The following is a 57,671-nucleotide window of genomic DNA, read 5'->3' on the forward strand; positions in this document are numbered from 1 at the left end:
GGAAGCCGGGACCTTCGATTTCTCGGCTTACGTCAATCACATCGTCGACTTCATGCAGGCGCTGGGGCCGCGATCGCATCTCGTGGCCGTTTGCCAGCCAACGGTGCCCGCACTCGCCGCGGCGGCGATCATGGCGGAAAACGACGATGCCGCACAGCCGGCAAGCCTGATCCTGATGGCCGGCCCGATCGACACGCGCATCAACCCGACCATGGTCAACAAGCTGGCCCTGGAAAAGCCGATCGAGTGGTTCAGGGACAAACTGACGAGCGCGGTCCCGGCCGGTCACAAAGGTGCGAGCCGCCGCGTCTATCCCGGCTTCATGCAGCTTACCGCCTTCATGAGCATGAACCCGGAACGCCACAAGAAATCGTTCAAGGACATGGCGCAGGCGCTAGCCGATGGCGACACCGCCAAATACGCGACGATGCAAACCTTTTACGAAGAATACTTCGCCGTGATGGACCTGCCGGCTGAGTTCTATCTCGAGACGGTCCAAATGGTGTTCCAGGATTTTTCCCTGCCCAAGGGCGAGCTCAGGGTCAACGACAGGCTGATCGATCTCAAGGCGATCCGCAAAACAGCAATTCTGACAGTCGAGGGCGAGCGCGACGATATTTGCGGCCTCGGCCAGACCATGGCGGCGCAGGAACTATGCTCCAGCGTGCGGCCCTACAAGAAAACACACCACGTGCAGACAGGTGTCGGCCATTACGGCGTGTTCAGCGGCCGCCGCTGGAACAGTGAAATCTATCCGAAGGTTCGCGACACCATTCAGATGGCGAGCTGACCGCCGATCGACACGACTTTAAAGCAAACAAGGCCGCTCCCGAGAGAGCGGCCTTGCTTTAGGTCTGACCGGCTTCGGCGTTAAGACGGACGGCGCGGTGCACCCGAGCCGGCGTTGCTTCGTGCCGGCGGCCGTCCCCCGGCGGGGCGTGGCCGCGACGATGCGGGGCGGTCGCCGGCGGCGCGGTTCTGACCACCCGCACCATGCTTGTGATCGAAGGCCGGACGGCCGGGACCACCCGAGCCACGACGCTCGCTGGCGCGATCGTACTGGCGCGGCGGACGCGCATCTTCGCGCGGTTCCGGATTGGCGGCAGCGCCCCGCGGATCGCGACGGTCTTCAGAGGGGATCGTCTGGCGCGTCAGCTTCTCGATGCTCTTGAGGAAGCCGCGCTCCTCGATGTCGCACAGCGAGATGGCCTGGCCCGTCGCCCCGGCGCGCGCGGTACGGCCGATGCGGTGGACGTAGGATTCCGGCACGTTGGGCAGGTCGAAGTTGACGACATGGGTGACCATGTCGACGTCGATGCCACGTGCGGCGATATCGGTCGCCACGAGGATCTTGGTCGCGCCGTTCTTGAACGAGGCGAGCGCGCGTTCACGCTGCGCCTGGCTCTTGTTGCCGTGAATGGCGAGGGCAGGGATCCCGACCTCTTCGAGGTGGCGAACCACCTTGTCCGCGCCATGCTTGGTGCGGGTGAAGACGAGGCCGCGGTTCATCTCTTCCTGGCGGATCAGATCGGCGAGGACGTGACGCTTGCGCGCCGTCTCGATGAAGATCACGCGCTGGTCGACGCGCTCGGCCGTGGTGGAGACCGGGGTCACCGACACCTTGACCGGATCGCGCAGCAGGTCGCCGGCGAGCAGGCCGATTTCCTTCGGCATCGTCGCCGAGAAGAACAGGCTCTGGCGTGCCTTCGGGAGCAGGGGCGTCAGACGGCGGATCGCATGGATGAAACCCATGTCGAGCATCTGGTCGGCTTCGTCGAGAACGAAGATCTCGACATGATCGAGACGCACGGTGCGCTGGTCGAGGTGATCGATCAGGCGGCCTGGGGTGGCGACGAGAATATCGACGCCGCGCATCAGCCGGTCGATCTGCGGACGGATCGAAACACCGCCGAAGACGGTGGCGATGGAGAGGCCGAGGTTCTTGCCATAGACGCGGAAGCTTTCCGCGATCTGGCTGGCGAGCTCACGGGTCGGGGACAGAATCAGCGCGCGGCAGGTGTTCTTTTCCGGGCGGACCCGGTCCATCGACAGGCGATGCAGGATGGGAAGAGCGAAGGCCGCGGTCTTGCCGGTGCCGGTCTGGGCGATGCCGAGCAGATCCTTGCCGAGCAGAACGTGAGGGATGGCCTGTGCCTGGATCGGCGTCGGGGTGACATAGTTTTCGCTCTCGAGCGCCTTGAGAATGGGCGCGGAAAGGCCGAGGTCGGTGAATTGCGTCAAGATTGGCTTTCAAGGCATGGCAACAGCGTCGGTCGACCTGTCGCGTCATTGATGAAGGGGATGCCGTGCGTGACCGGCTTCGGTCGGTCGGCGAGTGGCGGTTCGAACGAGCCAGGCGGTGCACTGGGCTTCAGACGATCACGCGGCCAGATGCCGTCACCGCAGATGCGGCTGCTCGCATTTGGTGGTTTTACGGCAAAAGGTCAAGCTTTATGTTGCATTGCGAGATTTGATGTCGCGGGTCGTGCTTCCCCAGGTGACAGATTTATTTTGACTGCTACACTCTTCAAATCGTCAACGAACGGAAGGAGGTGATCCAGTGTTTCAAGGTCATGTCGTGAGCCAGCCGAGGATCTCTTTTCCATCGGGATGTCGCGCTTAGACGCACCGGTGGTGAGAGAACGTCGGCGGTCGCGCTGACAGGCTCGGATCGACGGTCTGCCTTCGGGCGGACCCGAGAGCCTCCAAGACGGAAAGCCTCGGCGAAAGCCGGGGCTTTCTTTTAAAAACGTGTCGGTTTTTAAGTTTGCCGGCTTGCGAGACCGATCGCCGCCGGTCGTGTCATCCAGTGGCTCACGCTCTACCTTCCTTGTGTCGCACTCTCGCAGGGAGCAGAGGCATCACGATGGTCATTGCAGATATCGAAGCTGCGGCGAGCCAGCTGCGCCAGCTTATCGACTCGGCGTCGAACGTCGTCGCCTTCACCGGGGCCGGCCTCTCGACCGAAAGCGGCGTGCCGGACTATCGCTCAAAGAATTCGCCGTGGACGCGCTACACGCCGATCCCGTTCGACCTGTTCGTCGCGGACCCCGCACAACGCGTCGAAGCCTGGCGGCGGAAGTTCGCGATGGATGATCTCTACGCCGACGCGCGGCCGTCCCGCGGACACAGCGCGTTGAGTCAGCTCGTCCAGGCCGGCCAGCTTGCAGCGATCATCACGCAAAACATCGATGACCTGCACCAGCGCTCCGGCGTCGGCCCGGATCACCTGATCGAGCTTCACGGCAACGGCACCTACGCGACCTGCCTCACCTGCGCGCAGCGCTATGAGCTGCCGCCAATTCGCCGCGCGTTCGAGGACACCGGGGAGGCGCCCCGATGCGTCTGGTGTGGCGGAATTGTCAAGTCGGCCACCATTTCGTTCGGCCAGGCGCTGCCGACATCGGTTCTGAAAGCCGCACAAGCCGCGACGTTGGCGTGCGATCTGTTCATCGCCATCGGGTCGTCGCTCGTCGTCTATCCGGCCGCGGCGCTGCCCGTCCTGGCGCAACGTCATGGCGCCAAGCTCGTGATTTTAAACGGTGAAGCAACGCCCCTCGATCGTAGCGCCGACATGGTTCTGCGTGGTGACATTGGCACCGTCCTCGACAGTGCCACGCGGGACCCATGATCGAAGCGCGGATTGGTCGCCGCCGTTGGTAGAGAGACAAAGCTACCACACCTCGCCGGGATGTCCCTTCATCCACAAGAACGCTCGGTTTGCCGCTGTGCCAGCGCAGCGTCGATGCTATCAATAAAGGCCTGATTTGCAGGTGATTCGGGTGCGCTTCCCAGCGCAGGTGAATGCCACGATCGACAGTGTAAAGTTCTAAGGACGCACCACGTGGGCACCAAGGATCCCATTTTACCATTTCGCGACATCGAGCCGGGCGACAGCGCGGCCGAGGGAATGGAGCTCGTCGAAATTTCCGGGCGCATCAAGTGGTTCGACGTATCCAAGGGCTACGGCTTCATCGCGCAGGATGATGGGGCGGCCGACGTGCTGCTTCACGTGACGACCTTGCGGCGCGACGGGTTCCAAACGGCCAACGAAGGCGCGCGGATCGTTTGCGAAGCGCTTGTCCGGACCAAAGGCCTGCAGGTCTTCCGCATTCTGTCCATGGACGATTCCACCGCCGTTCATCCGGCCCAGTTGCCGGTTCGCACGCACGTGCAGGTGACGCCGAGCAGCGGTTTCGAAATCGTCGTGGTCAAGTGGTTCAACCGGGTTCGCGGATTTGGCTTCGTTTCGCGCGGCGATGGCACCGACGACATCTTCATCCATATGGAAACGCTGCGGCGTTACGGCATCGCGGAATTGAAGCCCGGCGACAGCCTGCTGGTGCGATTCGGCGATGGGCCCAAAGGCTTGATGGCTGCGGAAGTTCGCCTCCTCGAAGCGGCCTTGCCGTCGACCCATTAGCGTGCTTTTTCCCCGCCACGGTGCGGCTTGTGGGAACAGCGGAATGGTCAGGGCAAACAGGGTTTTGGGTTGCGGGACGCTCGTGTTGGTTTCGACCTTGATGGCGTCGAGTTGGGCTTTGGCGGCGACCGGTCTCGAAAAACTCGAAATCGACACGGCAAGCGGACCGCACATTCTGCAGGTCGAAGTCATGCGGACCCAGCCCGAGCTCGAGAAGGGCCTGATGTTCCGCAGATTTCTGCCGAAAGATCGCGGCATGCTGTTCGACTTCAAGGTCGAAAAGCCTGTCGAGATGTGGATGAAGAACACCTACATCTCGCTCGACATGGTTTTCATCGGCCATGACGGCCATGTCGTCGGCATCGCCCGCGACGCGGAACCGCTTTCGGAGACGATCATCCCGTCCGGCGCTCCGGCTTTCGGCGTTCTCGAAGTGAACGCTGGTGAGGCTGCGGCGATTGGTTTGAAAATCGGCGATGCAGTGCATCATCCCCTTTTCAAGAACTAGGCGCTCGTTTCAAAGGCCCGGAGGTTGTCCGCCGGCGCGGTCCGGCATGATGCCCGCCGCGGCGTGGCTGCTGTCGAGCGATGCTTTTTCGTCCACCTCGGCCAAGCCGCCGAAGGCGCGGTTGGTGGTGGTGGCTGGCCGGACCTCGGTCGTTGCGGACGGACCGTCCGCGACAAGCGCGTTTCTGGCGGCTTCCGGTTTCGCGGATCCTTGAGGAAATAGCCGAAGTGAAAGATCGAGATCGCCAGCACGATGCCGATCGTGAAGACAGCCAACAGGGCGATTATGACGCCTGATTCCATGCCTCTTCTCCCGTGTCCTGATTGCCGAATGCAACTCAACGTCGCGCGTGCGGGAACGATCCGGCGGAACGGCTTACCTTGTTGCCTCGCGAGGATTTGATTGCCTGCTGGTCGCGTAGGTATTTAGCGGCTTGTTGCGCCTGCAACAGTTTGATCTTATGCAGTCCTATCGGTAGGACCGCTGCAAAACGGGAAGCATTTCAGATAGATGCGTAGTGGTCGCAACAGTTTGGGTGCTTCGATGACAGCGAATCCCGCAGCCCGATGACGCGGTCATGCGAGTCGGATCCCTCGTTCTCTTCCGACGAACGACAGAGTCTAGACGATCGAAAAACGGCTGTCCTGGCGGCAGGGGATCACGCATCTCGCCTTCAGGTTCAGGCAGACGGCAGCGTCAGGATCAACGGCTTCAGCCTGGCGAGCCAGTTGCTGCGCCGGGGCGGGACTCGGCAGGCTGGCTTCAACGCGGCGCTGGTCGAACGCTTTCCCCAAAAGAATCTCTCCGTCCTGTTCAAGGAAGGCGATGCCCATCGCCTGCAGCGCTCGGCGGTCGCGCGCTTCTTCGCGCCGAAGGTGGTGAGTGAGCGCTACCGCCGGCTGATGACCGACCTGAGTGTTCGGCTCGTCGCACGCTTCAAGACCCGACGACGTGCCAGGCTCGACGATATGAGCCTCACGCTGTCCGTCGCGGTTGCGGCCGAGATCGTCGGCGTGACCGAGAGTGTTTTGCCCGGCCTCGGCTGGCGTCTCAACCGTTTCTTCGCCCTGGAGGCGCCGAGCCTCGATGCGCGGTTCAGCACGGCCGCCTATATCGTCCGGGCGCAGGTCAACCTGCTTGCGGTGTACCTTTTGGATGTGAGGCCGGCGATCCGCGCCCGCCGACGAGATCGCCGCGAAGATCTGATCTCCCATCTGATCGACCAGGGCTGGTCGGATCTCGATATCCTAACGGAATGCGTGACCTATGCGACGGCTGGCATGTCGACGACGCGCGAGTTCATCATCGTCGCTGCTTGGCACCTGCTTGAGCGCGGCGACCTGCGACGACGCTTTCTCGAGAGCGACGAAACCGGTCGGTGCGTTATCCTGGAAGAAATCCTCCGCCTCGAACCGCCGGTCGGCACGATCTTCCGTCGGACCAACGTCGCCGTCACGCTCGACGATGACGGGCGCAAGACGGATATCCCGGCCGACACCGTCGTCGCCATCGACATCCGCGGCGTCAATGCCGATGAGGGTGTTGTGGGCGGGTGTCCGCACCGGCTCGACCCCGACCGGGCAAAGCGCGGGCCGTCTGGCCATATGAGTTTTGGCGACGGCGCGCACAAATGCCCCGGCGCCTCGGTCGCACTGCAAGAAACCTCGATCTTCCTCGACCATCTCCTCCGCGTGCCCGGTGTGACCCTCGCGTCGGCGCCGAAGCTCAGCTGGAACACGATGACGATGGGCTACGTGTTGCGGCGCGTGATTCTGACCGCCGAATAACGCGCGGCAACCTTCCGCCGGGACCAGGGTTCGCGCTGCATGCTCCGGCGCCCCGCCGGTGAGCGGATGCTCCGGTATGATCAAGGCAGTCATTTTCGACGTGGACGGCACGCTGATCGACAGCGTCGATTTTCATGCTCGCGCCTGGCAGGACGCCTTCCGCGAGTTCGGCCACGAGATCGATCTCGCCAAGATCCGGGGCCAGATCGGCAAAGGCGGCGACCAGTTGATGCCGGTCTTCCTGTCCAAGGACGAGCTGCATGCCATCGCCGACAAGCTTGATGAGCGGCGTGGCACGATTCTGCACGAACGTTATCTTGCCAAGATCAAGGCATTTCCCGAGGTGCGTGCGCTGTTCCAGCGCATCCTGAAGGACGGTAAGCAGATCCTCCTGGCTTCGTCAGCCAAGGGCGAGGACCTGCAGACGTACAAGGAACTCGCCAGGATCGAAGACTTGCTCGATGCCGAGACCTCGTCCGACGATGCCGACAAGAGCAAGCCGCATCCCGACATCTTTCAGGCGGCTATGTCCAAACTACCTGGTGTCGAGCCGGACCAGACGATCGTCATCGGCGACACGCCCTATGACGCCGAAGCGGCGGGCAGGGCAGGGTTACGCGCCATCGGCGTGCGCTGTGGCGGCTGGCCGGACGGTGCGTTGAAACAGGCCGGATGCATCGCCGTCTACCGCGATCCTGCCGATCTTCTGGCGCATTACGATGCTTCGCCGCTGGCCACCCTATGAACAATTAAGGCTGCGGACTTCGGCCAGACGGGTTGGCGGCACTCGACCGACCGGCACACGCCGACGTCATGTTGACATGAGGGCAATTACCCTCAATACGGGTTGGATAGGTCGGATCAATTTTGAGACCACGTTCATGGCAACGCCCGAACCCGAATTCTGTAGTTGCGCGGCGCTTCGCCAGGCAACGCGTCACGTCACCCAATTTTACGACGCCGCGCTGGCGCCGTCCGGGCTCGGGCTCAATCAATATTCGATCCTCTCCCGGCTTAGCCGCTTCGGGCCGATGACGATCCAAAAGCTGGCGGCGCTCTTGGTGATGGATCGTTCGACGCTCGGGCATCTTCTGCGGCCGCTCGAAGCACGCGATCTGCTGACCTTGCAGACATCGCAGGAGGACCGCCGTAGCCGCATCGTAAGCTTGACCCAGGTCGGTACGGATCTGTTTGCCAAGGCGCGACCGCTCTGGGTCGACGCCGAGCGGCATTTCGAAAGCCGCTTCGGCGCCGAGGCGGCGCATGCACTGCGTGCCACGCTCAAGCAAGTCACGCAAACCGATCTCACGATCCGCTGATCCTTGAAAGGACACACTATGCCGCTCGCCCGTATCGACGTTCCCGCCGGCAACACGCCGGATTACCGCGCCACCATCGGTGCCGTCGTCTACGACGCAATGATCGAGACGCTGAAGGTACCGAAGGACGACCGCTTCCAGATCATCGCCGAACACGCGCCGGGCGGTCTGGTCATCGATCCGACCTATCTCGGCATCCAGCGCTCGGCGCAATGCATCATCATCCAGCTGACGCTCAACGAGGGGCGCTCCGTCGAGGTGAAGAAGGCTTTCTACGTGGCGGTCGCGGAGGGCCTGCACGCCCGGCTCGCCATCCGCAAGGAGGACGTCTTCATCAACCTCGTTGAGGTGAAGAAGGAAAACTGGTCGTTCGGCAACGGCGAAGCGCAATACGCCTAAGCGTCCGCCATCGACTGAGGGTAACGAGACGGGATCAGCCATGCGACTCGCAAGAATTCACTACAGCTGGGTCGTCCTGGCGGTCACCTTTCTGGTGCTCCTCGTCGGTGCCGGGATCCGTGCGGCGCCCGGCGTGCTGATGCTTCCGCTGGAGCAGGAGTTCGGCTGGTCGGCGGCGACGATCGGCGGGGCCGTTGCGATCAACCTCTTTCTATACGGCATGATCGGGCCTTTCGCCGTCGCGGTCATGGAGCGCTTCGGGCTGCGCCGCAGCGTCTGTGGCGCGCTTCTGCTCCTCGCCGTCGGCGTCGCACTGACGACGCTGATGCGGACGTCGTGGCAGCTGATGCTGCTCTGGGGCTTCGTCGTCGGCTCCGGAACGGGCATGATCGCGCTGGTGCTCGGCGCGACGGTGGCGAGCCGCTGGTTCGTCCGCCATCGTGGCTTGGCGATGGGAATCCTCACCGCCAGCAGCGCCACTGGCCAGCTGATCTTTCTCCCGGCAATGGCAGCCCTCGCCACCCATGAGGGCTGGCGCGCGGTCTCCCTCGTCGCCGCCGCCGCGGCCCTGGCGCTCGTGCCCGTCGTCGCGCTTCTGCTGCGCGACCGCCCGATCGACATCGGCCTGATACCCTACGGCGGCAGCGAACTCGTTCCGCATCCGCGTGGCGGCCCGAACCCGGCGATGCGGGCGTTGATCGCCTTGCGCGACGGCAGCCGGTCCCGCGATTTCTGGCTGCTCGCCGGCAGCTTCTTCATCTGCGGCGCTTCGACCAACGGGCTGATCGGCACCCACCTCATTCCAGCCTGCAGTGACCATGGCATTCCCGAAGTCACCGCCGCGGGGCTGCTGGCGCTGATGGGGATCTTCGATTTTTTTGGCACCACGGGCTCGGGCTGGTTGTCCGATCGCTACGACAGCCGCATCCTGCTCGCCTGGTACTATGGGCTGCGCGGTCTCTCGCTGCTGTTCTTGCCTTACGCTTTCGACATCAGCTTTTATGGGCTTCCCGTGTTCGCGGTGTTCTACGGCCTGGACTGGATCGCCACCGTACCGCCAACGCTCAAACTGGCCGGCAAGGCTTTCGGCGACGCCAATGCGGCCTTGATGTTCGGCTGGATCGCGGCGTTCCACCAGGTCGGCGCGGCGGCGGCCGCCTGGTTTGCCGGCGTGATCCGCACGGGCACCGGCGCCTACACCGGCGCTTTCACCACCGCCGGGCTGCTGTGCATCGCCGCCGCGATGATGGTCACCTTCATCGGTGCCGATACGTCGTGGCTGCGGCGTGCCCGCCCACGGCTTAAAGCCGGTACGACGCAGCCGGGAACCGTCGGAGCGCCTTGACGAGGCTAGGGTGCCGTGCGACGGAACCCACGTCGTTGCGCCGCAGTTCGGGGCGCGATGACGACGGGGCATAGCGCAGCCTGGTAGCGCGACGGTTTTGGGTACCGTAGGTCGGAGGTTCGAATCCTCCTGCCCCGACCACTTTTGTGGTAAGAGAATGATAGCCTTAAGCAATCGAGGGAACGGTGATGAGCGCGCGTATTTTTAAGCCCGCCCGCGCTGCGACCCAGTCGGGCGCGGGAAATGCCAAGCTTTGGAAGCTCGTCTACGAGCCGGAGACGGCATTGCAGGCCGAGCCGTTGATGGGCTGGACCAGTTCCGACGACATGAACCGCCAGATCAAGCTCAGCTTCGCCACCAAGGACGAGGCCGTCGCCTATGCCGAGCGCAACGGCCTGGCCTACCGCGTGGAAGAGCCGAAAGCGGTCGTGCAGAAAACCTTCTCCTACTCCGACAACTTCAAGTCGTCCCGCCTCGGGCAGTGGACGCACTAGGCTTTACCGTCCGACCCCGTAGCTCAGCTGGATAGAGCAGCCGCCTTCTAAGCGGCAGGTCGCTGGTTCGAACCCAGCCGGGGTCGCCACACCGCCGAGACGCTCCAGAAAGCTTGAACGTGGGATAGATGTACACGGCGGGGCGACGCGTTTAGCGTCCGCTTCTTGCGATGGAGCCGCTACGATGATCCTGCGAAATTCTTTCTATGCAGCGGCTGTTGCCGCGGGGCTGCTGGGATTGGGCTTCGGCAACAGTGTTGCCGCCCAAACCGCGACCGGGCCGCTCTCGCAAGCCGACGTTCCGGACCCTGCGGCTAAAACAGCATCTCCTAAAAAACCGCATCCGCTGAAGCCGAAGGTCGCGCAGGCGAAAGCCGCGAAGCCCAAGTCGCCGGCGCTGGAGCCATGGGCTGCCGTGGACCCCGGTCGGGTCGCCCCGACGCCGCCACCTGAGCCGCCGGCGCCGCCCGTCGACAGCAAAGCGGCCGTTGCGGCCGAGAGCACGAGTCCGACGCCAAGCGGCCGCCCCGATCTCGCAATGAAGTGGAGCGGCAACAACGATTCGGCGAGCCAGACGCGGTCGCAAAACTACGGCGGCGACGCCGAAGGCGCGGGCGCCGCGATGGGGCTCAAGTTTCACTTCTGATCGGCCGGTCGCGCGTCGATCTGAACGATCTGGCGTAACACCCAGCGTCGACCGTCGCTGCTGAGATCGAGACGGGTCAGCGGTGCGACGTCGAGGCGCCAGAAGCCGTTGGCGGACGCGCCGAGAACGGCAAGGGCCGCGCAGCGGACGACGGCGCCATGGGTAATCGCGAGCATTGTGCCGCGATTGGTCCGGCCCGCCTCGAGCCATTGACCGACACGGATCAGCAAGGCTGCGATCGAGCCACCGCCATGACCCTCATAGCTGGGATCGGCGAGCCAGGCGCCGAGCGCTTCGGGTTCCTCGTCCGCGATGGCGCCGAGGGGCCGTCCACGCCAGCGCCCGCAATCGAGATCCGCCAGCATCGGATCGACCGTGGCCTCGCAACCGAAAGCGGCAGCAGTTTCCGCGGCGGCGACGGCGGGACTGCGCAAAATCCTGGTGGCCTGGGGCAGGGCGGTGGCGTAGCGCGCGGCCGCGGCGGCCCCGCGTGCGGCGAGCGGCTCGTCAAACGGAAACGCCGCCGATCGCGTCGCCTCTGTCTCTGCATGCGCTACCAGAATTAAACGACCCGTCATGAAAGCCTTGTTGACAGGCAACGAGGGCGCTGCCTAGTTTGCCGGGTAACGAACGAGGAAGTCGGTGAAAGACCGACGCGGGCGCGCCACTGTTACCATCACTCGATGGAAGTCAGACCCTGGTTGGTTACATTTTTCTCGAACGGGACGCGAAATCCCAAGAGGTTACCATGGCCAACGTTACGCTTGCACCGACCCGCACGCCGGTTGCGATTCCCCTCCGCGAGATCCTGCCTTGGGCGATTCTCGGCGGTCTCCTGATGCTGCTTGCCATCTATTTCATCGGCGCGGAGCAGGGCGCGACGTCGCTCTTCAAGGGCATGTACGTCCACGAATTCGTGCATGACGGTCGTCATCTTCTGGGATTCCCCTGCCACTAGCACTGTTTCGGCTGCCGGTATCCGGCGGCCTGACGTCATGCGGTTTTTCGAAAACGGGCGATCGTGGATCGTCCCGAGGGGTATTGCTGTGAGCATTCATCATCTTATCATCCGTGGCATGCTGGTCGGCATCGTCGCAGGCCTTCTTGCCTTCGGGTTCGCCAAGATCTTCGGCGAGCCGCAGGTCGACCGCGCCATTGCGTTCGAATCGGCGGAAGCCAAGGCCAAGGGCGAGGCGCCGGACGAGGAGCTTGTCAGCCGCCAAGTCCAGGCCTCGATCGGGCTGCTGACCGGCGTCGTCGTCTATGGCAGTGCGCTGGGCGGTCTCTTCGCCATCGCCTTCGCCGCCTGCTACGGGCGCTTCACCAAGCTGTCCGTAAAGTCGGCGGCGGCGCTGATTGCGTTGCTCGGCTTCATCGCGGTCTATGTCGTGCCCTACCTGAAATATCCGGCCAACCCGCCTTCGGTTGGGGAGCCGGCGACGATCGGCATGCGCACCGGCCTGTATTTCTCGATGATCGTGATCTCGTTGATCGCGATGGTGGCGGCGGTGAGCCTCAAGCGCCTCTCGGAGAAGCGGCTTGGTCGATGGAATGCCACCGTGCTCGGCGGCGTCGCGTTTCTCGTCCTCATCGCGATCGCGCAGATCGCCCTGCCGGCGATCAACGAGGTTCCCGGCGAATTCCCGGCCTCGACGCTCTGGCAATTCCGCCTCGCCAGCCTCGGCATTCAAGCGGTGCTGTGGACGGTGATCGGGCTGCTGTTCGGGGAACTCACCGACCGCAGTCTGCGGGGCGGCATCAGCCGCTCGGCTTGAAACGAAGTGCCGTCAGACCACGGGACCTGGCGGCATAATGCCCTCGCGCATCAGCGCTCGCCGCAGCGGACCGACGAGCCGCACCGCGATCGCCCCGGCGCCACGGATGGCGTCGACAGGGGCAAAATCCGTCATGATCGAACGGTTCAGCACGTCGACGCCGTTGGTGCGTAGTGCGATGTCGCGGCGGCGTCCGCGTTCGTAGGAATGCAGCGACGCCACCGCGCCGATGTCATGTCCGCGATCACGCGCGACCCTCAGGGTGGCAAGGAGCTGTGCGATATCGCGAAGGCTGAGGTTCAACCCTTGCGCGGCGAGCGGCGGAAAGGCGTGAGCCGCCTCGCCAATCAGTGCGACGCGGGACCCGATCAGCCGGTTGACGCGCAGACCGCCCATCGGAAAGAAGCCGCGCGCGCTCTCCAGCGTGATGCGGCCGACGACCGATCGGGTCTGATGCTGAAGTTCCAGCGCCAACGCGTCGTCGTCGAGCGCCCGGCGGCGGTCGCCCTCCCGCGGGCTCATCAGCCAGACGAGCGATGACCGGTGCGGGTGTTCGTCCGTGCCTTGCAGCGGCACGAGCGTGCACGGCCCGGACCGGGTGTGAAATTCCGTCGAGACACCATTGTGCGGCTTTCGATGGCCGAGAAGTGCGGTGATCGCCACCTGCGGATAGCGCCACGCGCGCGCGGCGATGTTGGCCGCGAGGCGGGCTGGCGATCGCCGGCCGTCGGCGGCCACGATCAGCGTCGCCGCGTAGCGGAAGCCCTCGGCATCCTCGACGGTGACGGCATCGCTTGAAAAGTCGATGGTCTTGAGCAGGGTGTGGGTCAGCGTGATCCCGGGGAGGCTCGCGGCCTCGTCGGCAAAGCCCTGCACCAGCCGGTCGTTCTCGACGTTGGCGCCAAGCGCCTCGAGGTCGATCTCGTCGGCCTCAAGATACAGGTCCGGGACGGGGAGAAAGGGCGCTGTGTCGTCGATCATGCGGATCGCCTTGATCGGCTGAGCGCCATCGGCGAAACGAGACCAAACGTCGATCTCGCGGAGAAACCGCAGCGATCCTTCGAACAGCGCCACAGTGCGCCCGGTCGGCACCGCGTCGATCGGACCGGCGCAGATCACAGAGAACCCCGCCTTGGCCAGCGCTACCGCGGCCGCAAGACCTGCCGCTCCAGCCCCGGAGACGATCACATCGGCGGTGGCAGTGAGGCCCGCGCTAAGCGCGGGCCGGGTGGACTGAGTCACAGGTCGCTCCGTGGTCGAGACCTGCGGGACATCGGGCATTGCGGCATCCGGGGCAAGCCGACGAAAGGCCTCACACAGATACGGTCGCGTCTAGACTGGCTCAGCGCTTGTCCATCGGGACGTAGTCGCGCTTCGGCTTACCGGTGTAGAGTTGGCGCGGTCGGCCGATCTTCTGCATCGGATCCTCGATCATTTCCTTCCACTGCGCGATCCACCCTGCCGTGCGTGCGACGGCAAACAGCACAGTGAACATCGAGGTCGGGAAGCCCATCGCCTTCAGCGTGATGCCAGAATAGAAATCGATGTTCGGGTACAGCTTCTTCTCGATGAAATATTCGTCGCTGAGCGCGATGCGCTCGAGCTCCATCGCGATATCGAGCAGCGGATCGTCTTGAATCCCGACTTCGGCCAGTACCTCGTGGCAGGTCTGCTGCATGATCTTGGCACGCGGGTCGTAGTTCTTGTAGACGCGGTGGCCGAAGCCCATCAGGCGGAACGGGTCGTTCTTGTCCTTGGCGCGGGCGATGAACTTTGGAATGTTCTCGACCGAGCCGATTTCCGCGAGCATTTTCAGCGCCGCTTCGTTGGCGCCGCCATGCGCGGGGCCCCACAGACAGGCGACGCCAGCCGCGATACACGCGAACGGGTTTGCGCCCGAGGAGCCGGCCAGACGCACCGTCGAGGTCGACGCATTCTGCTCGTGGTCCGCATGCAGGATGAAGATGCGGTCGAGCGCTTTCGCCATGACCGGGTTCACCTTGTAGGGTTCACACGGCACCGCATAGCACATGTTCAAGAAGTTCGACGAATAGTCGAGATTGTTGTCGGGATAAACGAACGGCTGGCCGATCGTATACTTGTAGGCCATGGCCGCTAGTGTCGGGATCTTGGCGATCAACCGCATCGAGGCAATCATCCGCACCTTCGGATCGGCGATGTTGGTCACGTCGTGATAGAAAGCGGACATCGCGCCGATCGAGCCGACCATGACCGCCATTGGATGGGCGTCGCGGCGGAAACCCTGGAAGAAGCGGGACATCTGCTCGTGCACCATCGTGTGGCGCTGAATGCGGAACTCGAAGTCGGTCTTCTGCTCCTGGGTCGGCAGTTCACCGTAGAGCAGCAGATAGCAGGTCTCGAGGAAGGTGCCGTTCTCGGCAAGCTGGTCGATCGGGTATCCGCGGTGCAGCAGGACGCCTTCGTCACCATCGATATAGGTGATTTCGGATTCGCAGCTCGCCGTCGAAGTAAAGCCGGGATCGTAGGTGAACATGCCCGACTGGGCGTAGAGCTTTGAAATGTCGGCGACTGAGGGACCGATGGTCCCGTCCTTCACAGGCAAATTGATTGTCTTGCCACCGAGATTAAGAGTTCCGCTCGCTGTGCTCATGAACGTGCCTTCTAACGAGAAACACCACAAAACGACTGGCTGGGATCTTCGAACGTCCTGAAGTCGTCCCGTACGTGTTGCGTCGCGGCACGATTAGCTCATCGGTTAAACCGCTACAAGCAGCCGGCCCCGACACGTGCCGCGATTATGACAAAATCTTTTTGACTTGCACGTGCGCGTTTTGAAGCGGCGGCTCGGCTAAGCAGCCTGATCCCGGAGACGACCGAGGCTCTCTTCGCGGCCGAGCACTTCGAAGACATCGAAGATCCCGGGCGAGACAGCATGGCCGGTCAGCGCCGCGCGCAGGGGTTGCGCAACCTGGCCGAGCTTGGTCTTGGTGTCCGCGACATAGAGCCGGACTGCTTCCTCGATCGTTGGCGCCGTCCAGTCCGGCAGGGCGTCGAACCGGGGCAGCAACTCCTGGATATGACTGCGGCCGCCGCTCTCGAGAATGCTGGCGGCTTTCTCGTCCATCGGCAGCGGGCGTGACGCGAAGAGGAAGCCTGCGCCGTCGAGCAGTTCCACGAGCGTCTTGGCGCGATCCTTCAGGCCCGGCATGGCGGCGAGCAGCTTGGCCCGCATCGCATCGTCGAGCGTCACGCCCGCGCCGTTCGGCAGGTAGGGCAGGGCGTCGGCAAGCGCGTCCACCAGCTCCTGGTCGCCTGAGGCCCGCATGTAGTGGCCGTTGATGTTTTCCAGCTTGGCAAAATCGAAGCGGGCCGGCGAACGACCGATACCGCCGAGGTCGAAGGCCTCGATCATCTCCGGCATCGAGAAATACTCGCGGTCGCCCGCCGACCAGCCGAGTCGGACGAGATAATTGCGGACCGCCTGCGGCAGATAGCCAAGCGCGCGGTAGGCATCGACGCCGAGCGCGCCATGTCGCTTCGACAGCTTGGCGCCGTCGGGTCCATGGATCAGCGGGATATGCGCCATCGCCGGGATCGGCCAGTTCAGCGCGTTGTAGATTTGCGTTTGGCGCGCCGCATTGGTCAGGTGATCGTCGCCGCGGATGATCTGGGTGACGCCCATGTCGTGATCGTCCACCACCACCGCGAGCATATAGGTCGGGGTACCGTCGGAGCGCAGCAGGACGAAATCGTCGAGGTCCTTGTTGGCCCAAGTCACCTTTCCCTGCACCTTGTCCTCGACGACCGTCTCGCCGTCGAGCGGCGCGCGCAGACGGATCACCGGCTCGACGCCGGCCGGGGCCTCGGACGGATCGCGGTCACGCCAGCGGCCATCGTAGCGGGGCGTGCGTTTTTCCGCGCGCGCCTGTTCGCGCATCGTGTCGAGCTCGGCCTGGCTGGCGTAGCAGCGATAGGCGTTGCCGCTGGCGAGCAGGCTTTCCGCGACGTCGCGATGCCGTGCGGCGCGTTGAAACTGATAAACCGTGTCGCCGTCTCCTTCGAGCCCGAGCCATGTCATGCCGTCGAGGATCGCGGCGATGGCCTCGGGGGTCGAGCGCTCGCGGTCGGTATCCTCGATGCGCAACAGCATCTTGCCGCCGAAGCGGCGGGCATAGAGCCAGTTGAACAAAGCCGTCCGCGCGCCGCCGATGTGGAGAAAACCTGTCGGCGAGGGAGCGAAACGCGTGACGACCTCTTCGGCCATGAAGCACTATTCCTGTCAAAGCTGGGGTGAGCCGGTCGACGCGAGGCGCGATCCGGCCATTGCCTGTCGTGTAGCATGGTTCGTTTCAAAGAGAAGCGTGAGCCTTCGGGCGACACACCAACATGTGACGCAGCACTTGGGCGCCGGAGCGGGTATGCGGCTCGGATCATGCCTGCCGGATGATATGACGCTTGGTCTGAAGCCGCCGCAGGTTTGGCAATGGAGTTCGATGTGACAGGTTCGATTGGACGGCGCGATATTTTGGGCGGCATGGCGGGCGTCGGCGCCGCCGCGGCGTTGACCCCGTACCAGCTTGCTGCCGCACAAGCGGCCCCGGCCAACCCTGACGCGATCCTCTCGGCCTCGGCGAGCGATCTGGCCGAAGCGATCCGCAGCAAGCGGCTGAGCTCGCGCGAAGTCGTCGACGCCTATTTGCAGCGCATCGCCGTGGTCAATCCAAAACTCAATGCCGTCGTGCAGATCACCGCCGACGCCGCGCGCAAAGGTGCCGACGACGCGGATGCGGCGCTGGCGCGCGGCGCCATCAAGGGACCGCTGCACGGCGTCCCCGTCACGATCAAAGACACGCTGGAGACGACGGGCGTCATCTGCACGGGCGGGACGCTCGGCCGCGCCCACTACGTGCCGAAGGCCGATGCCACCGCGGTCGCGCGGCTCCGGGCAGCGGGCGCCATCATGCTCGGCAAGACCAACGTGCCGGAACTTGCCGGCGCGTTGGAGACCGACAACCTCATCTACGGCCGCACCAACAATCCCTACGACCTCAAGCGCACGCCCGGCGGCAGCAGCGGCGGCGAGGCGGCGATTATTTCCGCAGGTGGCTCGCCGCTCGGGCTCGGCACCGACGCCGGCGGCAGCATCCGCATCCCCGCGCATTACTGCGGCCTTGCCGCGCTGAAGCCGACGGCGGGACGCGTGCCGCGGACCGGCCAGTTTCCGCGTCCGCTCGGACCGCGCCAGTCGGTGTTCCACGTCAGCCTGATCGCGCGCCGCGTCGCGGATTTGGCGCTGGCGCTGCCTATCGTGGCCGGGCCCGACTTTCACGATTTCACCGTCGTCGACATGCCGGTCCACGACATGCGCAGCGTGGATCTGTCCAAGCTGAAACTCGCGTACTTCGCCGACGACGGATTTTCGTCGCCGACGCCGGAAATCGCCGCGGCCGTGCATGCAGCCGCTAAGGCCTTTATCGACGCGCATGTCGCCGTCGACGAAAAGCGGCCGCCGGACGCGGAAAAAGCGGGCACCGTCTACTACGACATGACGCGCGGCGACGGCGGCGTCGGGGTTCGCGCCTTCCTCAAGTCGGTCGGCACCAACCAAATTTCGCCGCTCTTCGAAGCGTCCATCGTCAAGCGCGCTTCGCCGGCGATGGGTAGCATCACCGAGGCGCTCGCCGCCTTCAACAAATGGGATGTCTATCGTAATACCATGCTCGACTTCATGCAGGGCTACGATGCCCTGCTGTCGCCGGTGCTGCCCTACGTCGCGCCGCTGCATGGCACGAGCTTCGACGACAATCTGCAACGCGGCGTCGGCTATGCCCAGATGCACAATCTGACGGGCTGGCCGACGGCCACGGTACGCGTCGGCACCTCGCCGGAAGGCATGCCGATCGGCGTGCAGGTCGCGGCGCGGCCATGGCGCGAGGATGTGGCGTTGGCCCTGGTCGCGCATCTCGAAAGTGTCTTCGGCGGCTGGAAAATGCCGATGGTCTGAGGCCGAATCGACCTCTAGGCAGAGGCCACGGCGCCGGGCACAATCGCGCCCAATGTGTCATCTCCCTTCGCGGGGTTTTACATGGCGGAGACGGTCGGCTCGGCGCTACGTGGCGCTTCCGCGACGCGCGGTAGTGCCGGCGATCGGCTGCGTCTGGCGCTCGCGGATCTCCGCCTGCGGCTCGCGCTCGCCTTCGAGGGCGAGGTCGAGCACCGCCGGCTGTTCCTCTGGCTGCCGGTTGCGCTTGGCGCGGGCGTCGTCCTCTATTTTACCGCCGATCGCGAGCCGCCGCTTTTCCTTTGCGGCGTGCTCTTCGCTGCCTTTGCGGCCGCCGCGTTTACCGCGCGGGCGCACCGCAAAGCCTTCTGCCTCTTCGTTGCGCTGGCCGCCTGCGCCGGCGGCATGCTGTCGGCGGGCTGGCGCACCGCAAGCGTCGCCGCGCCGGTGCTCGACCGCATCCGCATCGTCGACGTCGAAGGATACATCGAGGAGATGGATTTTCGCCGCACGGGCGCGCGCTTGATCCTGCGGGTCGCCGCGATGGATGGCGTCGATCCCGATAAGACGCCTTACCGCATCCGCGTGACGACCCGGCGCGCACCGCCGTTCGAGGCCGGCACTTATGTGCAGATGAAGGCGCGGCTGCTGCCGCCCTCACGCGCGGCGCAGCCCGGCGGCTACGATTTTGCGCGCGACGCCTGGTTCGCCCGGATCGGCGCCGTCGGCAACGTACTGGGGCCGCTTGATCTCGCGGAAGCGCCGGAACCGCCGGATATTTGGCTCGCTGCGACGATGGCGATCGATCGCTGCCGCAACGCTCTGGCGCGCCGCGTCGACCAGATCGTGGGGGGCGACGCCGGCGCCATCGCCGCGGCGATGGTCACGGGCAAGCGCGACCTTCTTTCCGACGATGCGAAAAGCCTGATCCGCGAGGCCGGGATCTTTCACGTCATCACCATTTCCGGCGTGCAGATGACGCTCGTCGCCGGCATCTTCTTCGTCGGGTTGCGACGCATTCTCGCCCTAAGTCAGACCTTGGCGCTGCGCTACCCCATAAAAAAATGGGCGGCCGGCGCGGCCATCGTCGCCGCGGTGCTCTACGACATTGCCACAGGATCGCGCATCGGCACCGAGCGCGCGCTTTTCATGACGACCATCATGTTGGTCGCCGTGCTCCTCGACCGCCACGCCCTGTCGATGCGCAACCTCGCCTTCGCCGCACTGGCCGTGCTGCTGTTCGAGCCGGAAGCGCTGTTGGGCGCGAGTTTTCAGCTCTCCTTCGCCGCCGTTGCCGCGCTGATCGCGGTCTACGAGGCGCGTGCCGCCGGGCGTCGCTCTGAAGACGGCGCCGACATGAGCGGCAGGGGTGGCGGCAGGTTCGGACTGCGGCACGGCCACGGTCTGCGCGGCGCACTGTTCGCCACTTTCTGCGCCAGCAGCGCGACGGCGGCGTTCATGGCCTACGATTTCCACGAGATGAACCCGTACGTCCTTGTCGGCAATCCGCTGACGCTGACGATCATCGAGATCTTCGCCGTACCGGGCGCGCTGCTCGGCACTTTTCTCTATCCGTTCGGTCTCGATGCCTTCGTCTGGCACTGGGTCGGCTTCGGCATCGCCATCATCATGGCCGCCGCGCGCTTCGTCGGCTCGCTGCCGGGATCGAGCCTGCATCTGCCGGCCTTCGCCCCGTGGTCGCTGGTGTTTTTCGCACTGGCCGTGCTCTCTGCGGTGATCTGGCGGAGTTTTGTGCTCCGCGCGACGGCGATCCCCTTGGCTCTCATCGGTCTCGCCGGCGCAGCCTCGGGTGCGACCTTCGACATCGCGGTGGCGCCGCTGGGCGATGCCGTCGCCGTGCGTCTAGCCGACGGCCGCCTCGCTGTCCTCGGGCAACGGCCCAGCGCCTTCGCCGCCGAACAATGGCTGCGCGCCGATGCCGACGGGCGCGATGCCAAGAGCGCGGTGCAGAAATCGGCATGCGACACGCTCGGCTGCGTCGGGCATCTCGCCGATGGGCGGGCGCTGTCCCTGGTGCTGGATCAGGCGGCGTTTGCCGAGGATTGTCTGCGCGCGACGGTGCTGGTGACGCCGCTGTTCGCGCCAAGGGGCTGCGCCGCGCCGATCGTTATCGACCGCGAGTCTCTGAAGGCGACGGGCGCTGTGACCCTCAAGGTAAGCGGCGACAGCTTCGTCATGCAGACGGCGCGCGGGGCCGGCGAGAATCGGCCATGGTCACAGGCGCCGAAGGCGCGGTGGGGCCAGGCCGCGCCGAAGGAAGCGGTCGACGCCGAACCGCTCAGTAGCGACGAATGAGGCTGACCAGCTTGCCCTGGATCTGCACCCGATCCGGCCCAAAAATCCGCGTCTCGTAAGCCGGGTTGGCGGCCTCCAGCGCGATCGAGGCGCCGCGCTTGCGCAGCCGCTTCAACGTGGCCTCCTCGTCGTCGATCAGCGCCACCACGATGTCCCCGGTTTCCGCCGTGTCCTGGCGGCGGATGACCACCGTATCGGAATCGAAGATGCCCGCCTCGATCATCGAGTCGCCGCGCACCTCCAGTGCGTAATGCTCGCCCGGCGACAGCATGTCCGGCGGAAGAGAAATGGTATGGCTGCGGCTTTGCAGCGCCGCGATCGGGGTGCCCGCCGCGATGCGGCCCATGACCGGGATCGAGATGATGCTCCGGCCGTCGTCGTCCTGGGCCTGCGCCGCGAGAGGGCGGACGCGACCGAGCGTGCCTTCGATGACGCTGGGCTCGAACCGCTTGCCGCGGTTCATGCCGGACGGGGTCGACGATTCCGGCAGGCGCAGCACCTCGACGGCGCGCGCGCGGTTCGGCAGGCGGCGGATGAAGCCGCGTTCTTCCAAGGCGATGATCAGGCGGTGGATGCCGGATTTCGAGCGCAGGTCCAACGCATCCTTCATTTCGTCGAAGGAGGGCGGCACGCCCGTCTCCTGCAGGCGCTCGTTGATGAAGCGCAGCAGCTCACTCTGTTTTTTCGTCAGCATCCGAAACGCTCTCGCTGGTGGTCGGCTTTGCAGAAACCCAAGCCGAATCCTTGACGTCGTTACCTATATCAGGGACGGCAGCCTTAAACAAAGAGTGAACAGAGCGCATTTGTTCTTTTTGTGTTCCCGCGAGCTTGCGGCCTAAACGCTCGCCTAAGCCGTCCTTTCGTCGATGTGTATGGAAAGCTCGAAAGTGATTCAGGATCGACACTGGAATTGGTGGCGGGAAGCATGTCCCTCCAGGCGCCAAACATCGCCGATCGATTGCCTTCTATTATGCTGTATCTGTCGAATGGAAGGCAACAACACCCGCCGTGTCCGCTGCTGGCTATTGACAAAAAAGTCGGATCTGACTCTAATATCGCCACTAGTCAAATGCCCAATTTTCTCGCAAGCTCGATTTGAGGAGATGTATAATGGTTTTGCCATATGATCCAGCCGTGGCGAGCAGCGATATTGCAAATGATCAGGCTGATGAGAGCGCCGTCATAAACAAACTATTCCAACTTTCCGCTTTATCGCATGAAGAGCTTGATCATTTGCAGCAACATATCGACGTCCTGGAAAAGCGACAAGATTCCGACACGCAGCACCACCATGAAGACACGCTAACCGAAGACTGATTTCCATGCCTCATAACTTGGTTGAATTATGAGTATGTGACGGGTCTTGGCTATGGTGGAACAGAGCGAAACTGTCGAATGGGCGAGCGATCCTATCGCCGCCAGCGGCTCTGGGGAGGAAGCACGACGGCCGGCAGGTGAGACCAAACCGTCCGGTTCGTCTATGGACGACGTTGTCGCTGCAAGTCCCTTGGGCGATCATCTCTATATCAACCGACAGCTGGATCAGTGTTTTCGTCGTCGTCTTGCGACGCTGGCTTCCTCTCTGGAGGGCGCAAAACGACTGATGCTTCGACTAGAGGCGGCGAGCGAGTACGAGCGGTATCGTGTCATAGGCAGCACGGTCGTGCGTTGCGCGATCCAGCATGGTTTACGACAGGTCGAGACGGGGCAGCCGTACGGCCTGCCGATTGCGGATTGCGATGCCGTTCTGGCGGCGACTGCCAATTCGATCAATGCCGGTCGTTTCGGGGACGCGACATGGGGCGCCGGCCGCCGTATCGGAGACCAGATCTACCACGGTGCGATCTGGTCATCTCAAAGTGAGGCTGAAGATCCCGTGTCGGCGAAGGCGCTCGACTTCGTCGTACGCGATAATTACCCGGGTGGTCCAAGCGATCCCTCGGCAAGCGAGATCGATGCGCTGCGACGCGGCGCGCGCCTACTTGAGGCGCTCCTGCCCAAAGTCGCTCGCAGCGCACTTGCCCATGCGCATTCCATCGTAATTTTCCGCTCAGGCGGTGCGTGGCAGCGGACCGCCTCCAGTTCGGAATTCCGTTTGGGCGGCACGATATTTCTCAGCAGCAAATATCTGTCGAATCCATGGTGGGTGGCGGAGCACCTGTTCCACGAGGCGCTGCATCAACAGATGTACGATTTCCGTCACACCCATTTGCTTCTGACGGCCGACTTCGATCGTGACGACGCGCCGCGCATCGTGTCCCTGTGGAACTCGCCCGACAGCAACCGTTGGGACGCGCACCGGTCGCTTGCCGCCTTCCACGTCTACGTTCATCTCGCACTACTAAGTCGCCTTATCGAGCAGCGGCCGCCTGCAAAAGCCTCCTCGTTTCCGACCGATCCGATGCGCATGATCGCGAGCACGGTCGCTTATCAGCGCGCGCATTATCTTGCAGAGCATTTGAAAGCAGAGTGCTGGAACGAACTGGGACCGGCAGGCAAAGTGTTCGTGTTGTTTTATACCCGGGTTCTCCAGAGCATCGACATCAGGCCGCCTCCGCCGGCCGCCTCGCTTCATCTGCTCCTCAACCGGTACTTGAGGGAAGCGCGGCGCGTCGATGCTTTAGGTCTTAAAGTCGAGCTCGTCAGTAACAACGCGCGGCTCGAATTGGAAAAGCTCGCCGCCGGTGAGACACGGGATGTAAAATACATTCTAGCCGCCTTGCAGAAGACGCAAGCGCTCGACGACTTCGAGGCGGCACTCGCCGAGGTCGACGAGCGCGATCCTGCGAAGCGCTTCGCGGCGATACGCGATCTGATCGCGAAGACGCTCCGCGAAGTCTCGATCGACGGCTATAGCCTCGGCGGATCCGGCCAAGTCGACGGCGCCATCCGTGCCATGGTGGAAACATCGAGCGACCAACTCAAAGTTCTTCTCGCCGCCTGACTCGACCGAGACGACGCGCCCCAACATCGCGGCTCGTGCTCGCAGCCAAAACGGCGAGGCATGGATGAGTTCGATCCCGGGGAGCGGACATCAGGGAAGCCGGCATCCCGGGGTGCAGGCTCTGCTCCAAAAACTACGCCGCAACACCCCATTGGGCGCCCACGAATTCGCGTTGCTCAAACGACAGATTTCTGGCCTGACGCCGGCCCGATCCGAGGCTTCTTGGGGGTCCGATGCCGGCCGGTCTACCAACCCGGCCCTCACCGATCGCGTGAATGATACGTTGTCCGGCGCCGCCGATCTGGTCGGCGGTGCGCTTTGCGCTTCGGGATTGAGCCTCCCCGCCGCGTTTTATAATCGCGCTCAAGGCCTCACGGTATCCAGCATCGGAATTGGCACGCATCGCGGCGCTTCCGACGATCAGACGGACGCGGCGTATCGCGCCGCGATCGGCGAGTCCTTTCGGCGTGGGATCAACCTTGTCGACACCGCCATCAATTATCGCAATCAGCGCTCGGAGCGCGCCGTCGGCGAGGCCCTGCGAACCTACCTGACCGCGGGCGGGCGACGAGACCAAATCACAATCTGCACGAAGGGAGGTTTCCTGATGCCCGACGCGATCCCGCCGGCACTCCAGGCGGACGACGTGGCGGCCAGCCGGCATTCGATCGCGCCGCTCTTTTTGCGCGATCAGATCGACCGCAGCCGGTGCAATCTCGGCATCGCAACGATCGATGTCTATTACCTTCACAACCCCGAAGTTCAGCTTGCAAGTGCTCGAAAGACGGTTTTCCAGGCCATCATGCGGCAGGCCTTTGAAGCCCTGGAACTAGCGGTGTCAGACGGAAAGATCCGGTTCTACGGCGTGGCCACCTGGACCTTGTTCCACGATGATCATGTATCGCTTCAAGGGTTGTTCGATCTCGCGCAGGCGATTGCTGGCGACGAACACCATTTTCGCTTTCTGCAGGTGCCGTTCAATTTGGGAATGCGGGATGCGCAACAGCGTGGCATCGGGGGGAAACCGTCTCTCATTGAGGTCGCTGCCGTTTGCGGGATGAGCGTCTTGGCCAGCGCGCCCATCCTGCAGGGGCGGCTGGCGGCGGATCTGCCTGATGCGCTCGCCACGGCGATGCCCGGCCTGACGCGCGACTCGCATCGCGCTCTGCAGTTCGTGAGATCGACACCGGGTATCGTGGCCGCGCTGGTCGGGATGCGGCGGCTTCGACACGTCGCCGACAATCTCGCCCTCGCCACCGAGCCCCTGCTGTCGCGCGATGCGTATGAGGCTTGTTGCGCGCTGCTGGACTCGTATCGAGCTTAGGCTCCAGTCAACACACGTCGTCGGCGATCGCTTGCGTTTTTAACGAGCTTCCGGAACAACGAAACGATGCGCCAAGCCAGCCAATGTCTCGCCATCCCCACCGACGGCAAAGGCCTCTATGAGGTGACATGGGCGGTGCATCGTTTCGTCGAGAGCGAGCGGATCGAAACCGGCTTGCTGACCGTCTTCTGTCGTCACACCTCGGCCTCCCTGCTCATTCAAGAAAACGCCGACCCAGACGTTCAGGCTGACCTGAAACGGTTCTTCGAGGCGGTCGCGCCCGAAAATGCCGGCTATATCCACGGCGCGGAGGGGCCGGACGACATGCCGGCGCATATCCGGGCGGCGCTGACCCAGACGCAGCTGTCGATCCCCATCGCGGACGGGCGGATGGTGCTGGGGACATGGCAGGGGATCTACCTGTTCGAGCATCGCCGTGCGCCACACCGCCGCTCGATCGCCCTGCATCTGATCGGTGTGTGATCGCAATGAAAGGGCGCATGCCACTCGGGGCCGGACCTGACGAGGCGTGTCACGTCCACGTGGCGGGAGTAGCCTGTCGATGGCGCCTCGGCGGCCTCGCGCTTAAAGCGTCTTCAGATATTCCAGCAAGGCCTTCTTCTCGTCCGCGGTCAGTGTGGTCGTGCCATATTCGTGACCGCAGCGGCTGTCGCCGGAGTTGGGCTGGCTGCAATCGGTCGTCTCGAGCGTGTAGTCGAACTTCGTCTGGTCGGCCGCAATGCCGACCTTGTCGATGTCGTAGGCCGGGCCGATCTTGAAGCGGACCGGGCGCTCGGCAGCGGTCTTGAGCAGATCGCTCAGCGTCGGCACCGAGCCGTTGTGCAGGTAGGGCGCGGCGGCCCAGATCCCTTCCAGCACCCGCGATTCGTAGGCGTTCACCGGCGCCTCGCCGGGCGCGGTGGTCGTCGTCCCCAGCGACTTTTCCTTCGGTCCGGGAGCCCGGAAGGCGCCCTGCAGCGTGCGCAGGTTCGGCGGCAGGCTCTTCAACTGGATCGCTTTGGCGTCGCCAGCAATCTTGGCCTTGATGTCGAAGATCGCCTTGAGACGCGTGTCCTCGACGGCGAGACGCGCGATCGGGATGTAGTATTGCAGGATCGAGCCGATGACCGATAGGGCAAGAGTGTTAAACGCCTTATCGGTCGCTTTCAGCGGCGCCGTCAGGAACGGGATGGAGGCGCCATCGAGCGTCCCGGTTTTCGCCGTCCACGCCAGCACGTCATATTCCCGCGTATCCGTCCCGACGTTCTGGACCGGGGTCACCCAGGTTTCGTTGCCGAAAATGGGATCCGACTTTTTGACGATACCGTGGCATTCGACGCAGCCGCCAGTGGCTTGCGGCCGATCGAAGACGACTTTTCCCGCCGCCACCAAGGCGGGGTCGACTGGCCAGCGCCACTTCGGCGGGCCGATCTTCTTGACGAGCGTCTCAAGCGTGTTCAGGCCGTCGAAGTTGGCCGAATTGTTTGCAAGATAATTGATCCGGAGCAGGTGCCACCAGCTCTCTTTCGTGGGCTCGAAAATCCCGAAGACGCCGTAGACTTCGCCGAGATTGCGTGACAGGGCGAGGAGATCGTTGCCGTTCGCCGCGAAGCCCGGCCATTGCGTGCGGTCCTGAATCGGAGCGTTCCACAGGAAGGGATAGCGGACCGGCGCATCGGCGACATGGATGTTCTCGGGAATGAGACAGCTGGGCGGGGGTCCGAGATCGAGCCCCGTCAGGCGATTGAAGATCATCCCGACGGCGTCGAGCCGCACCGGCCCCCATGGTTTTGGCGGCAGCGCCTTACTGACGAGGGTGTGGTAGCGCAGATACCAGGCCTGGACCTCCTGGTGGAGCGCCGTCGCATCCTCGCTGTTCGCGCCCGTTTGTGCCAAAACCTCATTGGCGAAGGTCGTGAAGGCGGGCCCGTCGGTCAGGATATGCGAGACCGCCGTGTCGAGGTCCGCAAGAAAGCTTTGAAAGTCGGTGAAGGCCGGGCCGCCGTCGACCCGATAGGTCGTGCCGGCCACCGTGATGTCGCGGGTATGGCAGGCCGAACACGTCATGCCCGCGATCTTGACCGGGGCCGGGCCCGATGCCGTAAACCCGACGGGCAGTCCATCGGGGCTATCCGGATTGGCGAGATAGCCGTAGCGGCCGAGATGATCCGCGAGAAACGGCATGCCGTTCGGTTGCTGCAGCGCCTGCAACCACGGCAGCGGGATCATTTTCGAGCCCTGGTCCTGCTTGTAGAAATCGCCGCGGGTAACTGCCGTCCAGTTCGGCCCCTGGTCCATATAGGTCGGCGCCGTCTCGGCTGCATGGGCGTGCCCCCCGAGGATCGCGACCATCACAGCGGACGCCAAAAGCGCGGACGACTTCATCCCTGCCTCCAAACGAATTCAGCCGAAAAGACAATGAGTTATAATGTCGGCGCAGCGCGGAAATGACGCCGTCGTATCGAACGCAACACTATGCCGCCGTATCGGCGAAAACAACTAATACGTTCAGCCAAGGCTGCGTGGCGACTTGGGTTGTGGTTCGCGACTCGCGTCACCAGCCCTGCTCGAAGCGCAAGATCCGGCAGGGGGCGCCGGCTTCGGCCGCGGGCGCGTTGGGTTCGCGGATCACCAGGCATTGCGCCTGCGCAAGCACCCGCAACATCGACGAATCCTGCACGATGTTCGGCACGGCGACCGGCGTGCCGTCGTCGCGCAGCGTCAATGCCGCGCGCATATAATCCTGGCGCTTGTCATTGGCCTTGAGCGCCACACCGAGGATTGCGGGTTCGCTGCGATCGATATGGGCGGTCTTGTCGCCGGACAAAGCGCGGACCAGCGGCACGAGAAACAAAGCGCTGCAGACGATCGATGAAACCGGATTGCCCGGGAGGCCGAGGATCGCCATGGCGCCGAGGTGCCCGTGGATCAGCGGCTTGCCGGGCCGCATGGCGATGCGCCAGAAGCCGAGCTCCATGCCTTCCTCGGCGAGGGCCGGCTTCACCAGATCGTGATCGCCGACGGACGCGCCGCCCAGCGTGATGAGGATATCCGCCTTGGCGTCGCGTGCGGCACGGATCGCCGCGACGAGCGGCTCCAACTGGTCGACGACGATGCCGAGATCCAGCACCGTGCCGCCGGCCGCGTCCACGAAGGCCGCGATCGCAAAGCTGTTCGAAGCGACGATCTGGTCTCGGCCGGCATGCGCACCCGGCTGCACGAGCTCGTCGCCGGTGGCGATGATCGCGACCAGCGGCTTGCGGGCGACGGGCACGCGTGGATGGTCCATCGCGGCGGCCAGCGCCAGTTCCGCCGCGCCGAGACGCGTGCCGGCGGGCAACAGCATTTCGCCAAAGGTGAAATCCAGACCGGCGCGACGGATGTTGCGGCCGGCGAGCGGGACGGCCGTCGCACGGATCCGGTCGCCATCGGCGATGGCGTCTTCTTGAATCAGGATCGTGTCGGCGCCGTCCGGCACCGGCGCTCCGGTGAAGATTCGGACCGTTTCGCCCGGCTGCAACGTCGCGCCGTAGCGTAGGCCGGCCGCGCTCTGGCCCACGAGTTGAAGCGGCGGCGCGCCTGCTGCGAGATCGGCGGCGCGCACGGCGTAGCCGTCCATGGCCGACATTGCGACGGGCGGCTGGGTACGCATCGCCTTCAAATCTTCCGTAAGCGTCCGGCCACGCGCGAGGTGCAGCGGCACCATCTCCGTCGGCATCGCCTTAGCCGACGCGAGGACGCGCGCGAGGGCCTCGGCGACGGAAAGCAGGCCATCACTCATCGCGCTGTCCAATCGCCGGACTTGCCGCCGGTCTTTTCGAGGAGGGCGATACCTTCGATCCGCATGCCGCGATCGACCGCTTTCAGCATGTCGTAGAGGGTAAGGCAGGCGACGGAGACGGCGGTGAGCGCTTCCATCTCGACGCCGGTCTGGCCGGAAACCTTGGTTAGCGCCTTGACCCGGAAGCCGGGCAGGGCGGTGTCGGCCTCGATGTCGACGGTGACTTTGGTCAACGCGAGCGGATGACACAGCGGGATCAGGTCCGCCGTCCTCTTGGCCGCCATGATCCCGGCGATCCGGGCGGTGGCCACGACATCGCCCTTCTTGGCGGTGCCGGAGAGCGCGAGATCGAGCGTCGCCGGCAGCATCGTGATGCGGCCTTCGGCGACGGCGACGCGCTCCGTCACCGCCTTGCCGGAGACGTCGACCATGTGCGCCGCGCCGCTTGCGTCGAGGTGGGTGAGCTTGCTCATGGGAGCACGACGGTCGAGGCGGCTTCCCCTCCCCCTTGCGGGGAGGGGTGGGGGTGGTGGTCACGCTGTTCTTCGATCTTTAAGTGACGAGCAGACGGATGGACCCCCACCCCTAGCCCCTCCCCGCAAGGGGGAGGGAGACGCACGCCGTGGTCATAGATGATGGTCGTCATATCGCGGCCGTGACGTCGGCCTGCAGCAGCATCCGCGTCGCGGCGGCGACGTCGTCTTGGCGCATCAGGCTCTCGCCGACCAGAAAGGTCTGGAAGCCGACGGCGCGCAGCCGCAGGCAGTCGGCATGGGTGAAGATGCCGCTCTCGCCGACAAGGATGCGATCATCAGGCACCTTGGCAGCGAGACGCTCGGACACGGTCAGCGAGGTCTCGAAGGTGCGGAGATCGCGGTTGTTGATGCCGAGCAGCGGCGTATCGAGTTTTAGCGCGCGCAAAAGTTCGGCCTCGTCGTGGACCTCGACCAACACGTCCATCCTCAGCTCGTGCGCGGCGGCGCAGAGATCGGCGGCGATGACGTCGTCGAGGCATGCCATGATGATCAGAATACAATCCGCGCCATGCGCGCGCGCTTCCGCGACCTGATAGCGCTCGAACATGAAATCCTTGCGCAGCGCGGGCAGGGTCGTGGCGCCGCGCGCGGCATCGAGAAAGTCGAGATCGCCCTGGAACGACGGTCTGTCGGTCAGCACCGACAGGCAGGCCGCGCCGCCGGCCTCGTAGGCCTGCGCCAGCGCCGGCGGGTCGAAGTCTTCGCGGATCAGCCCCTTGGAGGGGCTCGCTTTTTTGACCTCGGCGATCAGCGCCAATGCGCCGGCGCGATGCTTGGCCTCGATCGCCTTGACGAAGCCGCGCGGCGGCGTCTGCGCCTCGGCCCGCGCCATCATCGCCGGCATCGGCACCAGCGCCATCGCGTCGAGAATCTCGCGGCGCTTGTAGGCTTCGATCGTCTTGAGAATGTCGGCCATCATATTACCCTACTGCGGCAGGATTGCCGCCGTTGGAGACAAGGACCAGCCGGTCGAGCACGGCCTTGGCCTGGCCGTCGTCGATCGCGCTCTGCGCCAGCGCGACGCCGGCTTGCAGATCGGGCACGCGATCGGCGACGCGCAGGGCCGCAGCCGCATTGAACACCGCTATGTCGCGATAGGCATTTTGCGCCCCATCGAGCACGCCGCGGAGCGCCGCTGCATTATGGGCGGGATCGCCACCGCGCAGGTCGGCGAGGCTCCGTCGCGCCAGCCCATAGTCCTCGGGCTTGATCTCGACGGTTTTTAGCGCACCGTCCTCGATTTCGACGATGGTGGTCGGGCCGGTGGTGGTGATCTCGTCGAGACCGTCCGAGCCGTGGACCAGCCACGCCCGTTCGGCGCCGAGATTGCCGAGCACGCGGGCCAGCGGCTCCAACCAGGCCGGCGCGAAAACACCGACGAGCAGCCGCTTCACGCCCGCCGGGTTGGACAGCGGCCCGAGCAGGTTGAAGATCGTGCGCACGCCGAGATCGGCGCGCACCGCCGCGAAATGGCGCATTGCCGCGTGATGCGCCTGCGCCGACATGAAGCCGATGTTGGCTTTGGCGAGGCAGCGCTCGATGTCCGCGGGGCTGCCACCGACGACGACGCCGAGCGCCGCCAACACGTCGCTGGAGCCGGAGCGCGAGGACGCCGCCCGGTTGCCGTGCTTGGCGACGGTGACGCCGCAGGCCGCGACGATGATCGCGGCGAGCGTCGAGACGTTGTAGGTGCCGTGGCCGTCGCCGCCGGTGCCGACGATGTCGATGGCGTTGGCCGGCGCCCTGACCCGGAGCATCTTGGCGCGCATCGCCGCGACGGCGCCGGTCAGCTCATCGACGGTCTCGCCGCGGACGCGAAGGCCCATGAGGAAGGCGCCCATCTGCGCCGACGTCGCTTCGCCGGCGAGAAGGTGATGGAAGGCGGCCTCGGCCTCGGTTCGCGACAGCGGGATGCCGGTCGCGACCTGCGCCAGGAGCGGTTTGAACGGATCCATTACGCCGCGCCGACGCGGAGATGCGCGTTCCAGGACGCCGCAAGATCGAGAAAGTTCTTCATGATCACGCGACCGTTTTCCGAGGCGATGCTTTCGGGATGGAACTGGACGCCATGGATCGGCAGGGTTTTGTGCGACAGCGCCATGATCAGCCCGTCGGTTTCCGCCGTGACGTTCAGAACCGGCGGCAGGCTCGACCACTCGACGACGAGCGAGTGATAGCGGGTCGCCTGAAACGGCTGGGCGATGCCGTGGAACAGGGTTTCGCCGCGATGCTCGATCGTCGCCACCTTGCCGTGCACCGGCAGGGGCGCGCGAACGACGTCGCCGCCAAAGGCTTCGCCGATGGCTTGGTGACCAAGACAGACCCCAAAGATCGGAATCGTCTGGCCGGCCCGCTTGATGACGTCGAGGCAGATGCCGGCGTCCTTCGGGGCGCAGGGACCCGGTGATAGGACGATGGCGTCCGGGCGACTGGCGATCAGATCGTCGACGCTGATCGCATCGTTGCGCACGACGTCGACGCTCACGCCGAGCGCACCGAAATCGTGCACCAGGTTCCAGGTAAAGCTGTCGTAATTGTCGACGAGGACGACGCGGATTTTGGCCATGGCGGCTTTATCGTTCTCCCGCGCGGCGCAGGTCAAGCGCAGCCTTGCCCTCGATCGTCACGCCTTCTTCGTGACGCTCTGTTTCGGTTAAGCTGCGAACCAGGGAATCGGAGATCGAGCATGGCATCCAATGAGCCGACACGACGGGACGTCATGGTCGCGGGCGCCGCGGTGACTTTGGCCGCCGCGACGGGCGGCGCTGCCGAGGCGCAGACGCCGGCCACGGTCACCGGCACGGTGCGCGAGGATATTTCCCGCACCGGCGGCCATGCCATCACCGACCTGCCGCTGCCCGGCGTGCTCGTGTCCAACGGCCGCGAGGTGGTCCGCACGGATGCCAACGGGCGTTACACCCTGCCGATCGAGCCGGGGATGACGGTGTTCGTCATCAAGCCCTCGGGCTTCGCCGTACCCGGCAATCTCGACACGCATCTGCCCTTGTTCTCCTATGTCTACGAGCCGGACGGTACGCCGGAAACCCTCGGCCTGCGCTATCCCGGCCTATTGCCGACCGGTTTCCTGCCGAATTTCATCGATTTCCCGCTGATCCGCGTGCCGGAACCCAGCCGTTTCGACGTCGTGCTCCTGACCGATCCGCAGCCGGAATCGACGGCCGAGATCGAATACGTCCGCGACGACGTCGTGTCGGGGCTGATCGGCATCGAAGCCGCCTTCGGCATCACCTGCGGCGATCTGATGTTCGACGACCTGTCGATGTACAACCGCTACAACCGGATCATCGGCAAGATCGGCCTGCCGTGGTGGAACATCGGCGGCAACCACGACCTGAACTTCGAAGCCCCCGACGCCAGGCACTCGCGCGAAACCTTCAAGCGCGTGTTCGGCGCGACCTATTACGCGCATGAATATGCCGGCGCGACCTTCGTCATGCTCGACAATGTCGATTACCTCGGCCCCGACTCGACGAAGCCCGGCAAGAGCGGCAAGTATCGCGGCTTCTTCGGCGCCGACCAGCTCGCCTTCGTCGCCGCCCTTCTCAAGGAGACGCCGGCGGATCGGCTGATCGTGCTCGTCATGCACATCCCGCTGACGACCTATCTTGATCCCGCCAACCTCGCGATGAACACCGTGAATGCCGCGGATCTGCTGAAGCTCCTCGGCGACAGGCCGAGCGTCAGTTTCGCCGGCCACACCCATTCGACGGAGCATCACTATCTCGGTGCGGCGGACGGCTTTTCCGGCGCGACGCCACATCACCATCATGTGCTGACGGCGGTCTCCGGCTCCTGGTGGAGCGGCCCGCTCGATCACCGCGGCATCGCCTGCGCCGACAGCTATGATGGCACACCAAACGGCTTTCACATCCTGTCCGTCGACGGCGCAAGCTACACGACGCGCTTCGTGCCGGCGGCGGAGCCAGGGGGCAAGCAGATGCGCATCGTCATCGAGGCGCAGGCGCACCAGGACGACCACGAAGTGTTCCGCACCGTGACGATGTCGGAGCTGCTGCGCTCGCCGATCACCGCCGACCAGGCCGGAGGCGCCACCGTCCTGGTCAACGTGTTCGACGGCGGCCCGAAGACGGTGGTGACCGGCTTTATCGACGGCGGGCCGCCGCTGACGATGCTGCGGATCAGCCGGCCCGACCCGTTCATCCAGCAGGTCTACGGCCGCTATCCCGACACGATCAAACCCTGGGTCAAGCCGATGGCATCGTCGCATATCTGGACGGCGAAACTGCCGGCCGGCCTGCGGCAGGGGACCTACGCGATCAAGGTCAAGGCGGTGGACGAATATGGCCGCGAGCATCGCGACAGCATGGTGCTGGAGGTGATTTGAGGTAGAAGACGCTTAAAATATCGGAGGAATCGTCCATGGATGTCGCAAACGTGACGCGCGCTTCGGCGCGCGGCTGGGCCGCCGATTTGACGCCCGCCCATTGGCGCATCCTCGCGGCAAGCTTCATGGGCTGGATTTTCGACGGCTTCGAATCCTTCGCGCTTTTCCTCGTCGTCCCGATGGTGCTCAAGAGCCTGCTCACGCCGGATCAGGCGAGTATGGGGGCGATCTGGGGCGGCGCCGCCATTTCCATCACGCTGCTCGGCTGGGGCATCGGCGGGCTGATCGGCGGCATCATGGCCGATTATCTCGGCCGCAAACGGATGATGATGCTTTCGGTATTGGCCTATGCGCTGCTCAGCGGGCTCACCGCGTTTTCCACCAGCTTCTGGATGTTTGCCGCTCTGCGTTTCCTGACCGGCCTCGCGATGGGCAGCGAGTGGAGCACCGGCGTCGCGTTGGTGGCTGAAACCTGGCCGGACAAGGCGCGGGCGAAGGGCTGCGGTTTTCTGCAATCGGGATTCGGCTGCGGCACCTTGCTGGCGGCCGGCGCCTGGATGGTTCTGCAGCAGTTCCACCCGATGGGTGCAGACACCTGGCGCCTGATGTTCGTCGTCGGCGCCATCCCGGCGTTTTTCGTCCTCTATATCCGCCGCGCCGTCGCGGAGAGCGACAAGTGGCTGGCGTCCGTGCGCGAGCGCCGCTGGGCGGCAACGGAAGGCGGCACCGTCTCGACTCAGGTCAAACGCCCTTTCACTTTGGCGGAAATCTTTCGCGAGCCGGAAAGCCGCAAGCGCGCGCTGCTGACATTCCTGCTTTCGTTGGCCACCACGGTCGGATGGTGGGGCGTCTCCAGCTTTTTGCCCGGCCACATGCTGCAACTCGCAAAGGCGGCCGGCGTCGCCAACCCGCCGCTTTGGGGCAGCAGTGCGGCGCTCGTCTACACGGCGGGCGCGGTCGTCGCCTATCTTCTCGCCGGCTTCCTCGCCGACGCCTGGGGACGGCGCGCCTTTCTGCTCTTCACCTATGCCGGCTGCCTGCTGTCGACGCCGCTCACCTATCTCTGGGCCAGCACGCCGCAGAGCCTGATGGTCTGCGCGGCGATCAACGGCTTCTTCACGCTGGGCTGCGCCTATTCCTGGATGGCGATCTATCCGGTCGAACTCTTCACCTCGAGCGTGCGCTCGACGGCGGCGAGTTTCATCTTCAACGCCTCGCGTCTGATTGCGTGGGTTTTCCCGCTGATGGCGGCGGCGATGATCCAGACTTTTGGCGGTCTCTCCGCCGCAGCGATGACGCTTGGGTCGATCTACCTGCTCGGGCTGATCGTGCCATGGTTCCTGCCGGAGACTGTGGGGCGGCCGCTGCCGGACTGATCAGAGCATTTTCCACAAAAGTTGCAGACTTTCGTGACCGAGAAAATGCTCTGACTTTTGAAACGTCTGACTTTTGAAAAGAAAGTGGTTTCTGATCGCTTCGGTGATTTCATCAAAGCGACAAGCTCTATCGGCCGAACCTGACCGCCTCTTCCGCCGCGCGGAACAGCGCCTGGGCCTTGTTGCGGCATTCGCGCTGTTCGCTTTCCGGATCGCTGTCGTAGACGATGCCGGCGCCAGCCTGGACGTGCATCGTGCCGTCCTTGACCACCGCCGTGCGCAGCACGATGCAGGTGTCCATCTCGCCGAAGGCGCTGAAATAGCCGATGCACCCGGCATAGATGCCGCGCTTGTCGGTCTCCAACTCGTCGATGATCTCCATCGCCCGGACTTTTGGCGCGCCCGATACCGTTCCGGCAGGAAAGCCGGCGCTGAGCGCGTCGATCGTGTCATGGGCCGGATCGAGCAGTCCTTCGACGTTCGAGACGATGTGCATGACGTGGCTGTAGCGCTCGATGCCGAAGCGGTCGGTGACCTGTACGGACCCCGTGGTGGCGACGCGGCCGACGTCGTTGCGCCCGAGATCGAGCAGCATCAGATGTTCCGCGCATTCCTTCTGATCTGCCAGAAGGTCGGCGGCCAGCGCCTCGTCCTCGGCCTTGGTCTTGCCGCGCCAGCGCGTGCCGGCGATCGGGCGGATCGTCACCACGCCGTCGCGGACGCGGACGAGAATCTCCGGGCTGGAGCAGACGATCTGGAACCCGCCGAAATCGAGATAGCAGAGGAACGGCGCCGGATTGACCCGGCGCAGAGAGCGGTAAAGCGCGAAGGCGGGCAGGGCGAAGGGCGCGGAAAACCGTTGCGACAGCACGACCTGAAAGACGTCGCCGGCGCGGATATAGTCCTTGGCCCTGTCGACCATGGCGAGGAAACGCTGCGGCTCGGTGTTGGACACCGGGACGATCGGCGCGCCACTCTGGCCGCCGCGGGCGCTCGCACCATGGGCCAGCGGCCCGTCCAGCGTCGCGACGATGCCGGCGATGCGCTGCTCCGCCTGAGCGTAGGCGTCCTCAGCGGTTAGTCCCTCACGCGGCCGCACCGGCGTGACGATCGAGATCTCGTCGCGCACGTTGTCGAAGACCACCATCAGCGTGGGCCGCATGAAGATCGAATCCGGCACGCCGATCGGATCGGGCTTCGCCGGCGCCAGCCGCTCCATCTCGCGGACCATGTCGTAGCCGAGATAGCCGAACACGCCCGCCGCCATCGGCGGCAGCACGCCCTCGACGGCCGGGATGCGCGATTCCGCGATCAGCGCGCGGAGCGCCGCAAGGGGCGCCTCGGGGCAGGGGACGAAAGACTCCGGGGCCAGCAGGGCGTCGCGGGCGATTTCGGCGACACCGCCGGTCGTCTGGAACATCACATCCGGGTCGAGTCCGATCATCGAGTAGCGCCCGCGCGAGACGCCGCCTTCGATCGACTCGAGCAGAAAACACCGACCCTTGCGGCCAGCGGACAGCTTGAGAAAGGCGGAGACCGGCGTCTCGAGATCGGCGATCAGCCGCGCGACGAGCAGGCAGGCGTCGCCTGCCTCATAGCGGGGCGCGAAGTCTGCGAAAGCGGGTTCGATCATGGCGTCATCACGACCCGTTGCCGCCACCGCCGGCATCGCCGCCGATCGCCGCCGCCAGAGCCTGCGCGTTGATCTTGATCCCGAAATTCTGTTCGAGCCGGGCGAGGTACTGCGCCAGCGCATCGTCGAGATAGCCACCCTTGACCTGCTCGATGATCTTCTTGAATTCGGGATTGTTGGCGTCCATCGGCGGCACCACGGCGTCGAGCACCTGGAACAGGATGCGCCCGCCGGCCGGATCGGCCGACGAGCCGGTCTTGTGCAGGCCGATGCCGAACACGGCGGCCACGACATTGGACGGCACCGACGGCGACCCGCCGCGCCTGACGTCGGCGCTATGCTGGATCTTCAGGTTGCCCTGTTCCGCTGCGACGGCCGCGAAAGCCTTGCCGCCGTTGATGGCCTTCACCAGCTCTTCGCTTTTGGCCGCCAGACGCTTCGCGGTCTCGTCCTTGCGCCAGCCGGCTTCCACCTTGGCCCGCACGTCGGCGAGCGGCAGCAGGCGGGACGGCTCGATCGAGGCGACCTCGTACCAGGCATACCCACCGTTGGCGGTCGAGATCATGTCGGTGTCGGCGCCGACGTCCGAGGCGAATGCCGCCTTCAGCAGTGTCGGGCCGTCGACGATGCCTTCGACCGGTTTGTCGGCCTTGTCGTGGCCCTGGGCGTCGACCGCATCGATGACCCGGGTCTGGGTGCCGACAGTGGCCGCGGCTTCCGTCAGGGTCTTGCCGGCCGAGCGCTGCTCCTCGATCTTGTCACGCAGCTTGGTCGCCTCGGCCTTGGCGCGGATGATCGCGATCTCGTCCTTCAGCTGAGCCGACACTTCCATCAGCGGCTGCTGCGTCTGCGGCAGGATCTTGCCGACATGCACCAGCACGCTGCCGAACTGCGTCTTCACCGGAGCGCTCACGCCGCCCTCGGGAAGGGCGAACGCCGCGTCCGAGACAGATTTTTCGGCAAGCTGGCCTTTGGTGACGGTGCCGAGGTCGACGTCCTTATCGGAAAGCTTGCGCTCCGCGATGAGCGCTTCGAAGGTCTCGCCCCCGTCGAGCTTGGCCTTCGCCGCCGTGGCCGCCGCCTCGTCGGGAAACACGATCTGCTGCAGCGCGCGCTTCTCCGGAACGATGAAGCGGATCGCTTTGGTCTCGTCATAGCGCTTCTGGACATCGGCGTCGGTGACCGCATCCGGCTTCACCAGGCTCGCAGGAATGACCGCCAGCGTTACCAGCTTGCGGAATTCGTTGGCCTGATAGAAGTCCTTGCGGTCCTGGTAGTATTTCTGGAGCTCGGCGTCGCTCGGCTTGGGGATCTCGCCCGCTGCCGCCGGCGGCAGTTCGAAGAAGTCGATCGCGCGGGTTTCCAGCTGGTAGCGATTGATCGCTTCCGACAGCGCCTGGGGAACCTCGACGCCCCCGATCACCGCGTCCGAGACGTCCTGGCGCAGAAGCACGTTGCGCTGCTCCTTAACGTAGCCGGCTTCGGTCAGGCCGTTGTCGCGCATCAGGGCTGCAAAGCGGAACTTGTCGAACTGGCCGTTGGCCCCCTTGAAACTGTCGTCTCTGAAGATCGACTTGGCGATGTCGGCGTCGCCGATCGCGAGCCCCATCTTTTGCGACTGCTGGTCGAGCACGGCTTCCGTCAGCAAGCGGGCAAGGACCTGACGATCGAGGCCCATGCGGCGGGCTTCGTCGTTGGTGATCCCACGCTTGGCCTTCTGCTCCATGCGCTGGAGCTCGGCCTGATAGGCGTTGCGGAACGTGTCGACCGAGATCCGCACCGATCCGATCTTGGCGAGCTCGTTGGCATTGAAGCCGGTAAAGATGTCGCCGATGCCCCAGAAGCCGAAGCTGATGATGATGAAGCCGAGGACGATCGCCATCACCGCTCGCCCCATCCAACTTTGCGACGCGGCGCGCATCCGATTCATCATGGCTTGAACTCGTCTCTGGTTTCGTTTTTGCCGCGCGGGGTTGATGTGGACCCGACGGTCGTCATCGCTTCGAGGCGTTTGCGGCGCGACTATAGAAAGGCGGGGGCGTCGAAGCAACGGATCGTGCGCGACCTTTGCGGTTCTCCGCCGGCGATGCTAACGGGGGTCGCGACCTATTTGAAACACCGAGCGCATTCGACCCCGATCTTCGAAATCCGGGCAGCGGGCCTGGCTCCAAGGAGGCTTTTCGTCGATGGCACGACCGCAACCGCTTGTGGCCGGAAATTGGAAGATGAACGGGATGCTCGCCGATCTCGCCGAGATCGAGGCGGTTCGCGACGCCGTCGATGCCGGCGGCGGGGGCGGTGCCGAAGTTCTGATCTGTCCGCCGGCGACGCTGATCGTGGCCGCGGCGAAACTCGTGCAGGGATCGCGTCTCAAGATCGGCGGTCAGACCTGCCGCTCCGAAATTTCTGGCGCCCATACCGGCGACGTGTCGGCCGCCATGTTGAAAGACGCCGGTGCAACCTACGTGATTCTCGGCCATTCCGAGCGCCGCGCCAGCTACGGCGAGACCAATGCCGCGGTCCGCGCCCGTGCGATTTCCGCGTTGGATCTCGGCATGTCGGCCATCATCTGCGTCGGTGAGACCAAGGCGGAACGCGAAGCCGGCCGCGCAACGTCCATCGTCGGACGCCAACTTCTCGGCTCCGTACCAGCGCATCCCGACCCAAGCCGGCTGGTCATCGCTTACGAGCCGGTCTGGGCGATCGGCACCGGGCTCACCCCGACCAACGCCGACGTCGCGGCGATGCATCGCTTCATTCGCGGCGAGATCGAGCGCCTCGTGCCGGCCGGCGGTAGCGACGTCCGATTGCTCTACGGCGGCTCCGTACGACCGCGCAACGCCGCCGAGCTGATGGCGATCGCCGATGTGGATGGCGGTCTGATCGGCGGCGCGAGCCTCGACGTCGACGACTTCATGGCGATCGCCGGCGTCTATCGCGAGGACGTCAAGGCTGCGGCCTCGGCATAGCGGCTGGGTCTTCCGGGGCCCCCAAGGCGTCCCCGGAAACAATATCACGAGACCAATTAGTCCAGCTTCTCGACAAGGTACGACCGCACGCTTGCGGCCTTGTCGAGGTCCGCCTTCAGCTTGGTGTAGGTGGGCGATGCCAGCCAGGTCCGTGCATCGGCGACGGCAGGAAAGCTGATGACCGAGAGGTTCGACGGCGCGCCGCCGAACAGCGATTCGACCTTTTCGCGCATCACGAACTCGCCCTTGAAGTCCTTCAGGCTGGCGCGGATTTCGGCCGCCAGAGGCTTGAAAGCCGCGGGATCCGTGATGTCGAACTCATAAAGCAGAAACGCTCCCTTGTTGAGGGGCGCCTTGATCTGGGCGAAGGCGGACGGCATCGCCACGGGTGCAAGAGCGAGAGACAGGATCAATCCGAAACGCAGGGCAATCTTCATGGTGTCCTCCCGACGCGAGGCCGCCCGCTGATGCGGGACAGGATGCCGTCGCGACCCGCCCGGCGTGCCGCCCGGCGAGAATGATGCCCAAAGCATGGCCCCTGGCGGAGCGCAAGGCGGATCGCCCGATGCAAGATGGATTGCGGATCGAAGTGACATCTCTTAGAAGGAAGGCGCGGGCGGACTGAAGGCCAGATCGCCCCTTTCGCGTTGCCGATGCCAGGGTCTCTTTCGACACCTGGCGGGTGGTGACACGAGCGCATTCCTTTCTCCGTTATACGGTGCATGGCGTCCTCCGAGACGCGGTACTGACTTGGATAGTTTTCGATGCAGACGGTTCTGATCGTTGTTCACCTGATGATCGTCATCGCGCTCGTCGCGGTGGTATTGCTCCAGCGCTCCGAGGGCGGAGCGCTCGGCGTCGGCGGCGGCAGCGGTTTCATGACCGGACGCGGCCAGGCCAACGTGCTGACGCGCGCCACCGGCATTCTTGCCGCTCTGTTCTTCGTCACCAGCCTGAGCCTCACGGTTCTGGCCGGCTTCGGCCACGGGCAGCGTTCGATCCTCGACGGCAACGCGCCGGCTGGCGACAGCACGCCCGCAGCGCCGGCGGCCTTGCCGCCCAAGGGCGAAGGCAGCGTTCTCGACCAGCTGCGCAAGATCGAAGAACAGAAGGCCAGCCAGCCAGTCGCTCCGGCCCCCGAAGCGCCGACCGGCCCGGCCCCGCCGCGCGGCCAGTAAGCCGCGCGACCAAGACAACACGTTTCCTGTTTCCGGCCCCGTCTGCTTTGTGTGGACGGCATGGTTGGTTGCGGATTTGGGGCTCCCCAAACTCGTAAAACATCGATAGAGCTTGTGGCCCATGGCGCGGTACATTTTCATCACCGGCGGCGTGGTTTCCTCGCTCGGCAAAGGTTTGGCTTCGGCGGCGCTCGGCGCCTTGCTGCAGGCGCGGGGCTATACGGTCCGGCTGCGGAAACTCGATCCCTATCTCAACATCGATCCCGGTACGATGAGCCCCTATCAGCACGGCGAGGTCTTCGTGACTGACGACGGGGCGGAGACGGATCTCGACCTCGGCCACTACGAGCGCTTCACCGGGCGCCCGGCGGTCCGCCAGGACAACATCACGACAGGCCGGATCTATCAGGAGATCATCGCCAAGGAGCGACGCGGCGACTATCTCGGCGCTACCGTACAGGTGATCCCCCACGTCACCAACGCGATCAAGGAATTCGTGCTCTCCGGCAACGAGGGCATCGACTTCGTGCTGGTCGAGATCGGCGGCACGGTCGGCGACATCGAGGGTCTGCCGTTCTTCGAGGCGATCCGCCAGGTCGGCAACGATCTGCCGCGCGGCCATTGCATCTACGTCCACCTGACGCTGCTGCCCTACATCCCGAGCGCCGGCGAGCTGAAGACCAAGCCGACCCAGCATTCGGTGAAAGAGCTGCGCTCGATCGGCATCCAGCCCGACATCCTGCTGTGCCGCTGTGACCGTCCAATCCCGACCGAAGAGCGCCGCAAGCTCGGCCTGTTCTGCAACGTGCGCGAGACGGCGGTCATCGAAGCGCGCGACGTCGGTTCGATCTACGACGTGCCAATGGCCTATCATAAGGCCGGGCTCGATCGCGAGGTGCTCTCCGCCTTCGGCATCGAGCCGGCGCCAAAGCCCAACATGACGCGCTGGAACGCGGTGACTGAGCGCCTGCGCCACACCGACGGCGACGTCACCATCGCCATCGTCGGCAAATACACCGGCATGAAGGACGCCTATAAATCGCTGATCGAGGCGCTGACCCATGGCGGTCTTGCCAACCGGGTCAACGTCCACCTCGACTGGATCGAATCCGAGATTTTCGAGAGTGGCGATCCGGCCGTCCACCTCGAGCATGTCCACGGCATTCTTGTGCCGGGCGGCTTCGGCCAGCGCGGCGCCGAAGGCAAGATTCTGGCGGCACGCTTCGCCCGCGAACGCAAGGTGCCTTATTTCGGCATCTGCTTCGGCATGCAGATGGCGGTCATCGAGGCCGTCCGCGCGCTCGGCGGCCAGGCGAATGCCAACTCGACGGAATTCGGTCCGACCGAAGAGCCGGTCGTCGGCCTGTTGACCGAGTGGATGCACGGCAACGAGCTGCAGATCCGCGCCGCCGAAGGGGATATGGGCGGCACGATGCGGCTCGGCGCCTACAAAGCACATCTGAAAGCCGGGTCGAAAATCGCCGGCATCTACGGCGACACCGAAATTTCCGAGCGTCATCGCCATCGCTACGAGGTCAACACGGCCTATCGCGAACGGCTCGAGTCGCACGGTATGACCTTCTCCGGCATGTCGCCCGACGGCCTGCTGCCGGAGACGGTCGAGTTCGCCGACCATCCCTGGTTCATCGGCGTGCAGTACCATCCAGAGCTGAAGTCTCGGCCGTTCGAGCCGCATCCCCTGTTCGCGAGTTTCATCGCCGCGGCGAAAGAGCAAAGCCGGCTGGTCTGAACGACCGCCGTCGGGGGACATCTACCCGGCGCCTTGAGACGCAATCGCCGTAAGGCGAATACCTGTGAATATGCAACCTATGATATAAGGCGCCTCTGCACGTCGGGGGAGCGCCTCTATGCTGAAACATCGCAGAGTCTTTGTTCTTTTAACGTTTCTTCTTTTCCCGGCCGCACTCGCCGAAGTCCAGGAGGCGTCGCCTCAAACCGCTTCGCCAGTGCCGAGCGCGAAATCCGATGCCCTGGTCGGCGGCATTCACGGAAGCGTCGTGGCCGCGCTCACCTCGAAGTTTGGGACAGACGATATCGGCATTCCCGGTGCCGCCGTGACATTGCAGCAGAACGACAAAGCGGGTGGGGCGGGGACGCCCGCGGGCGCCACAAATGCAAGCGGCTTCTTTGCGTCGCCCTTGCAACCGGCCGGCAGCTATCGTGTCTGTGCCAAGGCTCCTGGCTTCGCGGAGGGCTGCACGGCCAAGCCTGTTACGGTCGCGCAAGGGTCTGTTTACGTCGATCCACCCCTTGCCCTGCAGCCCCTCGGCAGCGTGCTTTATGGCGTCGTCACGCTGCAATCCGGCGATATCGCCGCGCGTTCGGCGGGCGCAGTCGGCACCACCGCAAGCGCAGCCACTGTCGTTTTGAAAGATGCTTCTGGCCACGTTGTCGCCGGCCCGGTCCCGGTCGACAGCAGCGGGCGCTACGTTCTTGGAGGCGTATCGCCAGGCGCCAATCTTACGCTGACGGCTGCCCTTGGACAGGCCAGCGTTTCCAAGACGTTGACCCTTTCTGGGGCCGATCTCAATACGGGAGCCGCAAACGATCTGGTCTTGCCCTCGGCGTCACCGACCGTCACCGGCGTCACCATCGCTGCGGACGGCAAGCCCGTGACCCGAGTCGCGCCCGGCAGCACCGTGACGGTCACGGTGGCCGCAACCACGCCGACGCCGGAGCCCTTGCACTACCGTTGGATCACGAATTCGTCGGGACTTGCTGCCGAAGACAAAGCCAGCGTGATCTGGACGCTACCGACCGCCGACGTTGCCAACGTGCTGTTCGGCGAGGTTTCGACCGAACGCGGCGGTGCGACACGTTTCAGCGTCACCATTCCGCAGAGCGACAGGGCGACGGACACGCCCGGCAGCCTGACCATCGTTCCCAGTGGTCGCGCCTTGCTGCCCCGAAGCGACGGGTCCGATCGTGCCGCGTCACGTCTGGTGGTTGGTGAGACAACCACCGGTCCTATCGGTCTGATCAAAAACGGCGCGGTCTCCGGCAGTGGTCCGTCGAACATCTGCATTCCCTGCATCTTCAGCACCGCCTATGCACCACCGCCGCACCAAGGTGATTTCATCGATCCGGTTGCGATGATGAGCAACGCCTGCACGGATGAAACCAGCTGTAAGGCGGAGGCGACCGCTTACTACAAAACGATCGGCGCCCTCGATAGCGCCGGCAATCCCACCTCCACCTTGGGCACGCTCAAGGCCTGGAAGCAGACGTTCGGCTTTTCGGCGGACCCGACGACGCCGGCTGCCGGCGAGATCCACGCGACCTACTTCAACAACGCCGACCTTCAATTCGGACGCGACATGCATTGCCGCAGTGCCACGTCGATCAGCTCGACCTCGATCGCATGCTACGTGTCGAATTACGGCGACGGGACGCACACGTTCGGCAGCGACCCGCAGACGGCCATCGCTCGGGCGATCGCCAACGCGGGACGCATCGCGACCGTGGCAATGACGTTCAGCCAAAGCCATCTGCTTCTGCTTGGGCAGCCGTCGCCGCCGCCCCAGGTCAACTTCTTCGTGTTCAATGCTGGCCTGAGCGACGTGAACGACGGCGCCCTGGTGACCGAGGCTGTGCTCGACAGCCAGGGGCCCAAAGCTCTTCCCGGCCTGTGCATCTCGTGTCACGCGGGAGCTTATGATGGCGCGGCGCACAACGTAAAGCTGGCGAATTTTCTGCCTTTCGATTCGCCGAGCTTTATCTTCAGCATCGCGAACCTGAATTTTCTGGAATCAAGCCAGCGCGAAGCGGTCCGATCCCTCAACGCCCTCGTCCATTCAGCCTCGCCGCGACCGACCATCCCGCAGTTGATCGATGGCTGGTATCAATGGTGCGGCGGCGTCGACAAGAAGAAATGCTACATCGACGACATCGGGCATCCCTATTTTCCGAACGCCGCTTGCAAGTCCGGTACAGCCGCGTCGGATCAATCCTGTGGTTGGCCGGCGACGTGGGGCGGGATCAACGCCGAAAGCTTCTATCAACGCGTGCCGCGGGTGTACTGTCGGACCTGCCACGTCGCGCAGTCGACTTTCCTCAACGTCGATTCGTTCATCGACTGGAAAAACCAGGAGCCTTTCATCAAATCGTATGTCCTTGCTTCGCAAGGAACACCGTCTGCCGCGAACTACATGCCGTTCGCCGAGGTCCCATATAAGGGATTCTGGTTCGATTTTCAGGCGCAGACCGCGCTCAGCAGTTTCCTGGCAACGGTCGGTCCCTGAGGGCATCGCGTCAGGGATGACCGTTGAACGCTGACCGGGAGTGCTGACCCGGGAGCGAAGTCTGCCGTCGCGAACCTGACGTTCGTCTGGCCTTCGCCACCCGTGGCGCATGAGGCCTGTTTACATCCGGCCCCGCTCTCCATATCACTCGCGTCCCATTCGCTCACCGAAAGCCATTCATCCCATGCGCGCCGAAGCCGAAGCGCTCGTCGAATCGATCAAGCAATCCATGGGATTGCTGAGGAGGCATCTTTGACGTCGATACTGCGACGCGCCGCTTAGCCGAACTCAATGCCAAGGTCGAAGACCCCGATCTGTGGAACGACGCGGATGCCGCGCAGAAAATCATGCGCGAGCGGACCGAGCTCGAGGATCGCCTCGGCTCCATCGCCCGCTTCGAGCGTGATCTCGAGGATGCCGCGACCCTCGTCGAACTCGGCGAGATGGAGGAGGATGCCGACACCGAGCAGGAAGGCATCGCCCAGCTGAAGGCGCTCAAGGTCGAGGCGGAGCGCCGCCAGGTCGAGGCGCTGCTGTCCGGCGAGGTCGACGGCAACGACACCTATATCGAAGTGCATTCCGGTGCCGGCGGCACGGAGAGCTGCGACTGGGCGCGCATGTTGTTTCGCATGTACGCCCGCTGGGGTGAGCGCCACAAGTTCAAGGTCGAGATCATCGAAGAGACGTCCGGCGACGAAGCCGGCATCAAGTCCGCGACCCTCGTGGTCAAAGGCCACAACGCTCACGGCTGGGCCAAGACCGAATCGGGCGTACATCGCCTCGTGCGGATCTCGCCGTTCGATTCGAACGCGCGGCGTCACACCAGCTTCGCCTCGGTCTGGGTCTATCCGGTCATCGATGACAAGGTCGAGATCGACGTGAAGGAGTCCGACTGCCGCATCGACACGTATCGTTCGTCCGGCGCCGGTGGCCAGCACGTCAACACCACCGACTCGGCGGTGCGTATCACCCACATCCCGTCGGGGATCGTGGTGGCATGCCAGGGCGAACGCTCGCAGCACAAGAACCGCGCGACCGCTTGGAACATGCTGCGCGCCCGGCTCTACGAAGCCGAGATGATGCGGCGCGAGGCCGAAAACAGCAAGACCGAAGCCTCAAAGACGGAGATCGGCTGGGGTCACCAGATCCGCTCGTATGTTCTGCAGCCCTATCAGCTGGTAAAGGACCTGCGCACCGGCCACACCTCGGGCGCGCCCGACGACGTGCTCGACGGCGGGCTCGATTCCTTCATGGAAGCCTCGCTGGCGCAGCGCGTCTACGGCGGCGGCCCGGGCGAAGTGGAAGACGTCGACTAGAGAATCGGACGCGAAGGCTGCAGACTTTTGCGTTCGATCCGATGCTCTAGATTTTTGGAAAAGAGCGATGGCTTATCGCTCAAGCGACGTCACTTGAGCGGCCAGCGCTAGACGGCAACGACCCGAAGCCCCAGGGTAATATTCCGCGCCTGGATAGTATGAGGCGCCCGGAGGCATGACGTTGGACACCCCACGGCGCGAGCGTATCTTCAACATCCCGACCGTCGTCGTCGTGATCTGCGCGCTGTTGTTTCTGATCCAGGGGCTCGGCGATCTAATCGCACCGGAGACCTACGGCCGCCTGCTGATCCGCTTCGCCTTCGTGCCCGGCCGCTTCACCTTCGCCTTCGATCCGGACCGGGTGTCCGCCGCCTTCAATCAGATTGCGAAAGGCGACGAGTTGCGGGCGCAGATCGCCGCGGCGTTTCTCGGCGACGGCACCGCGCAATGGTGGACGGTTCTCACCTACGCCTTCCTGCATGGCAGCTGGATGCATGTGGGGGTCAATTGCCTTTGGCTGGTCGCTTTCGGCGGCGCCGTGGCGAAGCGCCTGAGCACCCTACGGTTCCTGGCGCTGCTTGCCGTCTGCTCGGTCGCCGGCGCCTTCGTCCACTACCTCACCCACGTCGCGGATCTCGAGCCGGTGGTCGGGGCGTCTGCCGCGGTGTCCGGTGCGATGGGCGCGGCGACACGCTTCATGTTCCAAACGGGAGCCCCGCTTGGGACAGGCTTTGGCCGCAGAGGATCTGTCGATCGCGACGATGTGATGCGCCTGCCGGCCTTGAGCCTGTTCCAGACCCTGACCGATCGCCGCACGCTGACCTTCATCGCGATCTGGTTTCTGTCCAACCTGATTTTCGGTGTGTCAGGCGCGATGCCGGGCCTCGGCGACGCGACCGTCGCGTGGGAGGCCCACGTCGGCGGGTTTCTGGCCGGGCTGCTGCTATTCGGCTGGTTCGATCCCGCGCCGAAACTCGCGCGTCCGGATCACGATATCGTGGCCGACGGGCCCGAGCCGACGATCGCGCCAAGCGAAGGAGCCGAGTTTTAAATCGGGATCAAACCGATTTCGGCAGACAGGTCACTTCGAGGCGCAGGATCGCCGCGAGGTCGTCCATGCGGAACGGCTTCTGGAGCACGGGGCGTTCCGAATGCGACGCCGGGATGCCGGAGCGGCCGTAGCCAGTGGTGAAGATGAAGGGACAGCCGCGCTCTGCCAAAGCATCGGCCACCGGATCGATTTTCTGCGCGCCCAGATTGACGTCCAGCAAGGCCCCATCGATCGGTTCGCGACCGATGAACTCGATCGCCTCCGCGACATGCGACATCGTTCCGGCCACCGCGAAGCCGAGCTCGTCGAGCATATCTTCCAAGGTCAGAGCGATGAACGGTTCATCCTCGACGATCAAGATACGCGGCTTGGTCACTCCGCCGTTGCCGCTCACCGTCGTATGGCCTTTGCGTTGAACATGAACCGATCTTTGCCCCTCGCTCAACACAAAGTCTAGCCAAAGATAGGCTAAGGGTGAGCCCGTCGCGTATGTTCGTCACGCGTCAAGATGGCGCGTCCCGGTCTTGCGCAAGGACCATGGTGCGGCAACCGCGGCAACGAGCCATCCTGCGATCATCAGCATGCCGCCGGTCGGCGCGGCCATCGGCATAAGCCGCAAGCCGGCCATGGCGCGAATCGCAAGATCGCCGCAGAACAGGATTGCCCCAAGGGCGATCAGGGAGCCGGCGACGAGAAGACCGCGCTCCGCCTTCGCCCGCATCAGGGCGACGAGGCCAAAGAGCGCTGCCGCGTGGAAGAGCAGGAAGTCGGCGGCTGTGTGAAGCGTGGTATCGCCAACGATATGGGCCGCTGCCGCGGCCAGTCCAACGCCGGCGGCCCCGAAGAGGCCCGCAAGAGCCGCCAAAGCCATCATCCAGACCCGCATCAGATCGCCTCTTGCTCCTGCCCCGAATCGTCGCGGACGTGGGGGCTTCCGGCCGCCCAGCGCAACCGCGCCGCCTCCATACCCCAAACCGCACCGAAGCAGAGAAAAAGCTGGCGCCAATGATCGACGTCGATCTGAAAGCCTTGCATCAGAAGGACGAAGAGGGTCGGCGCAAATACCTGGGCGAGGCGCTGGAACGGCGATCGCTTGAACATCAGCCGGAACCCGACGAAGAGGCTCGTGAGAACCAGCGCGAACCAGGCGAAGCCGCCGATCCAGCCGTCGTTGGCAAAGGCTCCGATATACGAATTATGCGGCTCGAGATCGAAGATGAGGCGGAAACGCAGCGGCCCGAAGCCTTCCGGCTTCTCCACCAGCATCGGCAGCGACCGCATCTGGTTGCCGAAACGTCCGGTGTAGCCTTCGTCATATTCCTGCGTGACCGCGGCGCGCTGTAGGAAGAAATTGCGCACGGTCGTGTCCGACAGCGCAGCCACCATGGCGAAGAGACCGAGGCCGAGGGCGAGGCCGCTCATCGTGAGAATGCGCTGCCGCATCGCACGGCTGTCGGCCGTGAGGTAGCTCGTGACAGCCATGATGATCAGCGCCGCGAGGGCCGCGCCCCAGGACCCGCGAGAATACGAGATGAAAACGCCGATGAGCACGAGGCCGAGACTGCCCATCGTGAGCAGGATGCGTCGCGTGCTGCCGAGCAGAAGCATCTGCAGAAGATAGGTCGCGGCAAGCACGAGATAGGACCCGAAGACGTTCGGATCCTTGAACGTTCCGGAGACGCGGCTCTCGACCGTGGTCAACAGCGGCGCGAGGCCGCCGATATCGAGGTAGCCGATGATGCCGACGATCGCGGAAACGACGGAGCCGATGGTGAAGGCGTTGAGGCAGACCGTCGCGCGTCTAAGAGTCCGCTCGCTGAAGAAGATCGTGAAGAAGACGGTGGTGACGAAGAGATACAGCGATTGCAGCTGATACAGCCGCGCGTCGGCCTCTTCCCAGTGCGGCATCAGAGCGAGAAAGCCGGCCGTTTCGAACACGATCCACAACAGCAGCACGGGCGCGATCGCGCGATGGATCTTGAAGCCGCCGAAGGCCCAGATTGGCACCGCCAGAAGCGTCACGAAATCGTAAGGCGACGGCTCGATCAGCGAGATCATCCCGGTGAACATCTGCAGCGCGAAGACGGCGTTGACGACGCGCTGGTAGTCGATCGTCAGGCGACGCGGCTTGAGGGGAAGCGCGACGGCGCCGGTCATGGTTTGCTTTCGACCATCAAGAGGGTCAGCGGCTGGCGCACCAGCAGCCGCTCGCCGGTCTGGCAACCCGCGACCTGCATGATCGTGAAGAACAGTTCCGGCGTCGCGCCGATCTCATCGAAGTTGCGGCTCGATGAGGTCGGATCGAGCAGCGAGGGATAGTTGATGATCGAGGGGCCAGCCTTGCAGAGATCGCCATAGAGCGTCTTGCCGGCGACCAGCAGGCGCGGCGCGCCCCAATGCAGGAGGTCGCGACCGACCGCGTAGTAGAAGCCGTCAACCGGAAAGACGCCGCCGCTCGGCGCCTGGAACACCGCAATCCAGAGGTTGCTCGGGCGGTGGTGCACGACGCCTCCCACCGCGTAAGCAAACGGCGCGATCGCCTTGCACGGCTTCGGCTTTGACTTTGCTTTGTAGGGATCCGCGTAGCGGATGGTGAAGGCCGTTCCATCATAGGCCCGCCACGACGCCGGTTTGGACGGATCGTCCGTGCGGAACAGGCAATTGCCGAAGGGCTGGCTGTCCCACCCGGTCGTCGAGACGAAGGCATAGCGGTAGGGGCCGTCCGCCACGATGTTCGAGGGATTGAAGAAACCGCGATGGCGGCCCTGCTCGACATCCTGGGTGAACGGCGCGCTTGCAACGACGAGAGGACTTGCCTCGTCGAAGTTGGCCCCGCCGTCGTGCGATTGATACGCCAGCACGGAATTGTACCAGCATCCGAGTTCGCCGCTGACACGACACCGGCCATGATCGTCCGCGTGATACTCCTCGTGGACGAGTGCGCTCACGCTGCGCCCGTCCGGGGTCCAGGTCGCGGCGATGAAATTGCGATCGGCGTGGTGCGCCGGGTCGGCGTCGAGCGGACTGCCGAGCGCGACGTGGCAGTCGATCTTCAGATGCGCGAAATCCGGCCCGCGCAGCGCCCGATTGAAGAAGTGCAGGCCGAACAGCGTCACGCCACCGTTGCTGTCGCGATAGGCCCGCGGATTGAGATCGGGGATATCGTTGGGTTCACACCCATCGCGCGTCGAATTGAAGACGACGGACGGCGTTCCGCTCAGCGTCAGCGTGAGATCGGCGCCATGCGCCGGCGCCGCGAACATGAGCCCGAAGACGAGAACGAGCCGACCGATGCGCACGATATTCCCCGCTTCATCGGTGATGAGATCAGTAGGCGTTCTTGGCAGTCAGCAGCGCCACCGGCGTGGCGAAAAGGACGTAGATGTCGAGGAAGATCGACCAATTCTCGATGTAGTAGAGGTCGCATTCGACGCGCTTCTGGATCTTTTCCGGCGTATCGGTCTCACCGCGCCAGCCGTTGATCTGCGCCCAGCCGGTGATGCCCGGCCGCACGCGGTGGCGGGCGAAATAGCTGTCGACGACCTCGTCGTAGAGCCGATCGTCGGCCTTGGCATGCACTGCATGCGGGCGCGGCCCGACGAGCGAGAGATTGCCCTTGAACACGACATTGAAGAGCTGCGGCAGTTCGTCGAGCGAGGTCTTGCGGATGAAGCGCCCAACGCGCGTCACGCGCGGATCGCCGCGGGTGACGAGCTTCGCCGCGGTGGCGTCGAGCTGTTCGGTGTACATCGAACGAAACTTAAAAACTTCGATCAGCTCGTTATTGAAGCCGTAGCGCTTCTGGCGAAACAGCGCAGGGCCCTTGGAGTCGAGTTTCACCGCAAGCGCGACAAGCAGCATCACCGGCGACAACATCAGCAGGCAGAACAGCCCGACGACCTTGTCGAAGATCGTTTTGACGACGACGTCCCAGTCGGCGATCGGCTTGTCGAACAGGTCGATGACGGGAACGCTGCCGATGTAAGAGTAGGCGCGCGGGCGGAACCGCAGCTTGTTCATATGGGCGGCGAGGCGGATATCGACCGGCAGCACCCACAGTTTGCGCAGCATCACCAGCAGGCGCTGTTCCGCGCTGATCGGCAGGGTAAAGATCACGAGGTCGAGCGGGGTGTGCCGCGCGAAATCGACGAGATCGTCGACATTGCCGAGCTTCGGAAAGCCGGCGACCACGTCCGGCGAACGCGCGTCGGTGCGATCGTCGAAAATGCCAAAGATATGCAGGTCGTCGCTGCCCTGTTCCGAGAAATCTTCGAGCAGCTTGTGCGCGGCCTCGCCACCGCCGACGATCACGGTGCGGCGGCTCAACCGGCCGGTTCGCGCGAGATGATCGGTGGTGAAGAACAGCGCTGTGCGCTCGACGACCAGCGCGACGAAGCCGGCAAAACCCCAATGGACAAGCCAGCCGTTGAGAAAGACCCTGTCGACCTGCGCCGCGTAGCAGACCCCGTAGGCCAGCGCGAAGATGCCGATCCAGGCCAGCGCGATGCGCCAGCCGAACCGGCTTGGGAGCCGAAGCACCGAGACGCGGAACACCCCAAGAGCCTGCAGCACCAGCATGATCAACGCGGCAAGGAGCGGCGCGCCGAGCAACGGCAAGACGGCAAACCCGAGGACCGGCACCACGACCATAAAGTAGGTTGCGATGCCGGTTGCGAGGATGAGGAAGAACTCGAACAGGCGCACGAGACCTTCGAGGATGACCGCCGAAATGATGCGGCGTCCCTTGTGCTGCGCCATTGCTTCCGCGAGGGCATCGAGCTCACGGGCGTGTGGATTGACAGCGCGTTCAGCCTCGCCGGCGCGGGCGGCCAGATCGATAGCGCGAAGGTCTTGTGCGGAAAAGGCAGCCATGGCGTGCTTTCAAAAACGTCACAAGGAGAACGTCAGAGGACGGGGAACATCATGAAGGAACGACGACGGACCGCTTGGCCTCGTCGCGCGTCAAAGCACGCCGCGCAAAGGCGTCGCGATATCCGGCGATCACGGCATCGGCCATATTGGCGATCGAGAAACGGGTGGACGCGAACGCCGCGAGCTCTTCCGCCTGCTGACGGCGCTCCGCCGGATCCATATCGAGCATGCGCTCCATGGACTGCGCGAGCAACGCAGGATTGTCGGAGACAATCAACCTTTCGCGATACGGGCCGAAGACCTCGTTGATGCCGCCGACGTCGGTGGCGATCATCGGGATCTGTGCGCCTGCGGCTTCTAGAACGATGTAGGGAAGTGATTCCGCGCGGCTCGGAATGACGAGGATCTTGCCGAGGGTGAAGGCGACCGGCGCCGGCATCGCGCCGGGGAAGGTCACGTGCGCTGCGATGCCCGCCGCTTCGGCCTGGCGGATGAGTTTTTGCTCGTCGGGACCAGAGCCGACGAGAATGAGCTTCAGAGCCTCGCCACGCCGCCGCGACAGCGCGGCGGTCGCGTCGATCAGGGTGTCGATGCCTTTCGCCGATCGCAGTTCGCCGACATAGACGAAGTCGGCGGCGTCGGGCTTCGGCCTGATCGGGGTGAATTCGTCCGGGTTGATGCCATTCTGGACGATGCGCACCAGCGCCTGCGTGTCACCGACGCGCTGATGAAAGCGATTGGCGATGAAAACGCTTTCGAAGAGCAGCACGTCGGTTCTCGCCGCGAGCAGCCGCTCCACCGTCATGTAGGTGGCTTGCACCACCGGCGTCGCGATATGATTGAAGCTTCCGCCATGCGGCGTGTAGCAGCGGATCGGGGAAAAGGCGCGCGGCAGATAGCCGGGCAGGCGGGCGTACAGCCCCCCCTTCGAGCCATGGCCGTGGATGACGTGCACCGTGAGCTGTCGCGCATGGGCATCGACACGCATGACGGCACCGATGTCCTGCAGATGCGGCGCGCGGCGCATGGGAATCCGCAGGATGCCGAGTTCGAGGATAGGCTCGAGTTTGGCGAGATTGTCCGTCGCGCGATCCCCGCCGGTGAGCGAGTCGACGACCAACCCGACGGCATGGCCGCGGGCAACCTGTTCGCGCGTCAGATCGAGGACGTGCCGAAACAGGCCGCCCAAAGGGGCGCGCAAGACGTGAAGAATACGCAAGGGGCTTTCACCTTGGCTCGCAGGATCAATGGTCACCCGTCGAGCATGCCCTTGCGAGTCTAAAAAAAGCGTTCCCTCACGAAGATCGTATCGCCAGGCTTGACCGGCTGCGCGACGGGGACACTGGCGGTGATCGGGTGCCCGTCGATCACCCGGGTGAGGTCGACCTCATACTTGTTGGCGCGCGGCGAGAAGCCGCCGGCGACCGCGATGGCGGTCTCGGCGGTCATCCCGTTGATATAGGGATACTGGCCTGCGGTGGTGACCTCGCCGAGCACGAAGAACGGCCGATAGGCATCGATCTCGATCGACACCTTTGGTTCGCGAATGAAGCCTGCGCGCAGCTTCTCCTCGACGCTGCGCTCAAGCGCCGTCGTCGTGAGCCCCTGGGCGGTCACCGCGCCGATCAGCGGCATCGAGATCCGGCCGGTGGCGTTGACGGCGTAGCTGTTGCTCAGGCCATCCTGACCGAACACGATGACCCGCAGGCGATCGCCGCTCGCCAGCGTGTAGGGCACGTCGGCATTGAAATCGGCATAGCCGTTCTGGCGCGGCGCGCAGCCGCTTACGACAATAGTCATCGCCAGACATAGGGCTGTGAGCCAGTGCTTCATCGTCCCCGCCATAGTATTAAAGCTTTGTTTACCGCTGCGATCGATGCCCGGAACCTAACCAAGCTATACGGTCGCGTGGTTAACAAAGCCTTGAATGGTAAACTATGTCTGAGCGATTAACTTCACATCAACTTCGATGCTGTTTAGATTAACGATAATATGAGTGCGGGATTTCCAATGCAGCGGACCTTAGATGGTGTCTCACAGCGGCAAGAGGCTGCGGGCGAGCTCGATCTCGGCGCACTCGGTGGCGTGCTGAAGCGGCGACGCCGCGCGATCATCGTTCCGACGGTTCTCGCGTTTCTTCTTATCTGCCTGTTCGTCAACGTCGTCACGCCTCGCTACACCGCGGAATCGCAGGTTCTGCTGGAAAACCAGGAGACCTTCTTCACCCGCCCCGACCGTTCGACGGCTCCGAGCGAACAGGCGTCCCTCGTCGATCCCGAAGCGGTCGGCAGCCAGATCCAGCTTGTCACCTCGCGCGATCTCGCGCGGCGTGCCATCAAGGATCTCAACCTTCAGGGCAATCCCGAGTTCGACCCGGCCGCACGCGGCATGGGCGCCCTGACGCGCGTTCTCGTGCTTCTCGGCATCGCGCATGATCCGACGCAGGATACGGTCGATGCCCGCATCCTCCAGGCGTTCGAGGACAAGCTCACCGTCTACTCGCCACCGAAGACGCGGGTCATTTCCATCCAGTTCCAGAGCAAGGATCCCGAACTGGCGGCACGTGCCGCGAACAAGATGGCGGAGCTCTATATCGCGGAACAATCCACCGCCAAGCGGACTAGCGCCAAGGCGGCCGCCGATGCCCTGAGCGGCCAGATCGCCGATCTGCGTCTGAAACTCGCCAAGGCCGATGCCGAGCGTGAGCAATATCGTCTGGATTCCGGCCTGCTTGCCGGCAGCAACAACATGACGGTGAGCGGTCAGCAGCTCGCAGACATCAACAGCGACCTGTCGAAGGCGCGCACGACCCAGGCCGATGCCCAAGCCAAGGCCTCGATGCTGCGCGACCTCATCCGGCAGGGCAAGACGGCCGACGTCACGGAAGTGATCAACAATGATCTCGTGCGCCGCGTCGGCGAGCAGCGGGTGACGGCGCAGGCACAGCTCGCGCAGGAGTCGCGGACGCTGCTGCCGGGCCATCCCCGGATCAAGGAATTGACGGCGCAGGTCGCGGACCTCAACGCGGCATTGAAGGCGGCGGCGAAGCAGGCCGCGTCCACGCTGGAAAACGAGTCCAAGATCGCGGGGCAGCGGGTCGCCAATCTCGAGACCGTGCTGACGCAACAGAAGAAGGTGGCCGGCGTCGCCAATGGCGATGAGGTCCGGCTGCGCTCGCTCGACCGCATCGCGCAATCCTACAAGGACCAGCTCGACAGTTCGACGGCAAAGTATCAGGAAGCGCTGTCGCGGCAGACCTCCATGGCGACGCCGGCCGATGCGCGGATCATCGCCCGCGCCGTCGAGCCGCAGGATCCGTCTTATCCGAAGAAGCTGCCCTTCATCATCTTCGGGACCGTCGCGACGCTGGTGTTCGTGGTCGGGTTGATCATCGCACGCGAACTGCTCGCGGGTCCGCGCGATCTCGTGGATGAGGAGGTCGTCGCGCCACCGGTCGCACCGCGTCCGACGCGCCGGGAGCCGCCGCTCGCACCGGCGACAACAGTGGTCGCGCCTGTGGTGGCAGCGCCTGTCGAGCCGGCGCCAGCGTCAAAAGAAAGACCCGCTCCGACAGTGACGGAAGCGCCACCCGTCGTCCGCGCGCCGAAAGCACGCGAGCCTGGCGACGCCGTTCTCTCGTCGTCGGCGCAATTGCGCCAGGAGGTCGGTTTCGACCGGCCGGCGCGTCAGGACACCATTGTGCTGCCGCCGTCGCGCACCGAGCGCGAGCCTAGAACGCCATGGGCCCTGACCGGCCTCGTCGAAAGAGTGAAACGGTTTGGCCAATCTGCCGCGGCATCGCGCGGAGCGGACTTGATGGCCGAAGCGTCCGCTTTCCCTAAAGCGAGCACCGCGGGTGTGGGCTGGGATAGCGGCGTCGCGCCGCTCATGCCGCAGCAGACCCGCAGCCCCGTCACGCGGCCGGCGCCAGCCGAACGCGACATCGGCGAGGCGGTGGACATGGATGACCTGGCCGCGCGGATCGTTGCCGCGCACGTGCCGGGGCGCGGCCTTCATGTCGTCGGCGCCAGCCTCGGTTCGACGGCAGGTGCGACGGATGAGCTTCTTGCCCTTGCCCGTTCTCTGGCCGAGCGCGGCCGCTCGATCATCGTCGACCTCAATGCGTCACCATCCAATCTCGCGGCGCTGGCCGGGGTGGGCGAGGAGGGGGCCTATGCCGTCAAGACGCTTCCAGGACTGGCCGAGCTGCTGTCGGGCAGCGCCTCGTTCGCCGAAGTGATCCACCGCGATCAGGCATCGCGCCTGCACTTCATCCCGACGGGCATGCGCGAAGCGGATTTCCGCGATTTCGACCTGATCCTCGACGCGCTGTCCGAGACCTACGATTTCATCGTCCTTCTGGCCCCGGCATTCCCGCGCAGCGACATCGCGAAGGTGATGGCGCCCTATGCCGATTTCGTCGTGCTGACGGCGGCGAAGGAGGCGGACTCCAGCACGCTGTCGGTCCTGGAATCCGAGCTGATCGAGGCCGGTGCGCAGGAGGTTCTGGTCACCGGCCAGTTCGCCCGTGCGGTGGCCGTAGCGTGATCCAAGGTGTGGGTTCGGTAGAGGCGCCTAAGCGCCGGGCTTGAGCGCCCGGAAGCGCTTAGCCAGCGTGAACAGGCGCGGGTTCTGCTTCACCATCCGTTTGGCGCGCTGCGACGCCGCGTGCAGTTTGAGATAAAACCATCCCCTCGGCGATGTCGAAACAAAAGTATCGAAGAGCGGGATGGCCTCGTCGCAGAAGGTGCCTTTGTAGCGGGCTTCGCCGATCCCGAGGTCGAAGGCCCGCAGACCGGCTTCGCATTGCGCGGCAATCACTTTCATCAGAAGCAGATCGCCGGGACTGCTTTTGGCGATCTCGACGGCGGCATCGAACGAGTTGAACATCCCGCTCCACTGGCCGGCATGTGCGGCGCCGCCATAGACCGCGACGATACGCTCGCCGGCCTTGAGAGCGTGGAGCTCGATCCCAAAGCCGTGCTGCCCTTCGGCACTCGCGGTCTCGATGAAGGCGCGCATTTGCGGATCGTCGAAATCGGACGCGATGTTCTGGGCGCGAAAACGC

General features: G+C 64.3%; 51 protein-coding genes, 2 tRNA genes and 1 riboswitch (1 of these 54 running past the window's edge). Of the genes, 30 read left to right on the forward strand and 23 right to left on the reverse strand.

Annotation, left to right across the window (positions count from 1 at the left end; genetic code table 11):
• Positions 1-790: polyhydroxyalkanoate depolymerase (gene phaZ, locus GSQ79_RS04810; protein ID WP_246725102.1), on the forward strand; the 790-nt coding region annotated here is incomplete at its 5' end.
• Between the two features lie 80 nt (positions 791-870).
• Here phaZ and GSQ79_RS04815 read toward each other — a convergent pair.
• Positions 871-2,241, reverse strand: coding sequence for a DEAD/DEAH box helicase (locus GSQ79_RS04815; protein WP_158807599.1), 1,371 nt, complete (start codon positions 2,239-2,241; stop codon positions 871-873).
• Positions 2,242-2,866: 625 nt separating this feature from the next.
• On the opposite strand from GSQ79_RS04815, the gene GSQ79_RS04820 reads away from it, so the two are divergent.
• The 12 genes from GSQ79_RS04820 to GSQ79_RS04875 all read left to right on the forward strand — a co-directional run bounded on the left by GSQ79_RS04820 (position 2,867) and on the right by GSQ79_RS04875 (position 10,921).
• Positions 2,867-3,631: a Sir2 family NAD-dependent protein deacetylase gene (locus GSQ79_RS04820; RefSeq protein WP_158807600.1), complete on the forward strand. Its 765-nt coding sequence runs from the start codon at positions 2,867-2,869 to the stop codon at positions 3,629-3,631.
• A gap of 279 nt (positions 3,632-3,910) precedes the next feature.
• Positions 3,911-4,423 carry a cold-shock protein gene (locus GSQ79_RS04825; protein WP_158807663.1) on the forward strand — a complete coding sequence of 171 codons (513 nt, stop codon included), beginning with the start codon at positions 3,911-3,913 and terminating at the stop codon, positions 4,421-4,423.
• A gap of 43 nt (positions 4,424-4,466) precedes the next feature.
• On the forward strand, positions 4,467-4,931 hold the full coding sequence (locus GSQ79_RS04830) for a DUF192 domain-containing protein (RefSeq protein ID WP_158807601.1): 465 nt from the start codon (positions 4,467-4,469) through the stop codon (positions 4,929-4,931).
• Between the two features lie 728 nt (positions 4,932-5,659).
• Positions 5,660-6,718, forward strand: coding sequence for a cytochrome P450 (locus tag GSQ79_RS04835; RefSeq protein ID WP_246725103.1), 1,059 nt, complete (start codon positions 5,660-5,662; stop codon positions 6,716-6,718).
• A gap of 76 nt (positions 6,719-6,794) precedes the next feature.
• A complete protein-coding gene (locus GSQ79_RS04840) occupies positions 6,795-7,463 on the forward strand; it encodes an HAD family hydrolase (RefSeq protein ID WP_158807603.1) in 669 nt (222 codons plus the stop codon).
• A 136-nt stretch (positions 7,464-7,599) separates the two neighbouring features.
• Positions 7,600-8,037, forward strand: a complete 438-nt coding sequence (locus GSQ79_RS04845; RefSeq protein ID WP_158807604.1) for a MarR family winged helix-turn-helix transcriptional regulator — start codon at positions 7,600-7,602, stop codon at positions 8,035-8,037.
• A gap of 18 nt (positions 8,038-8,055) precedes the next feature.
• A complete protein-coding gene (locus GSQ79_RS04850; protein WP_158807605.1) occupies positions 8,056-8,436 on the forward strand; it encodes a tautomerase family protein in 381 nt (126 codons plus the stop codon).
• A 40-nt stretch (positions 8,437-8,476) separates the two neighbouring features.
• Entirely contained in the window at positions 8,477-9,781 is a 1,305-nt protein-coding gene (locus tag GSQ79_RS04855; RefSeq protein WP_158807606.1) for an MFS transporter, read from the forward strand.
• A 64-nt stretch (positions 9,782-9,845) separates the two neighbouring features.
• A tRNA-Pro gene (locus GSQ79_RS04860) sits at positions 9,846-9,922 on the forward strand.
• A gap of 47 nt (positions 9,923-9,969) precedes the next feature.
• Positions 9,970-10,275: an ETC complex I subunit gene (locus GSQ79_RS04865; RefSeq protein WP_158807607.1), complete on the forward strand. Its 306-nt coding sequence runs from the start codon at positions 9,970-9,972 to the stop codon at positions 10,273-10,275.
• Positions 10,276-10,287: 12 nt separating this feature from the next.
• Positions 10,288-10,364: transfer RNA gene (locus GSQ79_RS04870), tRNA-Arg, on the forward strand.
• A 95-nt stretch (positions 10,365-10,459) separates the two neighbouring features.
• Positions 10,460-10,921: a hypothetical protein gene (locus GSQ79_RS04875; RefSeq protein WP_158807608.1), complete on the forward strand. Its 462-nt coding sequence runs from the start codon at positions 10,460-10,462 to the stop codon at positions 10,919-10,921.
• Here GSQ79_RS04875 and GSQ79_RS04880 read toward each other — a convergent pair.
• Entirely contained in the window at positions 10,912-11,499 is a 588-nt protein-coding gene (locus tag GSQ79_RS04880) for a histidine phosphatase family protein (protein WP_158807609.1), read from the reverse strand. The genes GSQ79_RS04875 and GSQ79_RS04880 overlap by 10 nt on opposite strands.
• 17 nt (positions 11,500-11,516) lie before the next feature.
• Positions 11,517-11,642: riboswitch (cobalamin riboswitch) on the forward strand.
• 27 nt (positions 11,643-11,669) lie between these two features.
• Between GSQ79_RS04880 and GSQ79_RS04885 the strand changes: the two genes are divergently transcribed.
• Together GSQ79_RS04885 and GSQ79_RS04890 are read left to right on the forward strand one after the other, a co-directional pair.
• Positions 11,670-11,879: a CbtB domain-containing protein gene (locus GSQ79_RS04885; protein WP_158807610.1), complete on the forward strand. Its 210-nt coding sequence runs from the start codon at positions 11,670-11,672 to the stop codon at positions 11,877-11,879.
• Between the two features lie 94 nt (positions 11,880-11,973).
• Positions 11,974-12,696 carry a CbtA family protein gene (locus GSQ79_RS04890; protein ID WP_256378985.1) on the forward strand — a complete coding sequence of 241 codons (723 nt, stop codon included), beginning with the start codon at positions 11,974-11,976 and terminating at the stop codon, positions 12,694-12,696.
• 12 nt (positions 12,697-12,708) lie between these two features.
• On the opposite strand, the gene GSQ79_RS04895 is transcribed toward GSQ79_RS04890, so the two are convergent.
• From GSQ79_RS04895 to gltX, 3 genes are all read right to left on the reverse strand, one after another.
• Entirely contained in the window at positions 12,709-13,938 is a 1,230-nt protein-coding gene (locus GSQ79_RS04895) for an FAD-dependent monooxygenase (protein ID WP_158807612.1), read from the reverse strand.
• Between the two features lie 100 nt (positions 13,939-14,038).
• Entirely contained in the window at positions 14,039-15,328 is a 1,290-nt protein-coding gene (gltA, locus tag GSQ79_RS04900; RefSeq protein WP_158807613.1) for a citrate synthase, read from the reverse strand.
• Between the two features lie 198 nt (positions 15,329-15,526).
• Positions 15,527-16,942 (reverse strand): glutamate--tRNA ligase, encoded by a 1,416-nt coding sequence (gene gltX, locus GSQ79_RS04905; protein ID WP_158807614.1) that lies wholly within the window; start codon positions 16,940-16,942, stop codon positions 15,527-15,529.
• Between the two features lie 231 nt (positions 16,943-17,173).
• Here gltX and GSQ79_RS04910 point away from each other — a divergent pair, with 231 nt between their 5' ends.
• Complete coding sequence (locus tag GSQ79_RS04910) at positions 17,174-18,682, forward strand: amidase (RefSeq protein ID WP_158807615.1); 1,509 nt, start codon at positions 17,174-17,176, stop codon at positions 18,680-18,682.
• Positions 18,683-18,736: 54 nt separating this feature from the next.
• On the forward strand, positions 18,737-20,995 hold the full coding sequence (locus GSQ79_RS04915; RefSeq protein ID WP_246725104.1) for a ComEC/Rec2 family competence protein: 2,259 nt from the start codon (positions 18,737-18,739) through the stop codon (positions 20,993-20,995).
• Here GSQ79_RS04915 and lexA read toward each other — a convergent pair.
• Positions 20,979-21,689: a transcriptional repressor LexA gene (gene lexA / locus GSQ79_RS04920; RefSeq protein WP_158807616.1), complete on the reverse strand. Its 711-nt coding sequence runs from the start codon at positions 21,687-21,689 to the stop codon at positions 20,979-20,981. The genes GSQ79_RS04915 and lexA overlap by 17 nt on opposite strands.
• A 416-nt stretch (positions 21,690-22,105) precedes the next feature.
• On the opposite strand from lexA, the gene GSQ79_RS04925 reads away from it, so the two are divergent.
• The 4 genes from GSQ79_RS04925 to GSQ79_RS04940 all read left to right on the forward strand — a co-directional run bounded on the left by GSQ79_RS04925 (position 22,106) and on the right by GSQ79_RS04940 (position 25,746).
• Positions 22,106-22,312 (forward strand): hypothetical protein, encoded by a 207-nt coding sequence (locus GSQ79_RS04925; protein ID WP_158807617.1) that lies wholly within the window; start codon positions 22,106-22,108, stop codon positions 22,310-22,312.
• A gap of 52 nt (positions 22,313-22,364) precedes the next feature.
• Entirely contained in the window at positions 22,365-23,939 is a 1,575-nt protein-coding gene (locus GSQ79_RS04930) for an HEXXH motif-containing putative peptide modification protein (protein ID WP_158807618.1), read from the forward strand.
• A gap of 283 nt (positions 23,940-24,222) precedes the next feature.
• A complete protein-coding gene (locus tag GSQ79_RS04935; RefSeq protein WP_158807619.1) occupies positions 24,223-25,263 on the forward strand; it encodes an aldo/keto reductase in 1,041 nt (346 codons plus the stop codon).
• Between the two features lie 66 nt (positions 25,264-25,329).
• Positions 25,330-25,746 (forward strand): secondary thiamine-phosphate synthase enzyme YjbQ, encoded by a 417-nt coding sequence (locus GSQ79_RS04940; RefSeq protein ID WP_158807620.1) that lies wholly within the window; start codon positions 25,330-25,332, stop codon positions 25,744-25,746.
• A 102-nt stretch (positions 25,747-25,848) separates the two neighbouring features.
• Here the strand turns inward: GSQ79_RS04940 and GSQ79_RS04945 are convergent, their stop codons facing one another.
• The 6 genes from GSQ79_RS04945 to GSQ79_RS04970 all read right to left on the reverse strand — a co-directional run bounded on the left by GSQ79_RS04945 (position 25,849) and on the right by GSQ79_RS04970 (position 32,146).
• On the reverse strand, positions 25,849-27,648 hold the full coding sequence (locus GSQ79_RS04945) for a di-heme-cytochrome C peroxidase (protein WP_210253009.1): 1,800 nt from the start codon (positions 27,646-27,648) through the stop codon (positions 25,849-25,851).
• A 169-nt stretch (positions 27,649-27,817) separates the two neighbouring features.
• Positions 27,818-29,044 carry a gephyrin-like molybdotransferase Glp gene (gene glp, locus GSQ79_RS04950; protein WP_158807621.1) on the reverse strand — a complete coding sequence of 409 codons (1,227 nt, stop codon included), beginning with the start codon at positions 29,042-29,044 and terminating at the stop codon, positions 27,818-27,820.
• The gene (moaC, locus tag GSQ79_RS04955) at positions 29,041-29,517 is read right to left on the reverse strand and encodes a cyclic pyranopterin monophosphate synthase MoaC (RefSeq protein ID WP_158807622.1); all 477 of its coding nucleotides are present in this window, start codon (positions 29,515-29,517) and stop codon (positions 29,041-29,043) included. The genes glp and moaC overlap by 4 nt, the downstream gene beginning before the upstream one ends.
• A gap of 169 nt (positions 29,518-29,686) precedes the next feature.
• Positions 29,687-30,496 (reverse strand): indole-3-glycerol phosphate synthase TrpC, encoded by an 810-nt coding sequence (gene trpC, locus GSQ79_RS04960; protein WP_158807623.1) that lies wholly within the window; start codon positions 30,494-30,496, stop codon positions 29,687-29,689.
• A 4-nt stretch (positions 30,497-30,500) separates the two neighbouring features.
• Complete coding sequence (gene trpD, locus GSQ79_RS04965; RefSeq protein WP_158807624.1) at positions 30,501-31,535, reverse strand: anthranilate phosphoribosyltransferase; 1,035 nt, start codon at positions 31,533-31,535, stop codon at positions 30,501-30,503.
• The gene (locus GSQ79_RS04970; protein ID WP_158807625.1) at positions 31,535-32,146 is read right to left on the reverse strand and encodes an aminodeoxychorismate/anthranilate synthase component II; all 612 of its coding nucleotides are present in this window, start codon (positions 32,144-32,146) and stop codon (positions 31,535-31,537) included. The genes trpD and GSQ79_RS04970 overlap by 1 nt, the downstream gene beginning before the upstream one ends.
• A gap of 120 nt (positions 32,147-32,266) precedes the next feature.
• Between GSQ79_RS04970 and GSQ79_RS04975 the strand changes: the two genes are divergently transcribed.
• Positions 32,267-33,946, forward strand: a complete 1,680-nt coding sequence (locus tag GSQ79_RS04975) for a calcineurin-like phosphoesterase family protein (protein ID WP_158807626.1) — start codon at positions 32,267-32,269, stop codon at positions 33,944-33,946.
• 35 nt (positions 33,947-33,981) lie between these two features.
• Positions 33,982-35,322 carry an MFS transporter gene (locus tag GSQ79_RS04980; RefSeq protein WP_158807627.1) on the forward strand — a complete coding sequence of 447 codons (1,341 nt, stop codon included), beginning with the start codon at positions 33,982-33,984 and terminating at the stop codon, positions 35,320-35,322.
• A gap of 127 nt (positions 35,323-35,449) precedes the next feature.
• Here GSQ79_RS04980 and trpE read toward each other — a convergent pair whose 3' ends face one another.
• Entirely contained in the window at positions 35,450-36,955 is a 1,506-nt protein-coding gene (trpE, locus tag GSQ79_RS04985; RefSeq protein WP_158807628.1) for an anthranilate synthase component I, read from the reverse strand.
• Positions 36,956-36,962: 7 nt separating this feature from the next.
• A complete protein-coding gene (locus GSQ79_RS04990; protein WP_158807629.1) occupies positions 36,963-38,888 on the reverse strand; it encodes a SurA N-terminal domain-containing protein in 1,926 nt (641 codons plus the stop codon).
• A 253-nt stretch (positions 38,889-39,141) separates the two neighbouring features.
• Here GSQ79_RS04990 and tpiA point away from each other — a divergent pair, with 253 nt between their 5' ends.
• Positions 39,142-39,924, forward strand: a complete 783-nt coding sequence (tpiA, locus tag GSQ79_RS04995) for a triose-phosphate isomerase (protein ID WP_158807630.1) — start codon at positions 39,142-39,144, stop codon at positions 39,922-39,924.
• Positions 39,925-39,980: 56 nt separating this feature from the next.
• Here tpiA and GSQ79_RS05000 read toward each other — a convergent pair whose 3' ends face one another.
• On the reverse strand, positions 39,981-40,361 hold the full coding sequence (locus GSQ79_RS05000) for a DUF1330 domain-containing protein (RefSeq protein ID WP_158807631.1): 381 nt from the start codon (positions 40,359-40,361) through the stop codon (positions 39,981-39,983).
• 327 nt (positions 40,362-40,688) lie between these two features.
• Between GSQ79_RS05000 and secG the strand changes: the two genes are divergently transcribed.
• The 5 genes from secG (at position 40,689) to GSQ79_RS05025 (ending at position 47,731) form a co-directional block, all read left to right on the forward strand.
• Positions 40,689-41,102 carry a preprotein translocase subunit SecG gene (gene secG / locus GSQ79_RS05005; protein ID WP_158807632.1) on the forward strand — a complete coding sequence of 138 codons (414 nt, stop codon included), beginning with the start codon at positions 40,689-40,691 and terminating at the stop codon, positions 41,100-41,102.
• Positions 41,103-41,223: 121 nt separating this feature from the next.
• Positions 41,224-42,852: a CTP synthase gene (locus GSQ79_RS05010; protein ID WP_158807633.1), complete on the forward strand. Its 1,629-nt coding sequence runs from the start codon at positions 41,224-41,226 to the stop codon at positions 42,850-42,852.
• A 217-nt stretch (positions 42,853-43,069) separates the two neighbouring features.
• Positions 43,070-45,364, forward strand: coding sequence for a carboxypeptidase-like regulatory domain-containing protein (locus GSQ79_RS05015; protein WP_158807634.1), 2,295 nt, complete (start codon positions 43,070-43,072; stop codon positions 45,362-45,364).
• A 184-nt stretch (positions 45,365-45,548) separates the two neighbouring features.
• A protein-coding gene (gene prfB, locus GSQ79_RS05020) for a peptide chain release factor 2 (protein WP_158807635.1) occupies positions 45,549-46,680 on the forward strand; the annotation gives its coding sequence in 2 pieces (ribosomal slippage) (positions 45,549-45,617 and positions 45,619-46,680; 1,131 coding nt in all).
• A gap of 175 nt (positions 46,681-46,855) precedes the next feature.
• Complete coding sequence (locus GSQ79_RS05025) at positions 46,856-47,731, forward strand: rhomboid family intramembrane serine protease (protein ID WP_158807636.1); 876 nt, start codon at positions 46,856-46,858, stop codon at positions 47,729-47,731.
• A 7-nt stretch (positions 47,732-47,738) separates the two neighbouring features.
• Here GSQ79_RS05025 and GSQ79_RS05030 read toward each other — a convergent pair whose 3' ends face one another.
• The 7 genes from GSQ79_RS05030 to GSQ79_RS05060 all read right to left on the reverse strand — a co-directional run bounded on the left by GSQ79_RS05030 (position 47,739) and on the right by GSQ79_RS05060 (position 54,403).
• Entirely contained in the window at positions 47,739-48,125 is a 387-nt protein-coding gene (locus tag GSQ79_RS05030; RefSeq protein WP_246725105.1) for a response regulator, read from the reverse strand.
• 102 nt (positions 48,126-48,227) lie between these two features.
• Complete coding sequence (locus GSQ79_RS05035) at positions 48,228-48,617, reverse strand: DUF423 domain-containing protein (RefSeq protein ID WP_158807637.1); 390 nt, start codon at positions 48,615-48,617, stop codon at positions 48,228-48,230.
• Positions 48,617-49,888 carry an O-antigen ligase gene (locus tag GSQ79_RS05040; RefSeq protein WP_158807638.1) on the reverse strand — a complete coding sequence of 424 codons (1,272 nt, stop codon included), beginning with the start codon at positions 49,886-49,888 and terminating at the stop codon, positions 48,617-48,619. The genes GSQ79_RS05035 and GSQ79_RS05040 overlap by 1 nt, the downstream gene beginning before the upstream one ends.
• Entirely contained in the window at positions 49,885-51,030 is a 1,146-nt protein-coding gene (locus GSQ79_RS05045) for a hypothetical protein (RefSeq protein ID WP_158807639.1), read from the reverse strand. Before GSQ79_RS05045 ends, GSQ79_RS05040 begins: the two co-directional genes overlap by 4 nt.
• Positions 51,031-51,058: 28 nt before the next feature.
• Entirely contained in the window at positions 51,059-52,603 is a 1,545-nt protein-coding gene (locus GSQ79_RS05050; RefSeq protein WP_158807640.1) for an undecaprenyl-phosphate glucose phosphotransferase, read from the reverse strand.
• A 49-nt stretch (positions 52,604-52,652) separates the two neighbouring features.
• Positions 52,653-53,822: a glycosyltransferase gene (locus tag GSQ79_RS05055; RefSeq protein ID WP_246725106.1), complete on the reverse strand. Its 1,170-nt coding sequence runs from the start codon at positions 53,820-53,822 to the stop codon at positions 52,653-52,655.
• A gap of 59 nt (positions 53,823-53,881) precedes the next feature.
• Complete coding sequence (locus GSQ79_RS05060; RefSeq protein ID WP_158807668.1) at positions 53,882-54,403, reverse strand: polysaccharide biosynthesis/export family protein; 522 nt, start codon at positions 54,401-54,403, stop codon at positions 53,882-53,884.
• 210 nt (positions 54,404-54,613) lie between these two features.
• On the opposite strand from GSQ79_RS05060, the gene GSQ79_RS05065 reads away from it, so the two are divergent.
• The gene (locus GSQ79_RS05065; RefSeq protein ID WP_158807641.1) at positions 54,614-57,151 is read left to right on the forward strand and encodes an exopolysaccharide transport family protein; all 2,538 of its coding nucleotides are present in this window, start codon (positions 54,614-54,616) and stop codon (positions 57,149-57,151) included.
• A gap of 27 nt (positions 57,152-57,178) precedes the next feature.
• On the opposite strand, the gene GSQ79_RS05070 is transcribed toward GSQ79_RS05065, so the two are convergent.
• Positions 57,179-57,671 carry the 3' portion of a GNAT family N-acetyltransferase gene (locus GSQ79_RS05070; protein ID WP_158807642.1) on the reverse strand. It continues 710 nt past the right edge of the window, so only the last 493 of its 1,203 coding nucleotides appear in the window; the start codon falls outside the window, past its right edge; its stop codon occupies positions 57,179-57,181.

This window comes from Beijerinckia sp. L45 (genome assembly GCF_009765775.1).
Lineage (GTDB): Bacteria > Pseudomonadota > Alphaproteobacteria > Rhizobiales > Beijerinckiaceae > RH-AL1.

Bases quoted from the DNA above. Each gene is read 5' to 3' on its own strand.
- GSQ79_RS04945 (WP_210253009.1), bottom strand. From the start codon at position 27,648: ATGAAGTCGTCCGCGCTTTTGGCGTCCGCTGTGATGGTCGCGATCCTC.
- GSQ79_RS04940 (WP_158807620.1), top strand. From the start codon at position 25,330: ATGCGCCAAGCCAGCCAATGTCTCGCCATCCCCACCGACGGCAAAGGC.
- GSQ79_RS05060 (WP_158807668.1), bottom strand. From the start codon at position 54,403: ATGACTATTGTCGTAAGCGGCTGCGCGCCGCGCCAGAACGGCTATGCC.
- trpC (WP_158807623.1), bottom strand. From the start codon at position 30,496: ATGGCCGACATTCTCAAGACGATCGAAGCCTACAAGCGCCGCGAGATT.
- moaC (WP_158807622.1), bottom strand. From the start codon at position 29,517: ATGAGCAAGCTCACCCACCTCGACGCAAGCGGCGCGGCGCACATGGTC.
- GSQ79_RS05000 (WP_158807631.1), bottom strand. From the start codon at position 40,361: ATGAAGATTGCCCTGCGTTTCGGATTGATCCTGTCTCTCGCTCTTGCA.
- GSQ79_RS05010 (WP_158807633.1), top strand. From the start codon at position 41,224: ATGGCGCGGTACATTTTCATCACCGGCGGCGTGGTTTCCTCGCTCGGC.
- GSQ79_RS05065 (WP_158807641.1), top strand. From the start codon at position 54,614: ATGCAGCGGACCTTAGATGGTGTCTCACAGCGGCAAGAGGCTGCGGGC.
- GSQ79_RS04855 (WP_158807606.1), top strand. From the start codon at position 8,477: ATGCGACTCGCAAGAATTCACTACAGCTGGGTCGTCCTGGCGGTCACC.
- GSQ79_RS04970 (WP_158807625.1), bottom strand. From the start codon at position 32,146: ATGGCCAAAATCCGCGTCGTCCTCGTCGACAATTACGACAGCTTTACC.
- GSQ79_RS04975 (WP_158807626.1), top strand. From the start codon at position 32,267: ATGGCATCCAATGAGCCGACACGACGGGACGTCATGGTCGCGGGCGCC.
- gltX (WP_158807614.1), bottom strand. From the start codon at position 16,942: ATGGCCGAAGAGGTCGTCACGCGTTTCGCTCCCTCGCCGACAGGTTTT.
- GSQ79_RS04875 (WP_158807608.1), top strand. From the start codon at position 10,460: ATGATCCTGCGAAATTCTTTCTATGCAGCGGCTGTTGCCGCGGGGCTG.
- trpE (WP_158807628.1), bottom strand. From the start codon at position 36,955: ATGATCGAACCCGCTTTCGCAGACTTCGCGCCCCGCTATGAGGCAGGC.
- GSQ79_RS04840 (WP_158807603.1), top strand. From the start codon at position 6,795: ATGATCAAGGCAGTCATTTTCGACGTGGACGGCACGCTGATCGACAGC.
- GSQ79_RS04880 (WP_158807609.1), bottom strand. From the start codon at position 11,499: ATGACGGGTCGTTTAATTCTGGTAGCGCATGCAGAGACAGAGGCGACG.
- secG (WP_158807632.1), top strand. From the start codon at position 40,689: ATGCAGACGGTTCTGATCGTTGTTCACCTGATGATCGTCATCGCGCTC.
- GSQ79_RS05035 (WP_158807637.1), bottom strand. From the start codon at position 48,617: ATGCGGGTCTGGATGATGGCTTTGGCGGCTCTTGCGGGCCTCTTCGGG.
- glp (WP_158807621.1), bottom strand. From the start codon at position 29,044: ATGAGTGATGGCCTGCTTTCCGTCGCCGAGGCCCTCGCGCGCGTCCTC.
- GSQ79_RS05025 (WP_158807636.1), top strand. From the start codon at position 46,856: ATGACGTTGGACACCCCACGGCGCGAGCGTATCTTCAACATCCCGACC.
- GSQ79_RS04990 (WP_158807629.1), bottom strand. From the start codon at position 38,888: ATGATGAATCGGATGCGCGCCGCGTCGCAAAGTTGGATGGGGCGAGCG.
- GSQ79_RS04925 (WP_158807617.1), top strand. From the start codon at position 22,106: ATGGTTTTGCCATATGATCCAGCCGTGGCGAGCAGCGATATTGCAAAT.
- GSQ79_RS04825 (WP_158807663.1), top strand. From the start codon at position 3,911: ATGGAGCTCGTCGAAATTTCCGGGCGCATCAAGTGGTTCGACGTATCC.
- gltA (WP_158807613.1), bottom strand. From the start codon at position 15,328: ATGAGCACAGCGAGCGGAACTCTTAATCTCGGTGGCAAGACAATCAAT.
- GSQ79_RS04930 (WP_158807618.1), top strand. From the start codon at position 22,365: ATGGTGGAACAGAGCGAAACTGTCGAATGGGCGAGCGATCCTATCGCC.
- GSQ79_RS04850 (WP_158807605.1), top strand. From the start codon at position 8,056: ATGCCGCTCGCCCGTATCGACGTTCCCGCCGGCAACACGCCGGATTAC.
- tpiA (WP_158807630.1), top strand. From the start codon at position 39,142: ATGGCACGACCGCAACCGCTTGTGGCCGGAAATTGGAAGATGAACGGG.
- GSQ79_RS05040 (WP_158807638.1), bottom strand. From the start codon at position 49,888: ATGACCGGCGCCGTCGCGCTTCCCCTCAAGCCGCGTCGCCTGACGATC.
- GSQ79_RS04820 (WP_158807600.1), top strand. From the start codon at position 2,867: ATGGTCATTGCAGATATCGAAGCTGCGGCGAGCCAGCTGCGCCAGCTT.
- GSQ79_RS04830 (WP_158807601.1), top strand. From the start codon at position 4,467: ATGGTCAGGGCAAACAGGGTTTTGGGTTGCGGGACGCTCGTGTTGGTT.
- GSQ79_RS04980 (WP_158807627.1), top strand. From the start codon at position 33,982: ATGGATGTCGCAAACGTGACGCGCGCTTCGGCGCGCGGCTGGGCCGCC.
- GSQ79_RS04885 (WP_158807610.1), top strand. From the start codon at position 11,670: ATGGCCAACGTTACGCTTGCACCGACCCGCACGCCGGTTGCGATTCCC.
- GSQ79_RS04845 (WP_158807604.1), top strand. From the start codon at position 7,600: ATGGCAACGCCCGAACCCGAATTCTGTAGTTGCGCGGCGCTTCGCCAG.
- GSQ79_RS04865 (WP_158807607.1), top strand. From the start codon at position 9,970: ATGAGCGCGCGTATTTTTAAGCCCGCCCGCGCTGCGACCCAGTCGGGC.
- trpD (WP_158807624.1), bottom strand. From the start codon at position 31,535: ATGGATCCGTTCAAACCGCTCCTGGCGCAGGTCGCGACCGGCATCCCG.
- GSQ79_RS05050 (WP_158807640.1), bottom strand. From the start codon at position 52,603: ATGGCTGCCTTTTCCGCACAAGACCTTCGCGCTATCGATCTGGCCGCC.
- lexA (WP_158807616.1), bottom strand. From the start codon at position 21,689: ATGCTGACGAAAAAACAGAGTGAGCTGCTGCGCTTCATCAACGAGCGC.